We start from the raw sequence: 42278 nt of genomic DNA on the forward strand, positions 1-42278 counted from the left end.
ACCAAGGGGTACGGCACGGGCCCGGCCCGTATCTCCAGCAAGCACACCCTCGCCCTCACCAACCGGGGCGGCGCGACCACCGAGGATCTGCTCGCGCTGGCCCGGGAGGTCGTCGCCGGGGTGCACGGGGCCTTCGGGATCACGCTCGTCAACGAACCGGTGACGGTAGGCGTGGCCCTCTAAAGAAGTGGCCCTCTGCAGAAGACGCCGACTACGCATAAACACGCCGACTACGCGTAACGAGGCGGACTACGCCTAAAGAAGAGACCAGTTACGCGTCGGACCCGGCAGGTCCGTCCGTGAGCCAGGCGTCGATCCCCGTCAGCAGCTTCTCCCGTACCTCCGGCGGCGCCGCCGAGCCCCGTACCGACTGCCGCGCCAGCTCCGCCAGTTCGGCGTCGCTGAACCCGTGGTGGGCGCGGGCCAGTTCGTACTGCGCCGCCAGCCGGGAGCCGAACAGCAGCGGGTCGTCCGCGCCGAGCGCCATCGGCACCCCGGCCTCGAACAGCGTCCGCAGCGGCACGTCCTCCGGCTTCTCGTAGACCCCCAGCGCCACATTGGACGACGGGCAGACCTCGCAGGTCACTCCCCGCTCCGCGAGCTTGCGCAGCAGCCGGGGGTCCTCCGCCGCCCGGACGCCGTGCCCGATCCTGGCGGCGCGCAGATCGTCCAGACAGTCCCGTACGGACGCCGGCCCGGTCAGTTCGCCGCCGTGCGGCGCGGCCAGCAGGCCGCCGTGCCGGGCGATCGCGAAGGCCCGGTCGAAGTCCCTGGCCATCCCGCGCCGCTCGTCGTTGGAGAGCCCGAAGCCGACGACGCCCCGGTCCGCGTACCGTACGGCGAGCCGGGCCAGGGTCCTGGCCTCCAGCGGATGCTTCATCCGGTTCGCCGCGACCAGCACCCGCATCCCGAGGCCGGTCTCCCGGGCGGCCGTGTCCACGGCGTCCAGGATGATCTCCAGCGCCGGGATCAGCCCGCCGAGCATGGGGGCGTACGACGTGGGGTCGACCTGGATCTCCAGCCAGCCGGAGCCGTCCCGTACGTCCTCCTCGGCGGCCTCGCGCACCAGCCGCTGGATGTCCTCAGGGGTACGCAGACAGGACCGGGCGATGTCGTACAGCCGCTGGAAGCGGAACCAGCCGCGCTCGTCGGTCGCGCGCAGCCGGGGCGGTTCGCCGCTGGTCAGCGCGTCGGGGAGATGGACGCCGTACTTCTCGGCGAGTTCCAGCAGGGTCGTGGGCCGCATCGAGCCGGTGAAGTGCAGATGCAGATGGGCCTTGGGCAGAAGACCGAGGTCGCGGGGTCGGGTGGTGCTCTCCATTCCAGGATCCTGCCGCACGTGAGGGCCGACGGACAGCCTCTTTCCCCTATCGAGATCTTGCTCGAACGCAAAAACGGGCCCCCGGTCCTGACCGGGAGCCCGCTCTCGCACGGCTTTCGCGCATTTCTCCGCACTGATCCGCGCGAAGTCAGCCCTGGGCGACGTCAGTCCTGGGCCTCGGCGAGCAGCTTCTGGATCCGGGCGATGCCCTCCACCAGGTCCTCGTCGCCGAGCGCGTACGACAGCCGCAGATAGCCGGGCGTACCGAAGGCCTCGCCGGGCACGACCGCGACCTCCACCTCCTCCAGGATCAGCGCGGCCAGCTCGACCGTGGTCCGTGGACGCGTGCCCCGGATCTCCTTGCCGAGCAGGGCCTTGACCGAGGGGTACGCGTAGAACGCGCCCTCCGGCCGCGGGCAGACCACACCGTCGATCTCGTTCAGCATCCGCACGATCGTCTGGCGGCGCCGGTCGAAGGCAGCGCGCATCTCGGCGACGGCGGTGAGATCGCCGGAGACCGCCGCGATCGCCGCGGCCTGCGCGACATTCGACACGTTCGAGGTGGCGTGCGACTGGAGGTTGGTCGCGGCCTTGACGACGTCCTTGGGGCCGATGACCCACCCGACCCGCCAGCCGGTCATCGCGTAGGTCTTCGCCACGCCGTTGACCACGATGCACTTGTCGCGCAGCTCCGGTACGACAGCGGGCAGCGAGGTGAACGAGGCGTCCCCGTAGACGAGGTGCTCGTAGATCTCGTCCGTCATGACCCAGAGCCCGTGCTCGACGGCCCAGCGGCCGATGGCCTCGGTGTCGGCGGGGCTGTAGACCGCGCCCGTCGGGTTCGACGGCGAGACGAAGAGGACGACCTTCGTACGCTCCGTGCGCGCCGCCTCCAACTGCTCGACGGAGACCCGGTAGCCGGTGGTCTCGTCGGCCACGACCTCTACCGGGACACCGCCGGCCAGCCGGATCGACTCGGGGTACGTCGTCCAGTACGGAGCCGGGACGATGACCTCGTCGCCCGGGTCCAGTATGGCCGCGAACGCTTCGTAGATCGCCTGCTTGCCGCCGTTGGTCACCAGGACCTGGGAGGGCTCGATCGCATAGCCGGAGTCGCGCAGCGTCTTCTCGACGATGGCGGCCTTCAGCGCGGGGAGCCCGCCGGCCGGGGTGTAGCGGTGGTACGAGGGGTTGCGGCAGGCCTCGACAGCCGCCTCGACGACATAGCCGGGCGTCGGGAAGTCGGGCTCGCCGGCGCCGAAGCCGATCACCGGACGCCCGGCGGCCTTGAGGGCCTTGGCCTTGGCGTCCACGGCGAGGGTCGCGGACTCGGAGATCGCGCCGACTCGGGCGGAGACCCGGCGCTCGGTGGGTGGGATTGCAGCGCTCATACGGCCATGGTCCCAGACCCGAAACCGCGTCGGCACACAGGTTTCCCATGATGGACACATCAGGCGGTGAACTGCCCGCGGGACCGGTCCGGGACCGATCAGGGATCGATCATGAGTGGATCCGGCACAAGCTGTTCGACGCGGGCGCCGGGACCACGTACACTCACTCGTCGTTGGCTCTCGGCAGACAGGTCCGTACCAGGCACTCCGTGCACCCGGTCGGATGCGGTAGGTTGAGGTTGACACAAAGGGTCGTAGCTCAATTGGTAGAGCACTGGTCTCCAAAACCAGCGGTTGGGGGTTCAAGTCCCTCCGGCCCTGCTACACACACCTTCGCCTAGGCTGTGTGCGCATGTACGTATATTCAACGCATCGCCGTGCGGCTCCCCCGGGCGCGGCACGGCCACGACCGGGAATCAGGTGAGAGAGCGTGACGGACGCCGTGGGCTCCATCGACAAGCCTGATGCCGACGATGAGTCCGAGGAGTCGAAGAAGCCACGCAAGGGTGGCAAGCGCGGAAAGAAGGGTCCTCTGGGCCGTCTCGCGCTCTTCTACCGTCAGATCGTCGCCGAGCTGCGCAAGGTCGTCTGGCCGACTCGCAATCAGCTGACGACGTACACCACAGTGGTGATTGTCTTCGTTGTCATCATGATCGGTCTGGTGACCGTGATTGACTACGGCTTCCAGAATGCGATCAAGTACGTCTTCGGCTGATCCCGCGGAGGGCGCCTGGCGCGGCGTCCCTTTCGCGTGTTCCACCCATTGAGCCAGGAAGAAGCAGCCACCGTGTCTGACCCGAAACTGAACGACGCCAGCGAGTCGGAGGAGTCCCGAGAGGACGAAACCGGCATCGTCGAGGCGGCGGACGCTGTCGAGCCAGACCAGGCCGAAGCCGCTGATGTCGCCGCGGGCGAGCCGGCCGAAGAGGCCGCCGTCCATGTCGAGGACGACGAGGCCGGAGTGGATGACGACTCCGCCGAGGACGCGCACGACGCCGATGACGAGGCCGAGGCCGACGGAGCGGATGCCGAGCCTCCGGCCGATGTGCCTGCCGACCCGATCGCCGCGCTCCGCGAGGAGCTGCGCGGACTGCCCGGCGAGTGGTACGTGATCCACACCTACGCGGGCTACGAGAAGCGCGTGAAGGCCAACCTGGAGCAGCGTGCCGTCTCGCTGAACGTCGAGGACTTCATCTACCAGGCCGAGGTCCCCGAGGAAGAGATCGTCCAGATCAAGAACGGCGAGCGGAAGAACGTACGCCAGAACAAGCTCCCGGGTTATGTCCTGGTGCGCATGGACCTGACGAACGAGTCCTGGGGCGTCGTCCGCAACACCCCGGGCGTCACCGGCTTCGTGGGCAACGCGTACGACCCGTATCCGCTGACCCTGGACGAGATCGTCAAGATGCTCGCGCCGGAGGCCGAGGAGAAGGCCGCCCGCGAGGCGGCCGAGGCCGAGGGCAAGCCGATGCCGGCCCGCAAGGTCGAGGTCCAGGTGCTGGACTTCGAGGTCGGCGACTCGGTCACCGTCACGGACGGCCCGTTCGCCACCCTCCAGGCGACCATCAACGAGATCAACGCCGACTCGAAGAAGGTCAAGGGCCTGGTCGAGATCTTCGGCCGCGAGACCCCGGTCGAGCTGAGCTTCGACCAGATCCAGAAGAACTGAGTACGGGACCGGCCGGGCGCCGCGCGCCCGCCGGGACGGCCCTCTCGCTTTCTGGAACCACAGCTTCCGACCAGGTCAGACAGGCTTCCGTAGATGTCTGACCTGTCGGTTTTTAGCCGCGCACCTATACCCGTTATCGTTGTGCGGTATGCCTCCAACCGGATGACCGGATGGCCGGCTGAAAACTCTCACTAGGACCCGGAGAGAGCACATGCCTCCCAAGAAGAAGAAGGTCACGGGGCTTATCAAGCTCCAGATCAGCGCCGGCGCGGCCAACCCGGCTCCGCCGGTCGGCCCCGCGCTGGGCCAGCACGGCGTCAACATCATGGAGTTCTGCAAGGCCTACAACGCCGCGACCGAGTCGCAGCGCGGCATGGTCGTGCCGGTGGAGATCACGGTCTACGAGGACCGCTCCTTCACCTTCATCACCAAGACCCCGCCGGCCGCCAAGCTGATCCTCAAGGCCGCGGGCGTGGACAAGGGCTCCGGCGAGCCGCACGTCAAGAAGGTCGCGAAGCTCACCCGCGACCAGGTGCGCGACATCGCCACGACCAAGATGCCCGACCTGAACGCGAACGACCTGGACGCCGCCGAGAAGATCATCGCCGGCACCGCCCGTTCCATGGGCATCACGGTCGAGGGCTGACCCGACCGGTCACGCCCCGTGGCAGGGCCCTGCGCGGCCCGGACCACACCCTCCACCCTTGTACGAAGAACCACCAGGAGAAGAAGTGAAGCGCAGCAAGGCTCACCGCGGCGCGGACGCCAAGATCGACCGGGAGCGCAGCTACGCCCCGCTCGAGGCCGTCCGTCTCGCCAAGGACACCACCACCACGAAGTTCGACGGCACCGTCGAGGTGGCCATGCGGCTGGGCGTCGACCCCCGCAAGGCCGACCAGATGGTCCGTGGCACCGTGAACCTTCCGCACGGCACCGGCAAGACCGCCCGGGTCCTGGTCTTCGCGACCGGTGACCGTGCCGAGGCAGCGCGCGCCGCGGGCGCCGACATCGTCGGCGCCGACGAACTGATCGACGAGGTCTCGAAGGGCCGTCTGGACTTCGACGCCGTCGTCGCCACCCCGGACCTCATGGGCAAGGTCGGCCGTCTCGGCCGTGTCCTCGGCCCGCGTGGTCTGATGCCGAACCCGAAGACCGGCACGGTCACCCCGGATGTCACCAAGGCCGTCACCGACATCAAGGGCGGCAAGATCGAGTTCCGTGTCGACAAGCACTCGAACCTGCACTTCATCATCGGCAAGGTCTCCTTCGACGAGACGAAGCTGGTCGAGAACTACGCCGCGGCGCTGGAGGAGATCCTCCGTCTGAAGCCGTCCGCCGCGAAGGGCCGCTACATCAAGAAGGCGACCCTCACCACGACGATGGGCCCCGGCATCCCGCTGGACGCCAACCGCACCCGCAACCTCCTCGTCGAGGAGGACCCGGCCGCCGTCTGACACTGACGGCAGCCTCGGGTCGTACGGTCGTACGCACGCAAGCCGGTCCCCGCACCTCTCCGGAGGTGCGGGGACCGGCTTGTTATTCGGAGGGGGCTGTCAGAGGCGGACGGTAGAGTTCGGGCTTGAAGGATCTTTTGCATACCTGTGGGGGGATTCATGAAGACGATGTACCGGAACGCCGCGGCGGCCGCGCTCGCGGGAGCGCTGGTCTGCGGTACGGCGGCGTGTTCGGCGGAGAGCGGCAAGCCCGCGGCCGACCGCGGGAGCGACGCCGCCAAGGCATCGGCGACACCGGTGGAGCTGTCCCCGGTCGCCGCCGTCAAGAAGGCCACCGCCAACAACGAGAAGCTCACCTCCTTGACGTACTCGATGACCGGCAAGGTCCCGGGGGCGGGCACCATCGAGGCCGAAGCGGCCATGGGGATGAAGCCGCTGGGCATGCGGATGACGATGCGCATGGAGGTGGAGGGGAAGCCCCAGGAGGTTGAGATCCGGCTCGTGGACGGGGGCCTCTATCTCAACGGGGGCAAGGAAGCCGCCGCCGAGATGGACGGCAAGAGCTGGATGAAGCTGCCCACGGACCAGACCGGCGAGGGCGCGAGCGGACTGCCCAGCACGTTCGACCAGAACCCGGCCGACGAGTCCGCTTCGCTGACCGCCGCCGACGATCTCACCAGGGTCGGCGAGGAGACCGTCGGCTCCGTCGCCACCACGCACTACACCGGCACGGTGGGCCTCGACGACATGCGGGCGGCCCTGGCGGGCGAGGACGCCGAGACCAAGAAGCGCCGGGAGAAGAGTCTCAAGGACTACGAGACCCTGGGCATCGACAAGCTGACCATGGACATATGGATCGACAAGGACGACCGTGCCAAGCAGTTCCGTCTCCGGGGCGCCGCGAAGCAGGGGCCGCTCGACATGCTGATCAAGTTCCTCGACTACAACAAGCCGGTCGAGATCAAGGCCCCGCCGGCCTCCGAGACCGTGGACCTCGCGGAGATGATGAAGGGCGCCCAGCCCGCCGCCTGACGAGGCCGCACGCCGCCGGGGCAGGCCGGGCGCCTGACGGGCGCCCGGCCCCGATTTGCCTGGCATGGCGCCGAACACGTACTCTCACCAGGAAGCCAAAGACCGCTGGTCGTTGCCGTGTGCTCGTACGAGGGCGCGGTGGCCGAAGGATCCGCTAGCCGCGGACGACCTGCGCAGGTGACTGTGGACAGCTCCCGGATCCCATTCGGTCGAGCTACGCCCCGTGCGCCTGCGCCGGGGCGTTTCGTTGTGCTCAGCCCCTTCCGAGCGGTCCTCATCACCCGGAAGGAGGCCGACGCTCATGGCAAGGCCCGACAAGGCTGCCGCGGTGGCCGAGCTGACGGACAAGTTCCGCAGCTCGAACGCCGCCGTGCTGACCGAGTACCGGGGTCTCACCGTGGCGCAGCTCAAGGAGCTGCGCCGTTCTCTCGGTGAGAACGCCCAGTACGCCGTGGTGAAGAACACGCTGACCAAGATCGCGGCCAACGAGGCCGGGATCAACACGCTGGACGACCTGTTCGCGGGTCCGACGGCGGTTGCCTTCGTCACCGGTGACCCGGTGGAGTCGGCGAAGGGTCTTCGTGACTTCGCCAAGGACAACCCGAATCTCATCATCAAGGGCGGCGTCCTTGACGGCAAGGCGCTCAGCGCCGATGAGATCAAGCAGCTCGCGGACCTCGAGTCCCGCGAGGTTCTGCTCTCCAAGCTCGCGGGTGCCATGAAGGGCAAGCAGTCCCAGGCTGCCTCTCTCTTCCAGGCGCTTCCGTCGAAGTTCGTCCGCACCGCGGAAGCGCTTCGCGTCAAGAGGGAAGAGCAGGACGGTGCCGGTACGCCGGCTCCCGTCGAGGCCGACTCCGAGTAATCACGCTCGTTCGGTCGGAGCGGGCCGGTACGCCCGCGGAACTGTACGTACGGCACCAGCCGACATAGTGGAAGGACCGCCATCATGGCGAAGCTCAGCCAGGAAGACCTGCTCGCGCAGTTCGAGGACATGACCCTCATCGAGCTGTCCGCGTTCGTGAAGGCGTTCGAGGAGAAGTTCGACGTCACCGCCGCCGCCGCGGTCGCCGCCCCAGTCGCCGGTGTCCCCGGTGTCCCGGCCGAGGCCGTCGAGGAGCAGGACGAGTTCGACGTCATCCTCACCGGTGCGGGCGAGAAGAAGATCCAGGTCATCAAGGTCGTGCGCGAGCTGACCTCCCTGGGTCTGAAGGAGGCCAAGGACCTCGTGGACGGCGCCCCGAAGCCCGTCCTGGAGAAGGTCGCCAAGGAGGCCGCCGAGAAGGCCGCCGAGTCCCTCAAGGGCGCCGGCGCCTCCGTCGAGGTCAAGTGACCCCGTACGAGTCCGTCTGCGCACGCCCCCAGGGCGTACGGAGGCAGTCTCGGCGCCGCTGAGGCGCGATGTTGACGCGAAGGGCGATCACCCAGTCGGGTGGTCGCCCTTCCGCGTTCACGTGGGGGCTGCCTTGCTCTTCCGGTGGCGACGAGTATCGTGATCATCGCCGTTCTTCCGTACGCCCGGTAACGCTCCGCAGGGGGCAGGGGGCCTTGACGAACCGCACGCAGCGCGCAATTCTCAGGAACGCGTCGGCACAATCGATCCGGATCCGAGGCATGGATCGACGGCGAAGAGGGCAGTATCGATGTGCGCCTACGGCGCGAAGGCTTCAGCGGTTGAGACAAGGGTGTTGAGAACAACGAGGGTGTCGGAAAACCCGCTCTGGACATCAGTGTGCCAAGTGGCTACACTGACCCTTTGCGCTGCCTGTTAGCTGCTCCCTGCCCGTCACCAGGGGCACCCCCTCGTATGAGCATCGGTGGTTGAAAGGCCCTGAACTGGGCTTTCTGTCTCCGTGCCCAGCTTGGGACCGGTACGCGCGTAGTGAGTCCGAGCCCTCGGAAGGACCCCCTCTTGGCCGCCTCGCGCAACGCCTCGACCGCGAATACGAACAACGGCGCCAGCACCGCCCCGCTGCGCATCTCCTTTGCAAAGATCAAGGAGCCCCTCGAGGTTCCGAACCTCCTTGCGCTGCAGACCGAGAGCTTTGACTGGCTGCTCGGCAATGCCGCTTGGAAGGCTCGTGTCGAGGCGGCTCTCGAGAACGGGCAGGACGTCCCCAGGAAGTCCGGTCTGGAGGAGATCTTCGAGGAGATCTCTCCGATCGAGGACTTCTCCGGGTCGATGTCGCTGACCTTCCGCGACCACCGCTTCGAGCCCTCCAAGAACTCGATCGACGAGTGCAAGGAGCGCGACTTCACCTTCGCCGCCCCGCTCTTCGTCACCGCCGAGTTCACCAACAACGAGACCGGCGAGATCAAGTCCCAGACGGTCTTCATGGGCGACTTCCCGCTCATGACCAACAAGGGCACCTTCGTCATCAACGGCACCGAGCGTGTCGTGGTGTCGCAGCTCGTCCGCTCGCCGGGTGTCTACTTCGACTCGTCGATCGACAAGACGTCCGACAAGGACATCTACTCCGCCAAGATCATCCCGTCCCGGGGTGCCTGGCTGGAGATGGAGATCGACAAGCGCGACATGGTCGGTGTCCGTATCGACCGCAAGCGCAAGCAGTCCGTGACCGTCCTCCTCAAGGCTCTCGGCTGGACGACCGAGCAGATCCTGGACGAGTTCGGCGAGTACGAGTCCATGCGCGCCACCCTGGAGAAGGACCACACCCAGGGCCAGGACGACGCGCTGCTCGACATCTACCGCAAGCTGCGCCCGGGCGAGCCCCCGACGCGTGAGGCGGCTCAGACGCTGCTGGAGAACCTCTACTTCAACCCGAAGCGGTACGACCTCGCCAAGGTCGGCCGGTACAAGGTGAACAAGAAGCTCGGCGCGGACGAGCCGCTGGACGCCGGCGTGCTCACCACCGACGATGTCATCGCGACCATCAAGTACCTGGTCAAGCTGCACGCCGGCGAGACCGAGACGGTCGGGGAGAACGGCTCGACGATCGTGGTCGAGACCGACGACATCGACCACTTCGGCAACCGCCGTCTGCGCAATGTCGGCGAGCTGATCCAGAACCAGGTCCGTACGGGTCTGGCGAGGATGGAGCGCGTCGTGCGTGAGCGCATGACGACCCAGGACGTCGAGGCGATCACGCCGCAGACACTGATCAACATCCGGCCGGTCGTCGCCTCCATCAAGGAGTTCTTCGGCACCAGCCAGCTCTCGCAGTTCATGGACCAGAACAACCCGCTGTCGGGTCTCACCCACAAGCGCCGTCTGTCGGCTCTTGGCCCGGGTGGTCTCTCCCGTGAGCGGGCCGGCTTCGAGGTCCGTGACGTGCACCCGTCGCACTACGGCCGCATGTGCCCGATCGAGACCCCCGAAGGCCCGAACATCGGTCTGATCGGCTCGCTCGCCTCGTACGGCCGGGTCAACGCGTTCGGCTTCGTCGAGACTCCGTACCGCAAGGTCACCGACGGCCAGGTCACCGACGAGGTGGACTACCTGACCGCCGACGAGGAGGACAGGTTCGTCATCGCCCAGGCGAACGCGACCCTCTCCGAGGATCTGCGCTTCACCGAGCCCCGCGTCCTGGTCCGCCGCCGTGGCGGTGAGGTCGACTACGTGCCCGGCATCGACGTCGACTACATGGATGTCTCGCCGCGCCAGATGGTGTCGGTCGCGACCGCCATGATCCCGTTCCTGGAGCACGACGACGCCAACCGTGCCCTCATGGGCGCGAACATGATGCGCCAGGCCGTGCCCCTGATCACCTCCGAGGCCCCGCTCGTCGGCACCGGCATGGAGTACCGCTGCGCGGTCGACGCCGGGGACGTCATCAAGGCGGAGAAGGAGGGTGTGGTCCAGGAGGTCTCCGCGGACTACATCACCGTGGCCAACGACGACGGCACGTACACCACGTACCGCATCGCCAAGTTCTCCCGCTCCAACCAGGGCACCTCGGTCAACCAGAAGGTCGTCGTCAACGAGGGCGACCGGGTCGTCGAGAGCCAGGTGCTGGCGGACGGTCCGGCCACCCAGCTCGGCGAGATGGCGCTCGGCAAGAACCTCCTCGTGGCGTTCATGCCGTGGGAGGGCCACAACTACGAAGACGCGATCATCCTCAGCCAGCGGCTGGTCCAGGACGACGTCCTCTCCTCGATCCACATCGAGGAGCACGAGGTCGACGCCCGGGACACCAAGCTGGGCCCCGAGGAGATCACCCGGGACATCCCGAACGTCTCCGAGGAGGTCCTCGCGGACCTCGACGAGCGCGGCATCATCCGGATCGGTGCCGAGGTCGTCGCCGGGGACATCCTGGTCGGCAAGGTCACGCCCAAGGGCGAGACGGAGCTGACCCCGGAGGAGCGGCTGCTCCGCGCGATCTTCGGCGAGAAGGCCCGTGAGGTCCGTGACACCTCGCTGAAGGTGCCGCACGGCGAGACCGGCAAGGTCATCGGCGTACGGGTCTTCGACCGCGAGGAGGGCGACGAACTGCCGCCGGGCGTGAACCAGCTCGTGCGCGTGTACGTCGCTCAGAAGCGCAAGATCACCGACGGCGACAAGCTCGCCGGACGCCACGGCAACAAGGGCGTCATCTCGAAGATCCTGCCGATCGAGGACATGCCGTTCCTGGAGGACGGCACCCCGGTCGACATCATCCTCAACCCGCTCGGTGTGCCGTCCCGGATGAACCCGGGGCAGGTCCTCGAAATCCATCTCGGCTGGCTCGCCAGCCAGGGCTGGAAGGTCGAGGGCAGCGAGGAGTGGATGGAGCGGCTCAAGGCCATCGGCGCCGACGAGGTCGCCCCCGGCACCAATGTCGCCACCCCGGTGTTCGACGGCGCCCGCGAGGACGAGATCTCCGGTCTCTTCGAGGCCACGATCCCCAACCGCGACGGCAACCGGATGGTGCAGCCGTCCGGCAAGGCGCACCTGTTCGACGGCCGCTCCGGTGAGCCGTTCCCGGACCCGATCTCGGTCGGGTACATGTACATCCTCAAGCTCCACCACCTGGTCGACGACAAGCTGCACGCGCGGTCGACCGGCCCGTACTCGATGATCACCCAGCAGCCGCTGGGTGGTAAGGCCCAGTTCGGCGGTCAGCGCTTCGGAGAGATGGAGGTGTGGGCGCTGGAGGCTTATGGCGCCGCGTACGCCCTCCAGGAGCTGCTGACGATCAAGTCCGACGACGTGACCGGCCGCGTGAAGGTCTACGAGGCCATCGTCAAGGGCGAGAACATCCCCGAGCCCGGCATTCCCGAGTCCTTCAAGGTGCTCATCAAGGAAATGCAGTCGCTCTGCCTCAATGTGGAGGTGCTGTCCTCGGACGGTATGTCCATCGAGATGCGTGACACGGACGAGGACGTCTTCCGCGCGGCGGAGGAGCTCGGTATCGACCTGTCCCGGCGCGAGCCGAGCAGCGTCGAAGAGGTCTGACGGGTTGGCCGGCCGGATCCCGTATCCGGCCGGCTCTCCCCGGACCCGATCAGACCATTGCTGAAGTGCCCCATATTTCTCGCTGACGCGAGGGGGCTCGAACCCCCGAAAGAGGGATTGACGACAAGTGCTCGACGTCAACTTCTTCGACGAGCTGCGGATCGGCCTCGCCACCGCGGACGACATCCGGACCTGGTCCCACGGCGAAGTGAAGAAGCCGGAGACCATCAACTACCGCACCCTCAAGCCCGAGAAGGACGGACTCTTCTGCGAGAAGATCTTCGGCCCCACCCGGGACTGGGAGTGCTACTGCGGCAAGTACAAGCGCGTCCGCTTCAAGGGCATCATCTGTGAGCGCTGTGGCGTGGAGGTCACGCGCGCCAAGGTGCGCCGTGAGCGGATGGGCCACATTGAGCTGGCCGCGCCCGTCACCCACATCTGGTACTTCAAGGGCGTCCCCTCGCGCCTGGGGTATCTGCTCGACCTCGCGCCGAAGGACCTGGAGAAGGTCATCTACTTCGCCGCGTACATGATCACGTTCGTGGACGAGGAGCGCCGTACGCGCGATCTGCCCTCGCTGGAGGCGCATGTCTCCGTCGAGCGCCAGCAGGTCGAGAACCGCCGCGACGCCGACCTGGAAGCCCGCGCCAAGAAGCTCGAGACCGACCTGGGCGAGCTGGAGGCCGAGGGCGCCAAGGCCGATGTGCGCCGCAAGGTGCGCGAGGGCGCCGAGCGCGAGATGAAGCAGCTCCGCGACCGCGCGCAGCGCGAGATCGACCGCCTCGACGAGGTGTGGAACCGCTTCAAGAACCTCAAGGTCCAGGACCTGGAGGGCGACGAGCTGCTCTACCGCGAGCTGCGTGACCGCTTCGGCACGTACTTCGACGGCTCGATGGGCGCCGCCGCGCTCCAGAAGCGCCTGGAGTCCTTCGACCTGGAGGAGGAGGCCGAGCGCCTCCGCGAGATCATCCGTACCGGCAAGGGCCAGAAGAAGACCCGGGCGCTCAAGCGCCTCAAGGTCGTCTCCGCGTTCCTGCAGACCAGCAACAGCCCCAAGGGCATGGTGCTGGACTGCGTCCCGGTGATCCCGCCGGACCTGCGTCCGATGGTGCAGCTCGACGGTGGCCGCTTCGCGACCTCCGACCTGAACGACCTGTACCGCAGGGTGATCAACCGTAACAACCGCCTCAAGCGGCTTCTCGACCTCGGTGCCCCCGAGATCATCGTGAACAACGAGAAGCGGATGCTCCAGGAGGCCGTCGACGCGCTGTTCGACAACGGCCGCCGCGGCCGTCCGGTGACCGGTCCCGGCAACCGCCCGCTGAAGTCCCTGAGCGACATGCTCAAGGGCAAGCAGGGCCGGTTCCGCCAGAACCTGCTGGGCAAGCGCGTCGACTACTCGGCCCGTTCCGTGATCGTCGTCGGCCCGCAGCTCAAGCTGCACCAGTGCGGGCTGCCGAAGGCCATGGCGCTGGAGCTGTTCAAGCCGTTCGTGATGAAGCGCCTGGTCGACCTGAACCACGCCCAGAACATCAAGTCGGCGAAGCGCATGGTCGAGCGCGGCCGTACGGTCGTGTACGACGTGCTCGAAGAGGTCATCGCCGAGCACCCGGTGCTGCTGAACCGCGCGCCGACCCTGCACCGCCTCGGTATCCAGGCCTTCGAGCCGCAGCTCGTCGAGGGCAAGGCCATCCAGATCCACCCGCTCGTCTGCACCGCGTTCAACGCGGACTTCGACGGGGACCAGATGGCCGTGCACCTGCCGCTCTCCGCGGAGGCGCAGGCCGAGGCCCGCATCCTGATGCTGTCCTCGAACAACATCCTCAAGCCGGCCGACGGCCGTCCGGTCACCATGCCCACCCAGGACATGGTGCTCGGTCTCTTCTTCCTCACCACGGACGAGGAGGAGCGCGAGGTCAAGGGCGAGGGCCGGTCCTTCGGCTCCAGCGCCGAGGCCACCATGGCGTTCGACAACCGTGAGCTGTCGCTCCAGGCGAAGGTCGACATCCGCTTCCCGGTGGGTACCATCCCGCCGCGCGGCTGGACCCCGCCCCTGCCCGCGGACGGCGAGGACGCCGAGACGTACCAGCAGGGCGACAGCTTCCGGCTGCGTACGACCCTGGGCCGCGCGCTCTTCAACGAGCTGCTGCCCGAGGACTACCCGTTCGTCGACTACTCGGTGGGCAAGAAGCAGCTCTCCGAGATCGTCAACGATCTGGCCGAGCGCTACCCCAAGGTCATCGTGGCGGCGACGCTCGACAACCTGAAGGCGGCGGGCTTCTACTGGGCGACCCGTTCCGGGGTCACCGTGGCCATCTCCGACGTGGTCGTGCCCGAGGCGAAGAAGGCGATCGTCCAGGGTTACGAGGCGCAGGACGAGAAGGTCCAGAAGCAGTACGAGCGCGGTCTGATCACCAAGCAGGAGCGCACCCAGGAACTGATCACGATCTGGACCAAGGCAACCAACGAGGTCGCCGAGGCGATGAACGCGAACTTCCCGAAGACCAACCCCATCTTCATGATGGTCAACTCGGGCGCGCGCGGAAACATGATGCAGATGCGTCAGATCGCCGGTATGCGTGGTCTGGTGTCCAACGCCAAGAACGAGACGATTCCGCGTCCCATCAAGGCGTCCTTCCGTGAAGGCCTGTCCGTACTGGAGTACTTCATCTCCACGCACGGTGCCCGTAAGGGTCTGGCCGACACCGCCCTGCGGACCGCCGACTCGGGTTATCTGACCCGTCGTCTGGTGGATGTCTCGCAGGACGTGATCATCCGCGAGGAGGACTGCGGCACCGACCGCGGCCTCAAGCTGAAGATCGCGGTCAAGGGCGCTGACGGGGTCCTCCGCAAGACGGAGGACGTCGAGACGTCCGTGTACGCGCGGATGCTCGCCGAGGACGTCGTCATCGACGGCAAGGTCATCGCGCCGGCCAATGTCGACCTGGGCGATGTCCTGATCGACGCGCTGGTGAACGCCGGGGTCGAGGAGGTCAAGACCCGCTCGGTCCTGACCTGCGAGTCCGCGGTCGGCACCTGTGCCTTCTGCTACGGCCGTTCGCTGGCCACCGGCAAGCTGGTCGACATCGGTGAGGCGGTCGGCATCATCGCCGCCCAGTCCATCGGTGAGCCCGGTACCCAGCTCACGATGCGTACCTTCCACACCGGTGGTGTGGCCGGTGACGACATCACCCAGGGTCTGCCCCGTGTGGTCGAGCTGTTCGAGGCCCGTACGCCCAAGGGTGTCGCCCCGATCTCGGAGGCGGCCGGCCGCGTTCGTATCGAGGAGACGGAGAAGACCAAGAAGCTGGTCGTCACCCCGGACGACGGCAGCGACGAGACGGCGTACCCGATCTCGAAGCGCGCCCGTCTGCTGGTGGAGGAGGGCGACCACGTCGAGGTGGGCCAGAAGCTCACCGTCGGTGCCACCAACCCGCACGACGTGCTGCGGATCCTCGGTCAGCGCGCGGTCCAGGTCCACCTGGTCGGCGAGGTCCAGAAGGTCTACAACTCGCAGGGTGTGTCGATCCACGACAAGCACATCGAGATCATCATCCGGCAGATGCTGCGCCGGGTGACGATCATCGAGTCCGGCGACGCGGAGCTGCTGCCGGGCGAGCTGGTGGAGCGCTCGAAGTTCGAGACCGAGAACCGGCGAGTGGTGACGGAAGGCGGCCACCCGGCCTCCGGCCGTCCGCAGCTCATGGGTATCACCAAGGCCTCGCTGGCCACCGAGTCGTGGCTGTCGGCGGCGTCCTTCCAGGAGACGACCAGGGTCCTCACCGACGCGGCGATCAACGCCAAGTCGGACTCCCTGATCGGTCTCAAGGAGAACGTCATCATCGGTAAGCTCATCCCGGCCGGTACGGGTCTGTCCCGCTACCGCAACATCCGGGTCGAGCCGACCGAGGAGGCCAAGGCCGCGATGTACTCGGCCGTCGGCTACGACGACATCGACTACTCGCCGTTCGGCACCGGCTCCGGCCAGGCCGTACCGCTGGAGGACTACGACTACGGTCCGTACAACCAGTAAGGCGTGAGAGGACCGGAGGGCGGCCATCCCTTACGGGGTGACCGCCCTCCGGCATGCGGGGTGCGTACGGCGTGTCTGGTCCAGGGCATTTGTTTTGACCGGAGTCGATGAGGTAGGTACGCTCAGACCTTGTGCCTGGGGTGTGCCTGGGCTCCTGTGCGTGTCTTCAGCCGCATGGCGAGTTCGAGTACCGGCCACCGTAATCTGCGCCTTCTTCGCTTCCCGCGGGGTCATTGCAGCATTCGACACACCCGACCGCGTGGGTCGGAGTCGTTCCAGGTTAGTTGTACTGACGGCACACAGAAACCGGAGAAGTAGTGCCTACGATCCAGCAGCTGGTCCGCAAGGGCCGGCAGGACAAGGTCGAGAAGAACAAGACGCCCGCGCTCGAGGGTTCCCCGCAGCGCCGGGGCGTCTGCACGCGTGTGTTCACGACCACCCCGAAGAAGCCGAACTCGGCCCTCCGGAAGGTCGCGCGTGTGCGTCTGACCTCCGGTATCGAGGTCACGGCCTACATTCCGGGTGAGGGACACAACCTTCAGGAGCACTCCATCGTGCTCGTGCGAGGTGGCCGTGTGAAGGACCTGCCTGGTGTTCGTTACAAGATCATCCGCGGCTCCCTCGACACCCAGGGTGTCAAGAACCGCAAGCAGGCCCGCAGCCGCTACGGCGCCAAGAAGGAGAAGTAAGAATGCCTCGTAAGGGCCCCGCCCCGAAGCGCCCGGTCATCATCGACCCGGTCTACGGCTCTCCTCTTGTCACCTCGCTGATCAACAAGATCCTGCTCAACGGCAAGCGTTCCACCGCTGAGCGGATCGTGTACGGCGCCATGGAGGGTCTCCGCGAGAAGACCGGCAACGACCCGGTCATCACGCTGAAGCGCGCGCTTGAGAACGTCAAGCCCACGCTTGAGGTCAAGTCCCGCCGTGTCGGTGGCGCCACCTACCAGGTGCCGATCGAGGTCAAGCCCGGTCGCGCCGCCACCCTCGCACTCCGCTGGGTCGTCGGGTACTCCCGCGCCCGTCGCGAGAAGACCATGACCGAACGCCTCATGAACGAGCTGCTCGACGCTTCCAACGGTCTCGGCGCCTCGGTCAAGAAGCGTGAGGACACGCACAAGATGGCCGAGTCCAACAAGGCCTTCGCGCACTACCGCTGGTAGTCGCTACCCCCATCGAGACCGAGAGAAGATTGAGCCTCATGGCCACCACTTCGCTTGACCTGGCCAAGGTCCGCAACATCGGGATCATGGCCCACATCGACGCGGGCAAGACGACGACCACCGAGCGCATCCTGTTCTACACCGGTGTGAGCTACAAGATCGGTGAGGTCCACGACGGCGCTGCCACGATGGACTGGATGGAGCAGGAGCAGGAGCGCGGCATCACGATCACGTCCGCCGCGACCACCTGTCACTGGCCGCTCGAGGACGTCGACCACACCATCAACATCATTGACACCCCCGGGCACGTGGACTTCACGGTCGAGGTGGAGCGTTCGCTCCGCGTCCTCGACGGCGCGGTCACCGTGTTCGACGGTGTGGCGGGTGTGGAGCCCCAGTCCGAGACGGTGTGGCGTCAGGCCGACCGTTACGGCGTGCCCCGTATCTGCTTCGTGAACAAGCTCGACCGGACCGGCGCGGAGTTCCACCGCTGCGTCGACATGATCTCGGACCGCCTGGGCGCGACTCCGATCGTCATGCAGCTTCCGATCGGTGCCGAGATGGACTTCAAGGGCGTCGTCGACCTCGTGACGATGAAGGCCCTTGTCTGGTCCGCCGAGGCTGCCAAGGGCGAGATGTACGACGTCGTCGACATCCCGGCCACGCACACCGAGGCGGCCGACGAGTGGCGCGGCAAGCTGCTCGAGGTCGTCTCCGAGAACGACGACGAGCTGATGGAGCTGTACCTGGAGGGCATCGAGCCCACCGTGGAGCAGCTCTACGCCGCCATCCGCCGCATCACGATCGCGTCGGGCAAGGGCGACGGCACCACCGTCACCCCGGTCTTCTGCGGAACCGCGTTCAAGAACAAGGGCGTTCAGCCCCTGCTCGACGCCGTGGTGCGCTACCTGCCCTCCCCCCTGGACGTCGAGGCCATCGAGGGCCACGACATCAAGGACGCGGAGCAGGTCGTACGCCGCAAGCCGTCCGACGACGAGCCGCTGGCCGCGCTGGCGTTCAAGATCATGAGCGACCCGCACCTCGGCAAGCTCACCTTCGTCCGGGTGTACTCCGGCCGTCTGGAGTCCGGCACCGCCGTGCTGAACTCCGTGAAGGGCCGCAAGGAGCGCATCGGCAAGATCTACCGTATGCACGCGAACAAGCGTGAGGAGATCGAGGCCGTGGGCGCCGGTGACATCGTCGCCGTGATGGGCCTGAAGCAGACCACCACCGGTGAGACGCTCTGCGACGAGAAGAACCCGGTGATCCTGGAGTCCATGGACTTCCCGGCGCCGGTCATCGAGGTCGCGATCGAGCCCAAGTCCAAGGGCGACCAGGAGAAGCTGGGTGTCGCCATCCAGCGGCTCGCGGAGGAGGACCCCTCCTTCCAGGTGCACACCAACGAGGAGACCGGCCAGACCGTCATCGGCGGTATGGGCGAGCTTCACCTCGAAGTCCTGGTCGACCGCATGAAGCGCGAGTTCCGCGTCGAGGCGAACGTCGGCAAGCCGCAGGTCGCCTACCGTGAGACGATCCGCAAGGCCGTCGAGCGGGTGGACTACACCCACAAGAAGCAGACCGGTGGCACCGGCCAGTTCGCCAAGGTGCAGATCTCGATCGAGCCCATCGAGGGCGGCGACGCCTCGTACGAGTTCGTGAACAAGGTCACCGGTGGCCGTATCCCCAAGGAGTACATCCCTTCGGTGGACGCGGGCGCGCAGGAAGCCATGCAGTTCGGCATCCTGGCCGGTTACGAGATGACCGGCGTACGTATCACGCTGCTCGACGGTGCGTACCACGAGGTCGACTCCTCCGAGCTGGCGTTCAAGATCGCCGGTTCGCAGGCGTTCAAGGAGGGTGCCCGCAAGGCGTCCCCCGTGCTCCTGGAGCCGATGATGGCCGTCGAGGTCACCACGCCCGAGGACTACATGGGCGATGTCATCGGCGACATCAACTCCCGCCGTGGCCAGATCCAGGCCATGGAGGAGCGGGCCGGCGCCCGGGTCGTCAAGGGCCTGGTGCCGCTCTCGGAGATGTTCGGCTATGTCGGAGACCTCCGAAGCAAGACCTCGGGTCGCGCAAGCTACTCGATGCAGTTCGACTCCTACGCCGAGGTTCCGCGGAACGTCGCCGAGGAGATCATCGCGAAGGCCAAGGGCGAGTAACTCTCCCGAGTTCACGCTTTAGGCTTGTCACCGGCAAGCCCTGGGGCGTTTCCACCGCGGTACGGAGGAAACGCCCCGGGCCCCGGCATCCCAGCAAAGATCACCTGGCGCCGATGAGTAAGGCGTACAGAACCACTCCACAGGAGGACCCCAGTGGCGAAGGCGAAGTTCGAGCGGACTAAGCCGCACGTCAACATCGGCACCATCGGTCACATCGACCACGGTAAGACGACCCTCACGGCCGCCATTACCAAGGTGCTGCATGACGCGTACCCGGACCTGAACGAGGCCTCGGCCTTCGACCAGATCGACAAGGCTCCTGAGGAGCGCCAGCGCGGTATCACCATCTCCATCGCGCACGTCGAGTACCAGACCGAGTCGCGTCACTACGCGCACGTCGACTGCCCCGGTCACGCGGACTACATCAAGAACATGATCACGGGTGCGGCGCAGATGGACGGCGCCATCCTCGTGGTGGCCGCCACCGACGGCCCGATGCCGCAGACCAAGGAGCACGTGCTCCTGGCCCGCCAGGTCGGCGTGCCGTACATCGTTGTCGCCCTGAACAAGGCCGACATGGTGGACGACGAGGAGATCATGGAGCTCGTCGAGCTCGAGGTCCGTGAGCTTCTCTCCGAGTACGAGTTCCCGGGCGACGACCTGCCGGTCGTCAAGGTCTCGGCGCTCAAGGCGCTCGAGGGCGACAAGGAGTGGGGCCAGACGGTCCTCGACCTGATGGCCGCCGTCGACGAGGCGATCCCGCAGCCCGAGCGCGACGTCGACAAGCCGTTCCTGATGCCGATCGAGGACGTCTTCACGATCACCGGTCGTGGCACCGTCGTCACCGGCCGTATCGAGCGTGGTGTCCTCAAGGTCAACGAGACCGTCGACATCGTCGGTATCAAGACCGAGAAGACCACCACCACGGTCACCGGTATCGAGATGTTCCGCAAGCTGCTCGACGAGGGCCAGGCCGGTGAGAACGTCGGTCTGCTCCTGCGTGGTATCAAGCGCGAGGACGTCGAGCGCGGCCAGGTCATCATCAAGCCGGGTTCGGTCACGCCGCACACCAGCTTCGAGGCCCAGGCCTACATCCTGTCGAAGGACGAGGGTGGCCGTCACACCCCCTTCTTCAACAACTACCGCCCGCAGTTCTACTTCCGTACCACGGACGTGACCGGCGTTGTGACCCTCCCCGAGGGCACCGAGATGGTCATGCCGGGCGACAACACCGTCATGACGGTCGAGCTGATCCAGCCGGTCGCCATGGAGGAAGGCCTCAAGTTCGCCATCCGTGAGGGTGGCCGGACCGTCGGCGCCGGCCAGGTCACCAAGATCAACAAGTAGTCCACCGACCTGGTCCGCGAGGGCCCCGCATTCCGTCCGCTGAGGACGGTGGTGCGGGGCCTTTGTCGTGCCCGGCGCGGCTGCTGGGTGGCTTCGGCGGGCTCCGGTGTGCTCCGATGCGGCTTCGGTGCCGGGGCTTCGAAAAAGTTTCGGGCGTGCACGCCCATTGTTTCGGGGAATTCTCCGATCCAGTATGCAAAGACCTCACCAACCGGCGTCGGCGACTGGAGGAGATTCATGGGTGCCATGGAGAGTACGGTCCCCCGCGAGCCCAGCCGCAGAGCCGTTCTCGGCACCGGGATCGGGATCGGCGCGGGGGCGGCGGTCGGGCTCGGTACGGCGGGGCTCGCCGCTCCGGCCGCGGCGGCCGGCTCCGGGGGCGGGGGCGTCCGGCCCACGGACCCGGGCGCGTACATCTCCTTCACCCCGCGGACCGGCGCCTTTCCGCTCGTACGGTCCGGGCACGCGGCAACGCTCGTGGTCAGCGCCGAGGACCACCCCGGGGTGGTCCGGGCCGCGGGCGATCTGCGGGACGACATCGAGCGGGTCACCGGAGTACGTCCGGAGCTGGCCAGGCGCGGAGTCCCGAGGGGCCACCGGGAGATCACCCTCGTCGGTACGATCGGGCGCTCCCCGCTGGTCGACGGCCTGATCGCCGCCGGAAAGCTCGATGTCAGCGGGGTCGAGGGCGCCTGGGAGACCTCGCTCCAGACCGTGGTCGAGGACCCGCTGCCGGGGGTGGACCGCGCGTTCGTCGTGGCAGGCAGTGACCAGCGCGGCACGATCTTCGGGGTGTACGACGTGTCCCTCGGGATCGGGGTCTCGCCCTGGTACTGGTGGGACGATGTACGGCCGGTCCACCGCGATGCCCTCTATGTCCTGCCCGGCCGCCACACCCAGGGCACGCCGGCCGTGAAATACCGCGGGATCTTCATCAACGACGAGAACCCGGCGCTCGGCACCTGGGCCCCGGCCTATTTCGGCCCCGGCAAGGCCGAGGGCTTCCCCGGCGGTTTCAACGCCGGCTTCTACGCCAAGGTCTTCGAGGTCATGCTGCGCCTGAAGGCGAATTACCTCTGGCCCGCGGTCTGGGGGCGCGCCTTCGCCGAGGACGATCCGCTCAACCATGCCCGCGCCAAGGAGTATGGGGTTGTCATGGGCACATCCCATGAGGCTCCGATGATGCTGGGGATCGAGGAGTGGAACCGCCATGCCGTGCCCGCCGTACGCGACAGCGACGGCGCGATCGTCACCCCCGGTCACGATCCGTACGGCGGCACCGGCGAATGGTCCTTCCTCCGCAACGCCGAGGCGATCAAGGCCTACTGGGCGGAGGGGATCCGGCGCATGGCCGACCAGGACTTCGAGGGCGTGGTCACGCTCGGCATGCGCGGCAACGGCGATACGAGCCTGCCGGACGGCGACGGCGTCGAGCTGATGCGGGAGATCATCGCGGCGCAGCGGCAGATCCTGGCGGAGGTCCTGGGGGAGCGGGCCGGGGAGCGGGCCGCCGCGGGGGCCGTCCCACAGGTGTGGACCCTCTACAAGGAGGTCCAGCACTACTGGGACCGCGGGCTGCGCGCGCCCGACGATGTCACCGTCGTCCTCACCGACGACAACTGGGGCAATATCCGCAAGCACCCCGACCCGGCCGAGCCCGCCCGCAGCGGCGGCTACGGCCTCTACTACCACTTCGACTACGTCGGCCTCGGCCGCAACTACAAGTGGGTCGACACCACCTCCCTGCCGAACATGTGGGACCAGCTCCACCAGGCCGTCGCATACGGCAACGACCGTCTCTGGGTCACCAATGTGGGTGATCTCAAGGGCAATGAGCTGCCGACCCAGTTCTTCCTTGACTACGCGTGGAACCCGGACCGCTGGACGCTCGCGGACCTGTCCGAGTGGGAGCGGCGGTACGCGCGGCAGAACTTCGGTGAGGCGCAGGCCGCCGCGATCGCCTCCGTACTCTCCGCGTACGGCCGGCTCCAGTCCCGCCGCAAGCCCGAGCTGCTCAACCGCAGGATCACCCTGGACCCGGCGAAGGACCCGGCCACCGACTCGTCGGCGGTGGTCTATGACGACCAGGCCACGCCTTTCTCGCTCACCGCCCACCGCGAGCTGGAGCGGGTCACGAAGGAGTGGCGGCAACTCGCCAAGGACGCCGAACGGATCGCCCGGCGGCTGCCGGCGGCGGACCAGGACGCGTGGTACGAACTGGCCGGGTACGCGGTCCAGGCCACCGCCAATGTGTATGTGCTGCGCGAGGCCGAGTTCACCAATCTCCTCTACGCCCGGCAGGGCCGCGCCGCCACCAACGACCGCGCGGCCGCCGCCGAGGCCGGGCTCGCCGAGGACTTCGCCCTGGCCGAGCGCTTCAACAACCGGATCGCGGGCGGCAAATGGCGCGGCTTCCAGACCCAGCCGCACATCGGGTACGGGGACATCGAGCGGTACGGTCCGAACGCGCCCTGGCAGCAGCCCGAGCTGGACAATGTCGCCCTGCCCGACGAGCTGTTCCCGGCCGTCAGGCGCATCGAACTGCCGGACGCGGCGCGGCTGGGCGTGGCGGTGGACGGCTCGGAGGAGTGGTGGCCGGGGGCGGGGAGCCGCGCGGTGCTGCCCGAGTTCAGCCCGTACCGCACCGGCCCCGACCCGTACATCGAGGTCTTCAACCGGGGCCTGAGCCCCTTCGGCTACCGCATCGAGCCGTCCGTGCCCTGGATCAGCGTCGACCGCCCGCGGGGCCGGGTCGACCAGCAGATACGGGCGGCGCTGCGGGTGGACTGGTCGCGGGCGCCGCGCGGCAGGACCGAGGCGGAGATCATGGTGTACGGGCCGGAGGGCACGGCGGTTCCGGTCACCGCGGTCGTCGACCACCGGCGGGCGCCGGGTCTTGACGGTCTCGCGGGCGTCAACGGCTTTGTGGAGGCGGGCGGTTATGTCGCCATCGACGCGGAGCACTTCAGCCGCGCGGTCGGGGCCGACGGGGTCCACTGGCAGCGCGTCGAGGGCATCGGGCGTACGGGCGCGGGCATGACACCCTTCCCGGTCACCGCCGCGAGCCGCACCCCGAGGCGGGGCGGGGGCTCGCCCCGCCTGGAGTACGAGCTGAGCCTGCTGGCGTCCGGTCCCGTCACGGTCTGGGCGTACGTCTCGCCCCGCAACCCGGCACTGCCGGCCGCCGGGCTCCGGTACGCGGTGTCCTTCGACGACGAGGTGCCGCGTACGGTCGACATCATCGCGACGACGGGCGCGGACGACGGCCTGATGAACCCGCAGTGGGCCCGCAACACGTCGGACAACATCAACCGCACGGCGACCCGTCACGTCCTGGCGAGGCCGGGCCGTCACCGCCTGGTCTTCTGGATGGTGGACCCGACGGTGATCCTCCAACGCCTGATCATCGACACGGGGGGCTTGCCGGGGACGTACTTGGGGCCGGTGGAGAGCTATCGGGCGGGGTGAGGGTCCCGCGGCTCCGCCGCGCACGCGACGAGTCCGCAGCTCAGGTGGTGAGCTGCGGACTCGTCATCCGGGCGCGGAGGTCAGGGCTGCTGGACCAGTTGGAACGACTGGGCCGCTGAGCCGTTGCAGGGGCTTTGGACGAGCTGGGTGCCGGAGGCGGTGGTGGGCGGGGCGCTCAGGCATTTGCCGCTGTGGCGGGCTGTGAAGTGGTAGCGGCCCGGGGCCTCCGCGACCGCCTGCCACTGCTGGTTCAGGCCGCCGGTGTAGTTCCAGAGCTGGATCGGCGCGTTGTCCGCGGTCGAGACATCGGTGACATCGACGGCCTGCTGGGCATTGCCGCGCGGGCCGATGCGCGAGAAGCCGCTGTCCGTGGCGCGGATCTGGTACTGCTGCGCCAGCGTGCTGTTGCAGGTGTACTGCTGGATCGCCGTGCCGTTCGCCGTCGCCGCGGCCCGCGCGTCCACACACAGGCTGTTGCCGCTGTTCACCAGCGCGTACCAGGCGGACTCATTGATCGGACCCGGCGGCGTCGGGTTGCCGACTTCGCCCGTGCCGAGCCACTTGAGGCTGTCCAGGATGAACCGGTTCTGGGTCGCGCTGCCGAAGGTGGACGAGAGCGTCTGGCCCGTTTCGTAGTTCATGGCGTTGTGCCCGAAGTTGGAGTAGATCATCCGGTAGCCGGTGTTGGTCCACATGATCGGGTAATAGCCGCTGTACCAGGACTGGTTGGGGTCCGTACCGAGCGGGAAGCTCACCGGGTCGACCGAGGACAGGATCTTGATGTTCGGCCGGGTCCTGAGGTCGTTGCTCCAGCTGTACCACTCGCTGACGGAGGAGGTGAAGGTGGCCGGCAGGCCGGTGGTCGTGGGGTGCGTGCGGTCCTCGACCTTGAGTGTCGCGGTGGTCGGGCCCCAGGTGTTGGAACGGAAGTTCCCCGAGCCGAGGAAGTCGTTGTAGTACCAGGACCAGCCCCCGGCGTTCGTGGTGAACGCGGAGACATGGAAGCCGAACCAGGCGCCGCCGCCGCGCATGTAGCGCTCGAAGCCCGCGCGCTGCGCGGCGGTCTGCGGCGCGTCGTCGAGGAAGATCACCACCTGGTACTGGTCCTTGGTGATGCTGGTGAGCTGGTTCCAGTTGTTGGTCGCCGTGTACGTGAAGTTGTTGGCGGCGGCCTGCTGCGGGAACCAGGTGTTGGCCTCGCGTACGAAGCTGATGTGCGCGTCGTCCCAGGTGCCGTTGTAGAACGCGAGCACCTTGAACGGCGCGGCGGCGGCGCCCTCGGCCCGTTCCGCGCCCTGTGCGGCGGGCGCGGCGGTCAGGCCGAGCAGTACGGCGAGCAGCGCGAGGAGCCGTACACCGGCACTCCTCAGGCGGACCCTGTCTCTGGTCATCGGGGGATGGTCCCTTCCTCTGCCGGTGTGGTGCCGGTGTGGGGGGTCGCGCACGAACCGGTACATGGATCTGTCATGGATATGACATCCCGACCGGTAGGTGCGGCCTGCTCGTGATTTAAGAAGTGAACCCACCCCGCGTCAAGGGCCTGGTATGGACCAATGTCGGGTTTGGGTGGGGTGGGGGTTGGTTGTGCTGGGCGCGGGTTCGTGCCGAGGGGTGGCCGGGGTGGGCCGGGGCCGCTTGGAGACGGGCGCTGGCCGCCCCTCCTGATCCAGCGTGGCCATGGATTGGCCGTCACCGCCGTGGGGTACGCTTTCCGGCCCGATTGGCTATGGCCTAGGCCGCTGTGGCACACTAGCCAGGTTGCTCGGTTGAGTGCCGATGCTGCGCGCCTCCCGCCGGGGGGACCGGAAGCGAGTCCCACAGTACTCGTCGTCCCAACTGCCTCAGGGGCAGCGCTGGGGCGGACGTACGGGAATCTTCCGGGAAGCGTCAGCGGGGCTCCGGCCAGGCGCCCGGTGGTCAGTGCATGCACATGCGGCCTGTGACCGGCTTCGCGGACTTTGGGCCGCACCCCCTCGGCTGGGAAATCCTTCGGGAGTTCTGAATAGAGGGGATGCGACACGCCCGACCGCGTGGGTCGGAGCAGAGCGCAGCGCCACCAGGTTCCAGAGCGTTACGAGAGACAGGACTACGAAGCAGCCATGGCGGGACAGAAGATCCGCATCCGGCTCAAGGCCTACGACCACGAGGTCATCGACTCATCGGCGAAGAAGATCGTCGAGACGGTGACGCGTACTGGTGCGTCGGTCGCGGGCCCGGTGCCGCTGCCCACTGAGAAGAACGTGTACTGCGTCATCAAGTCGCCGCACAAGTACAAGGACTCGCGCGAGCACTTCGAGATGCGCACGCACAAGCGCCTGATCGACATCCTCGACCCGACGCCCAAGACCGTTGACTCGCTGATGCGCCTGGACCTTCCGGCCGGCGTCGACATCGAGATCAAGCTCTGAGAGGCGCGGAAGAGATGGCTAAGCAGATCAAGGGTGTCCTGGGCGAGAAGCTCGGCATGACCCAGGTCTGGGACGAGAACAACCGTGTCGTCCCGGTGACCGTCGTCAAGGCCGGGCCCTGTGTCGTTACCCAGGTCCGTACGAATGACTCCGACGGCTACGAGTCGGTCCAGATCGCCTTCGGCGAGATCGACCCGCGCAAGGTGAACAAGCCCCTCAAGGGCCACTTCGCCAAGGCCGACGTGACCCCCCGCCGCCACCTGGTGGAGCTGCGCACCTCCGACGCCGCCGAGTACACGCTCGGCCAGGAGATCACCGCCGCCACGTTCGAGTCCGGCGTCAAGGTCGACGTCACGGGCAAGAGCAAGGGCAAGGGCTTCGCCGGTGTCATGAAGCGTCACAACTTCAAGGGCCTCGGCGCCGGTCACGGCACCCAGCGCAAGCACCGCTCTCCCGGTTCCATCGGTGGCTGCGCCACCCCCGGCCGGGTGTTCAAGGGCCTCCGCATGGCGGGCCGCATGGGCAACGAGCGGGTCACCACCCAGAACCTGACCGTTCACGCCGTTGACGCGGAGAAGGGCCTGCTCCTGATCAAGGGCGCGGTTCCTGGTCCGAACGGCGGCCTCGTCCTGGTCCGTACCGCGGCCAAGGGGGCTTGAGGTAACTGATGAGCACCATTGACATCCTTTCGCCGGCCGGCGAAACGACCGGGACCGTCGAGCTCCCCGCGGAGATCTTCGACGCCAAGGTCAGCATCCCGCTGATCCACCAGGTCGTCGTCGCCCAGCTCGCGGCCGCCCGGCAGGGCACGCACAAGACCAAGACCCGTGGCGAGGTCCGCGGCGGTGGCAAGAAGCCGTACCGCCAGAAGGGCACCGGCCGCGCCCGTCAGGGCTCGACCCGCGCCCCGCAGTTCGCCGGCGGTGGCGTCGTGCACGGTCCCGTACCGCGTGACTACTCGCAGCGGACCCCGAAGAAGATGAAGGCCGCCGCCCTGCGCGGTGCCCTCACCGACCGGGCCCGGCACTCCCGTATCCACGTCGTCTCCGGCGTGGTCGACGGCGACGTGTCCACGAAGGCCGCCAGGACGCTGCTCGGCAAGATCTCGGAGCGCAAGAACCTGCTCCTGGTCGCCGAGCGCGCCGACGAGGCCGCGTGGCTGTCCGCCCGCAACCTGCCCCAGGTGCACATCCTGGCGCCGGGCCAGCTCAACACGTACGACGTGCTCGTCTCCGACGACGTGGTCTTCACCCAGGCCGCCTTCGAGTCCTTCGTGTCCGGCCCCTCCAAGGCCGACGACGCCGCGAGCGCCGATGACGACACCGAAGGGAGCGAAGCCTGATGGCCGAGGTCACCAGCAAGACCTTCACGGACCCGCGTGACATCCTCGTCAAGCCCGTGGTCTCCGAGAAGAGCTACGCGCTGCTCGACGAGAACAAGTACACGTTCATCGTCGCGCCCCACGCCAACAAGACCCAGATCAAGCAGGCCGTGGAAGCGGTCTTCTCGGTCAAGGTCGCCGGGGTCAACACGATCAACCGCCAGGGCAAGCGCAAGCGCACCCGCACCGGTTTCGGCAAGCGCGCCAACACCAAGCGCGCCATCGTGACCCTCGCTGAGGGCGACCGTATCGACATCTTCGGCGGCCCGGCCTCCTGACGGAGGACGGATCGTTCAGAAGTCCGGAATCTTCCGAGGACTGAGAAATGGGTATCCGCAAGTACAAGCCGACGACCCCGGGCCGTCGTGGCTCCAGCGTCGCCGACTTTGTCGAGATCACGCGGTCCACGCCGGAGAAGTCGCTGGTCCGCCCGCTGCACAGCAAGGGCGGCCGTAACAACGCCGGTCGTGTGACCGTCCGCCACCAGGGCGGTGGCCACAAGCGCGCCTACCGTGTGATCGACTTCCGTCGGCACGACAAGGACGGCGTGCCCGCCAAGGTCGCGCACATCGAGTACGACCCGAACCGCACCGCGCGCATCGCGCTGCTGCACTACGCCGACGGCGAGAAGCGCTACATCATCGCGCCGCGCGGCCTGGCGCAGGGCGCCCGTGTCGAGAACGGCCCGGCCGCCGACATCAAGCCCGGCAACAACCTGGCGCTGCGCAACATCCCGGTCGGTACGACCATCCACGCCATCGAGCTGCGGCCCGGCGGCGGCGCGAAGTTCGCCCGCTCCGCGGGTGCCTCCGTGCAGCTTCTGGCGAAGGAGGGCTCCATGGCCCACCTCCGTATGCCTTCCGGTGAGATCCGGCTGGTCGACGTCCGCTGCCGCGCCACCATCGGCGAGGTCGGCAACGCCGAGCAGTCGAACATCAACTGGGGCAAGGCCGGCCGTATGCGCTGGAAGGGCGTCCGCCCGACCGTCCGCGGTGTGGCCATGAACCCGGTCGACCACCCGCACGGTGGTGGTGAGGGCAAGACCTCCGGTGGTCGCCACCCGGTCAGCCCGTGGGGTCAGAAGGAGGGTCGTACTCGTTCTCCCAAGAAGGCGAGCAACAAGTACATCGTCCGCCGCCGCAAGACGAACAAGAAGCGCTAGGAGCGGGTTTTCAGATGCCGCGCAGTCTCAAGAAGGGGCCCTTCGTCGACGACCACCTGATCAAGAAGGTGGATGTCCAGAACGAAGCCGGCACCAAGAACGTCATCAAGACCTGGTCCCGTCGCTCGATGATCGTCCCGGCCATGCTGGGCCACACGATCGCGGTGCACAACGGCAAGATCCATGTCCCGGTGTTCATCACCGAGTCCATGGTCGGCCACAAGCTCGGCGAGTTCTCGCCGACTCGCACCTTCCGCGGCCACGTCAAGGACGACCGGAAGTCGAAGCGCCGCTGACGCGGGGTGGAACGACTATGACTCACACCGAAGGGACAACCATGGAAGCCAGGGCCCAGGCGCGGTACATCCGCGTCACGCCCATGAAGGCCCGCCGCGTGGTGGACCTCATCCGTGGCATGGATGCCACGGAGGCTCAGGCGGTCCTGCGTTTCGCCCCGCAGGCCGCGAGCGTGCCGGTCGGCAAGGTGCTGGACAGCGCCATCGCCAACGCCGCGCACAACTACGACCACACCGACGCCTCTTCGCTGGTCATCAGCGAGGCGTACGTGGACGAGGGCCCGACCCTGAAGCGGTTCCGTCCGCGTGCCCAGGGCCGTGCCTACCGGATCCGTAAGCGGACCAGCCACATCACCGTGGTCGTCAGCAGCAAGGAAGGAACCCGGTAATGGGCCAGAAGGTTAACCCGCATGGGTTCCGGCTCGGTATCACCACGGACTTCAAGTCCCGCTGGTACGCCGACAAGCTGTACAAGGACTACGTCAAGGAAGACGTCGCCATTCGTCGCATGATGACGAAGGGCATGGAGCGGGCCGGTATCTCGAAGGTGGAGATCGAGCGCACCCGCGACCGGGTCCGGGTCGACATCCACACCGCGCGTCCGGGCATCGTCATCGGCCGCCGCGGCGCCGAGGCCGACCGTATCCGCGGCGAGCTGGAGAAGCTCACCGGCAAGCAGGTCCAGCTCAACATCCTTGAGGTCAAGAACCCCGAGGTGGACGCCCAGCTCGTGGCGCAGGCCGTCGCCGAGCAGCTCTCCTCGCGTGTCTCCTTCCGTCGTGCCATGCGCAAGAGCATGCAGTCGACGATGAAGGCGGGCGCCAAGGGCATCAAGATCCAGTGCGGTGGCCGTCTCGGCGGCGCCGAGATGTCCCGCTCGGAGTTCTACCGCGAGGGCCGGGTGCCCCTGCACACGCTCCGCGCCAATGTGGACTACGGCTTCTTCGAGGCCAAGACCACCTTCGGCCGGATCGGTGTGAAGGTCTGGATCTACAAGGGCGACGTCAAGAACATCGCCGAGGTGCGCGCCGAGAACGCCGCGGCCCGCGCCGGCAACCGTCCGGCCCGTGGCGGCGGCAACGACCGTCCCGCCGGCCGTGGCGGCCGCGGTGGCGAGCGTGGCGGCCGTGGCCGCAAGCCGCAGCAGAACCCGGCGGCCGAGGCCCCCAAGGCCGACGCCACCGCTGCGCCGGCCGAGGCGACGTCCTCTTCTACCGGTGGAACGGAGGCCTGACCGACATGCTGATCCCCCGTAGGGTCAAGCACCGCAAGCAGCACCACCCCAAGCGCAGCGGTATGTCCAAGGGCGGCACGCAGGTCTCGTTCGGCGAGTACGGCATCCAGGCGCTGACCCCGGCCTATGTGACGAACCGTCAGATCGAGGCCGCCCGTATCGCGATGACCCGCCACATCAAGCGTGGCGGCAAGGTCTGGATCAACATCTACCCGGACCGCCCGCTCACCAAGAAGCCCGCCGAGACCCGCATGGGTTCCGGTAAGGGTTCTCCCGAGTGGTGGATCGCGAACGTCAAGCCCGGCCGGGTGATGTTCGAACTGTCCTACCCGAACGAGAAGATTGCGCGTGAGGCGCTTACCCGCGCTGCTCACAAGCTTCCGATGAAGTGCCGCATCGTCCGGCGCGAGGCAGGTGAGGCGTGATGGCGGCCGTGACCAAGGCGTCCGAACTGCGCGAGCTGGGCGACGAGGAGCTGGTCAACAAGCTCCGCGAGGCCAAGGAAGAGCTGTTCAATCTCCGCTTCCAGGCGGCGACCGGCCAGCTCGAGAATCACGGGCGGCTGAAGCTCGTCCGTAAGGACATCGCGCGGATCTACACCCTGATGCGTGAGCGCGAGCTGGGCATCGAGACGGTGGAGAGCGCCTGATGACTGAGAACAACGTGACCGAGACCACGACCGACCGCGGATTCCGCAAGACCCGTGAGGGCCTGGTCGTCAGCGACAAGATGGACAAGACCGTCGTCGTCGCTGTCGAGGACCGCGTCAAGCACGCGCTGTACGGCAAGGTCATCCGCCGTACGAACAAGCTCAAGGCGCACGACGAGCAGAACGCCGCCGGCATCGGCGACCGCGTCCTCCTGATGGAGACCCGGCCGCTGTCCGCCACCAAGCGGTGGCGCATCGTCGAGATCCTCGAAAAGGCCAAGTAAACCCCTCCGAGGGGGAGTTCCCCCTCGGAACAGTTCCGCCAGGCTCCGGGGGCCGAGTGATCGGCCCCCGGGGAACCGGCAGACGATCAGGAGATAGACGTGATCCAGCAGGAGTCGCGACTGCGTGTCGCCGACAACACGGGTGCGAAGGAGATTCTCACCATCCGTGTTCTCGGTGGCTCCGGCCGCCGCTACGCGGGCATCGGTGACGTCATCGTCGCCACCGTCAAGGACGCGATCCCCGGTGGCAACGTGAAGAAGGGTGACGTCGTCAAGGCGGTCATCGTTCGCACCGTCAAGGAGCGCCGCCGTCCGGACGGCTCGTACATCCGCTTCGACGAGAACGCCGCCGTCATTCTGAAGAACGACGGCGACCCTCGCGGCACCCGTATCTTCGGCCCGGTGGGCCGTGAGCTGCGCGAGAAGAAGTTCATGAAGATCATCTCGCTCGCGCCGGAGGTGCTGTAGGCATGAAGATCAAGAAGGGCGACCTGGTTCAGGTCATCACCGGCAAGGACAAGGGCAAGCAGGGCAAGGTCATCGTGGCCTACCCCCGCCAGGACCGGGTCCTCGTCGAAGGTGTCAACCGGGTCAAGAAGCACACGAAGGCCGGCCAGACGGCCCGCGGTTCGCAGACCGGCGGCATCGTCACCACCGAGGCCCCCATCCACGTCAGCAATGTTCAGCTCGTCGTGGAGAAGGACGGCAAGAAGGTCGTCACCCGCGTCGGCTACCGCTTTGACGACGAGGGCAACAAGATCCGCGTTGCCAAGCGGACCGGTGAGGACATCTGATGACTGCGACCACTACCGCGCCGCGTCTGAAGCTGCGCTACCGCGAGGAGATCGCCGGCAAGCTGCGTGAGGAGTTCTCGTACGAGAACGTCATGCAGATCCCCGGCCTCGTCAAGATCGTGGTCAACATGGGTGTGGGCGACGCCGCCCGCGACTCCAAGCTGATCGAGGGTGCCATCAAGGACCTCACCACGATCACCGGCCAGAAGCCGTCCGTCACCAAGGCCCGGAAGTCCATCGCGCAGTTCAAGCTGCGCGAGGGGCAGCCGATCGGCTGCCACGTCACCCTCCGCGGTGACCGTATGTGGGAGTTCCTGGACCGTACGCTGTCGCTCGCGCTGCCGCGTATCCGTGACTTCCGCGGTCTGTCGCCCAAGCAGTTCGACGGCCGTGGCAACTACACCTTCGGTCTCACGGAGCAGGTCATGTTCCACGAGATCGACCAGGACAAGATCGACCGGGTCCGGGGCATGGACATCACCGTGGTCACCACGGCGACCAACGACGACGAGGGTCGTGCCCTCCTTCGTCACCTCGGCTTCCCGTTCAAGGAGAACTGACCGTGGCGAAGAAGGCTCTGATCGCTAAGGCCGCCCGCAAGCCGAAGTTCGGTGTGCGCGGTTACACCCGCTGCCAGCGCTGCGGCCGTCCCCACTCCGTCTACCGCAAGTTCGGCCTGTGCCGTGTGTGCCTTCGTGAGATGGCCCACCGCGGCGAGCTGCCGGGCGTCACCAAGAGCTCCTGGTAGTTCCCGGCGGGGGAATCGCATTCCCCGTGAAGGAACCAACCAGAAGCTCTCGGTAAGCAATTGGCCGGCCGGAGCCCTGCCTCGCATGCCGTAGGCTTGTGGGGTTGGGCGCCTGCCGTCCATTCAGACTTACTACGCCGTAGGTCCCCGCACCGCACCCGTCCCGGTACTCACCGGGGAGAGGGATGGCGCATACAGGAAACCCCGGCGAGAGAGGCCGAAGGCCAATTCATGACCATGACTGATCCCATCGCAGACATGCTCACGCGTCTGCGCAACGCGAATTCGGCGTACCACGACGACGTCGTGATGCCGCACAGCAAGATCAAGTCGCATATCGCGGAGATCCTCCAGCAGGAGGGCTTCATCACCGGCTGGAAGGTCGAGGACGCCGAGGTCGGCAAGAACCTCATCCTTGAGCTGAAGTTCGGCCCGAACCGCGAGCGTTCGATCGCCGGCATCAAGCGCATCTCCAAGCCGGGTCTGCGTGTGTACGCGAAGTCCACCAACCTGCCGAAGGTCCTGGGCGGCCTGGGCGTGGCGATCATCTCCACGTCCCACGGTCTCCTGACCGGCCAGCAGGCCAGCAAGAAGGGCGTGGGTGGGGAAGTCCTCGCCTACGTCTGGTAGTCGGGAACGGAGGAAAGGCTCATGTCGCGAATCGGCAAGCTCCCCATCCAGGTTCCCGCTGGTGTGGACGTCACCATCGATGGCCGTACGGTCGCCGTGAAGGGTCCCAAGGGCACCCTCTCGCACACCGTCGCCGCGCCGATCGAGGTCACCAAGGGCGAGGACGGCATCCTCACGGTGTCGCGCCCCAACGACGAGCGTCAGAACAAGGCCCTGCACGGCCTGTCCCGCACGCTGGTGGCGAACATGATCACCGGCGTGACCCAGGGATACGTCAAGGCGCTCGAAATCAGCGGTGTCGGTTACCGCGTCCAGGCGAAGGGCTCCAATCTGGAGTTCGCCCTGGGCTACAGCCACCCGATCCTCATCGAGGCGCCCGAAGGCATCACCTTCAAGGTCGAGTCGCCCACGAAGTTCTCCGTCGAGGGCATCGACAAGCAGAAGGTCGGCGAGGTCGCGGCGAACATCCGCAAGCTGCGGAAGCCCGACCCGTACAAGGCCAAGGGCGTCAAGTACGCCGGCGAGGTCATCCGCCGCAAGGTCGGAAAGGCTGGTAAGTAAGCCATGGCATACGGTGTGAAGATCGCCAAGGGCAAGGCCTACAAGGCCGCTGCCATCAAGCGCCGCCACATCCGCGTCCGCAAGAAGGTCTCGGGCACGCAGGAGCGCCCGCGCCTCGTAGTGACGCGTTCCAACCGCCACATGGTGGCCCAGGTCATCGACGACATCGCGGGCCACACGCTCGCGTCGGCGTCGACCCTGGACGCCTCGATCCGTGGCACCGAAGGTGACAAGAGCGCCCAGGCCAAGCAGGTCGGGTCGCTGGTCGCCGAGCGCGCCAAGGCGGCCGGTATCGAGGCCGTCGTGTTCGACCGTGGTGGCAACCAGTACGCCGGGCGGATCGCCGCTCTGGCCGACGCCGCCCGCGAGGCCGGGCTGAAGTTCTAGGCCCCGGTTCCGGAGCTAGCGGACGTAACAGAGAGAGGTAGATCCAATGGCTGGACCCCAGCGCCGCGGAAGCGGTGCCGGTGGCGGCGAGCGGCGGGACCGGAAGGGCCGTGACGGCGGTTCGGCGGCCGCCGAGAAGACCGCGTACGTCGAGCGTGTCGTCGCGATCAACCGCGTCGCCAAGGTTGTGAAGGGTGGTCGTCGCTTCAGCTTCACCGCGCTGGTCGTGGTGGGCGACGGTGACGGCACCGTGGGTGTCGGTTACGGCAAGGCCAAGGAGGTGCCGGCCGCCATCGCCAAGGGCGTTGAGGAGGCCAAGAAGCACTTCTTCAAGGTCCCCCGTATCCAGGGCACCATCCCGCACCCGATCCAGGGCGAGAAGGCCGCGGGCGTCGTTCTGCTCAAGCCGGCTTCCCCCGGTACCGGCGTGATCGCCGGCGGCCCGGTGCGTGCCGTGCTGGAGTGCGCGGGCGTGCACGACATCCTGTCGAAGTCGCTCGGCTCGGACAACGCGATCAACATCGTGCACGCGACGGTGGCGGCCCTCCAGGGCCTCCAGCGCCCCGAGGAGATCGCGGCCCGCCGCGGTCTGCCCCTTGAGGACGTCGCCCCCGCGGCCCTGCTGCGTGCACGTGCGGGAGCGGGTGCGTAATGGCCCGTCTCAGGATCACGCAGACGAAGTCGTACATCGGCAGCAAGCAGAACCACCGCGACACCCTGCGCTCGCTCGGGCTCAAGCGCCTGAACGACACGGTTGTCAAGGAGGACCGTCCCGAGTTCCGCGGCATGGTGCACACCGTCCGCCACCTCGTGACGGTTGAGGAGGTCGACTGACATGGCGGAGAACAACCCGCTGAAGGTCCACAACCTCCGTCCTGCCCCGGGCGCCAAGACCGCGAAGACCCGTGTGGGCCGTGGTGAGGCGTCGAAGGGCAAGACCGCGGGTCGTGGCACCAAGGGCACCAAGGCCCGCTACCAGGTTCCGGAGCGCTTCGAGGGTGGCCAGATGCCCCTCCACATGCGGCTCCCGAAGCTCAAGGGCTTCAAGAACCCGTTCCGCACCGAGTACCAGGTGGTGAACCTGGACAAGCTCTCCGTCCTCTACCCCGAGGGCGGCGAGGTCACGGTGGCCGATCTGGTCGCCAAGGGCGCGGTACGCAAGAACAGCCTCGTCAAGGTCCTCGGCCAGGGCGAGATCTCCGTGGCACTCACGGTGACGGTGGACGCCGTCTCCGGGTCCGCCAAGGAGAAGATCGCCGCCGCGGGCGGCACCGTCACCGAGTCCGTCTGAGCCGGATCGATGGCTTGAACACCCGACCGGGGATGTCTCTCACACGAGGCATCCCCGGTTGGTCGTTCCTAGGGGGGCACAGTCGCCGGTAAGGTGGCGTGCATTGTTGCTTGTTCCTTATCCGTCGATCCTCAATACCGTCACCCTTGACGCAGTAGCGCGGGGGTCGCAGGAGGCACCGTGCTCACCGCGTTCGCCCGGGCGTTCAAGACGCCCGACCTGCGCAAGAAGCTGCTCTTCACACTCGGCATCATCGTGCTGTACCGGCTCGGGGCGCACATCCCCGTGCCAGGTGTCAGCTACGAGAATGTCCAGACCTGTGTCGACGCGGCCCAGAAGGGCAATAACAGCCTGTTCGGCCTGGTGAACATGTTCAGCGGCGGAGCGCTGCTGCAGATCACGATCTTCGCGCTCGGCATCATGCCGTACATCACCGCGAGCATCATCCTCCAGCTCCTGACCGTGGTCATCCCCAGGCTGGAGGCCCTCAAGAAGGAGGGGCAGTCCGGCCAGGCCAAGATCACTCAGTACACCCGCTATCTGACCGTCGCCCTCGCCGTGCTCCAGGGCACCGGCCTGGTCGCCACCGCCCGCAGCGGCGCGCTCTTCAGCGGCTGCCCGGTCGCCTCGGAGATCGTGCCCGACCAGTCGATCTTCGTCACCGTCACCATGGTGATCACCATGACCGCGGGCACCGCGGCCGTGATGTGGCTCGGCGAGCTGATCACCGACCGCGGTATCGGCAACGGCATGTCCATCCTGATGTTCATCTCGATCGCGGCCGGATTCCCGGGCGCGCTCTGGGCCATCAAGCAGAGCGGCACGCTGGCCAAGGGCTGGATCGAGTTCGGTACGGTCATCCTGATCGGCTTCGTCATGGTGGGCCTGGTCGTCTTCGTCGAGCAGGCGCAGCGCCGTATCCCCGTGCAGTACGCGAAGCGCATGATCGGCCGCAGGTCGTACGGCGGTACGTCGACGTACATCCCGCTCAAGGTGAACCAGGCGGGTGTGATCCCGGTCATCTTCGCGTCGTCGCTGCTCTACATCCCGGCGCTGGTCGCGCAGTTCTCCAGTTCGAACGCGGGCTGGAAGACCTGGATCGAGGCGCACTTCGTCAAGGGTGACCATCCGTACTACATCGCGACGTACTTCCTGCTGATCGTGTTCTTCGCCTTCTTCTACGTGGCGATCTCCTTCAACCCCGAAGAAGTCGCGGACAACATGAAGAAGTATGGTGGGTTCATCCCGGGTATCCGGGCAGGTCGCCCGACAGCCGAGTATCTGAGCTACGTGCTCAACAGGATCACTTGGCCGGGCTCGCTGTACCTGGGTCTGATCGCTCTTGTACCGACGATGGCGTTGGCGGGCTTCGGAGGCGCGAACCAGAACTTCCCGTTCGGCGGGACAAGCATCCTGATCATCGTGGGTGTGGGTCTGGAGACCGTGAAGCAGATCGAGAGCCAGCTTCAGCAGCGCAACTACGAAGGGTTCCTCCGCTGATGCGAATCGTCCTCGTCGGACCGCCCGGTGCCGGCAAGGGAACGCAGGCTGCGTACCTTGCCAAGAACCTCTCGGTACCGCACATCTCCACGGGCGACCTCTTCCGGGCCAACATCAGCCAGGGCACCGAGCTGGGCAAGCAGGCGAAGGCGTACATGGACGCCGGGAACCTGGTGCCCGACGAGGTGACCATCGCGATGGCTCTGGACCGGATGGGTCAGCAGGACGCCGTGAACGGCTTCCTGCTGGACGGTTTCCCGCGGAATGTGTCGCAGGCGGAGGCGCTGGACGAGGCGCTCAAGCGCGAGGGTCTGAAGCTGGACGCGGTGCTGGACCTGGAGGTCCCCGAGGACGAGGTCGTACGGCGGATCGCCGGCCGGCGGATCTGCCGTAACGACAGCGCGCATGTGTTTCACGTGACGTACAGCCCGCCGCAGAAGGAGGGCGTCTGTGATCACTGCGGAGGCGAGCTGTACCAGCGCGACGACGACTCCGAGGAGACGGTACGGACGCGGCTGGAGGTCTATCACACCCAGACCGAGCCGATCATCGACCACTACCGGGCCCAGGGCCTGGTGGTGACGATCTCCGCGCTCGGCAAGGTCACCGAGGTGACCGAGCGTGCGATGGAGGCGCTCCAGAAGGACCGGGCCGCACAGGCCTGAGCAAACGAAAGCAGCCGGCTTACGGCCGTGGCGTCCCCCGGGCACCACGGCCGTAGTGTTGAGCGGGTACGGGGGCACGGCTCCCGCGTTCAACGGGTCATGACGAGTCCGGGCACCGGGCGGAAGGCAGAACGATGGTGGAGATCAAGACTCCCGAGCAGATCGCGAAGATGCGCGAGGCGGGACTGGTCGTCGCCGCCGTGCACGCGGCCACCCGCGAGGCCGCGGTGCCGGGTGCCACCACCAGGGATCTGGACGAGGTCGCGCGCAAGGTGCTCTCGGAGCACGGCGCCAAGTCGAACTTCCTGGGGTACGGCGGGTTCCCCGCGACCATCTGCACCTCGGTCAACGAGGTCGTCGTCCATGGCATCCCGGACGACAGGACCGTGCTCAAGGACGGCGACATCATCTCCGTCGACGCCGGGGCGATCATCGACGGCTGGCACGGCGACGCGGCCTTCACTGCCTTCGTGGGCTCGGGTCACGCTCCGGAACTGGTCGAGCTGTCCCGGGTGACCGAGGAGTCGATGTGGGCCGGGATCGCCGCGATGAAGAACGGCGGCCGGCTGGTGGACGTCTCCCGCGCGATCGAGACGTACATCCGGCGCCAGCCGCGTCCCGGCGGCGGCAAGTACGGGATCATCGAGGACTACGGCGGGCACGGCATCGGCTCGCAGATGCACATGGACCCCCATCTGCTGAACTATGTCTCGCGCAAGCGCGGCAAGGGCCCCCGGCTGGTCCCCGGTTTCTGTCTGGCGATCGAGCCCATGGTCTCGCTGGGCACACCCCGTACGGAGGTGCTCGCCGACGAGTGGACGGTGATCACGACGGACGGCACCTGGGCCTCGCACTGGGAGCACTCGGTGGCCCTCACCGAGCAGGGCCTGCTGGTGCTGACCGCGCCCGACGGCGGCAGGGCCAAGCTGGCGGAGCTGGGCGTGACGGCGGCGCCGGACCCCCTCGCGTAAGGGCCGGCCGCCAGGTTCCGCTTAAGGATCTCGTCCACAGGGCAAACTTCACGGATTCGTCTTTCCGGGTGTGCTGCCGTAGACTGACGCGTCGGCTCTGGTGTACCCGTGTGTCCGTTCGCCGTTGTGAGTGTTACAGCTGTAACGGCTGTTGCGGTTTTACGGCTGTACGGCTGCCAGAATCGATCAAGGTAGCCGATTCGAAGGGCGAAGCGTGGCCAAGAAGCAAGGTGCCATCGAAATTGAGGGCACCGTGATCGAGTCCCTCCCGAACGCCATGTTCAAGGTGGAGCTCCAGAACGGTCACAAGGTCCTCGCGCACATCAGCGGCAAGATGCGGATGCACTACATCCGGATCCTCCCCGATGACCGGGTTGTGGTGGAGCTGTCTCCCTACGACCTGACGCGTGGCCGGATCGTCTACCGATACAAGTAGATCTTGCTGATCACCCCTTCCCGGGGGTGTTCGCACTGACCCGGAGAACCTCAATCCCATGAAGGTCAAGCCGAGCGTCAAGAAGATCTGCGACAAGTGCAAGGTGATCCGCCGTCACGGCCGGGTCATGGTCATCTGCGACAACCTGCGCCACAAGCAGCGCCAGGGCTGACGCACGACCGCCTGCCTCTCGCAGTACTTCGCGCGACGCGAGCACATCGTAATTACGCAGTGAACGGTTCCGTTTTTCTCGTACTTCCCGTACGAGGGGACCGACACCTCCGGCGGAGGCCGGGGACCCGGACCGTACCGATCCCGGGACAGTCGCTGCGGAAGACCTCCGAACATCAACAGGAGCCATGAATGGCACGCCTCGCAGGCGTTGACCTTCCGCGCGAGAAGCGCGTCGAGGTCGCCCTCACCTACGTCTTCGGTATCGGGCGCACCCGGTCCAAGGAGACGCTCGCCGCCACCGGCGTCGACCCCAATGTCCGCGTCCGCGACCTCGCCGAGGAAGACCTCGTCAAGATCCGCGAGTACGTCGACGCCAACCTCAAGACCGAGGGTGACCTCCGTCGCGAGATCGCCGCCGACATCCGCCGCAAGGTGGAGATCGGCTGCTACCAGGGTCTGCGCCACCGCCGTGGCCTGCCGGTGCACGGCCAGCGCACCAGCACCAACGCCCGTACCCGCAAGGGTCCGCGTCGCGCCATCGCCGGCAAGAAGAAGCCGGGCAAGAAGTAGTCCTCAGCGGACGCTCATCAGCGGTCTTCGCTGTAGGACCGATCACCTCCTCGCAGGAAGTCAAGACATGCCTCCTAAGGGCCGACAGGGTGCAGCCAAGAAGGTGCGCCGCAAGGAAAAGAAGAACGTCGCTCATGGGCACGCCCACATCAAGAGCACGTTCAACAACACGATCGTCTCGATCACGGACCCCTCGGGCAATGTGATCTCCTGGGCCTCCGCCGGCCACGTCGGCTTCAAGGGCTCGCGCAAGTCCACCCCCTTCGCCGCGCAGATGGCCGCCGAGTCGGCCGCCCGCCGCGCGCAGGAGCACGGCATGCGCAAGGTCGACGTCTTTGTGAAGGGTCCCGGCTCCGGCCGTGAGACCGCGATCCGCTCGCTCCAGGCCACCGGCCTTGAGGTGGGTTCGATCCAGGACGTCACCCCCACCCCGCACAACGGCTGCCGCCCGCCGAAGCGGAGGCGCGTCTGACCTCAGGTGCGGTAGGTCGCATCTGAGGCTGATGTGCGGTATGGGCGGCTCGGCGCTTTCGTGCCGTGCCGCCCGTACTCTTGAACGGAGCAGTACCGAAGGACGTCAAATAGCGGGCGTCCCCAACTGAAGGATTCACGCATGCTTATCGCTCAGCGTCCGTCGCTGACCGAAGAGGTCGTCGACGAATACCGTTCGCGGTTCGTCATCGAGCCGCTGGAGCCGGGCTTCGGCTACACGCTCGGCAACTCGCTCCGCCGTACGCTCCTCTCCTCGATCCCGGGCGCCGCTGTCACCAGCATCCGGATCGACGGGGTCCTGCACGAGTTCACCACCGTGCCGGGCGTCAAGGAGGACGTCACCGACCTCATCCTCAACATCAAGCAGCTCGTCGTCTCCTCGGAGCACGACGAGCCGGTCGTGATGTACCTGCGCAAGCAGGGTCCCGGCCTGGTCACCGCCGCCGACATCGCCCCGCCGGCCGGTGTCGAGGTCCACAACCCGGACCTCGTCCTGGCGACGCTGAACGGCAAGGGCAAGCTGGAGATGGAGCTGACCGTCGAGCGCGGTCGCGGCTATGTCTCCGCCGTGCAGAACAAGCAGGTGGGCCAGGAGATCGGGCGTATCCCGGTCGACTCGATCTACTCGCCGGTGCTCAAGGTCACGTACAAGGTCGAGGCGACCCGAGTCGAGCAGCGCACCGACTTCGACAAGCTGATCGTCGATGTCGAGACCAAGCAGGCCATGCGGCCGCGTGACGCCATGGCGTCCGCGGGCAAGACCCTGGTCGAGCTGTTCGGCCTGGCGCGCGAGCTGAACATCGACGCCGAGGGCATCGACATGGGCCCGTCGCCGACGGACGCCGCGCTCGCCGCGGATCTGGCGCTGCCGATCGAGGAGCTGGAGCTGACCGTCCGGTCGTACAACTGCCTCAAGCGCGAGGGCATCCACTCCGTGGGTGAGCTGGTGGCGCGCTCCGAGGCGGATCTGCTGGACATCCGCAACTTCGGCGCGAAGTCGATCGACGAGGTCAAGGCGAAGCTGGCGGGGATGGGGCTGGCGCTCAAGGACAGCCCGCCCGGATTCGACCCGACGGCTGCGGCGGACGCGTTCGGGGCGGACGACGACGCGGACGCGGGCTTTGTGGAGACCGAGCAGTACTGAGTGGCCCCGGGCCCGGGGCTGGGGCTTTGTTCTCCCCCCCCCGGCCTGACCCCTTTTTTCCTTCGGG

The 42278-nt window shown here is 67.0% G+C and carries 46 protein-coding genes, 1 tRNA gene and 1 pseudogene; 45 read left to right on the top strand and 3 right to left on the bottom strand.

From position 1 onward, the window contains the following. Positions 1-183 (top strand): annotated as a pseudogene (locus ACFU9P_RS05410) (UDP-N-acetylenolpyruvoylglucosamine reductase); the annotation flags it as partial. Positions 184-271: 88 nt separating this feature from the next. Here ACFU9P_RS05410 and ACFU9P_RS05415 read toward each other — a convergent pair. Together ACFU9P_RS05415 and ACFU9P_RS05420 are read right to left on the bottom strand one after the other, a co-directional pair. Further along, a complete protein-coding gene (locus tag ACFU9P_RS05415; protein ID WP_384077936.1) occupies positions 272-1321 on the bottom strand; it encodes an adenosine deaminase in 1050 nt (349 codons plus the stop codon). A 164-nt stretch (positions 1322-1485) separates the two neighbouring features. Then, positions 1486-2712 (bottom strand): pyridoxal phosphate-dependent aminotransferase, encoded by a 1227-nt coding sequence (locus tag ACFU9P_RS05420; protein ID WP_376377889.1) that lies wholly within the window; start codon positions 2710-2712, stop codon positions 1486-1488. Between the two features lie 248 nt (positions 2713-2960). Here ACFU9P_RS05420 and ACFU9P_RS05425 point away from each other — a divergent pair. The 15 genes from ACFU9P_RS05425 to ACFU9P_RS05495 all read left to right on the top strand — a co-directional run bounded on the left by ACFU9P_RS05425 (position 2961) and on the right by ACFU9P_RS05495 (position 24434). Beyond that, a tRNA-Trp gene (locus ACFU9P_RS05425) sits at positions 2961-3033 on the top strand. Positions 3034-3142: 109 nt separating this feature from the next. Next, entirely contained in the window at positions 3143-3427 is a 285-nt protein-coding gene (gene secE / locus ACFU9P_RS05430) for a preprotein translocase subunit SecE (protein WP_376377892.1), read from the top strand. 72 nt (positions 3428-3499) lie between these two features. Then, complete coding sequence (gene nusG, locus ACFU9P_RS05435) at positions 3500-4381, top strand: transcription termination/antitermination protein NusG (RefSeq protein ID WP_376377896.1); 882 nt, start codon at positions 3500-3502, stop codon at positions 4379-4381. A 211-nt stretch (positions 4382-4592) separates the two neighbouring features. Then, positions 4593-5027, top strand: coding sequence for a 50S ribosomal protein L11 (gene rplK, locus ACFU9P_RS05440; RefSeq protein WP_023539372.1), 435 nt, complete (start codon positions 4593-4595; stop codon positions 5025-5027). An 85-nt stretch (positions 5028-5112) separates the two neighbouring features. After that, positions 5113-5835 carry a 50S ribosomal protein L1 gene (gene rplA / locus ACFU9P_RS05445; RefSeq protein WP_376377899.1) on the top strand — a complete coding sequence of 241 codons (723 nt, stop codon included), beginning with the start codon at positions 5113-5115 and terminating at the stop codon, positions 5833-5835. Between the two features lie 159 nt (positions 5836-5994). Continuing rightward, positions 5995-6867, top strand: a complete 873-nt coding sequence (locus ACFU9P_RS05450) for a DUF6612 family protein (RefSeq protein WP_384077937.1) — start codon at positions 5995-5997, stop codon at positions 6865-6867. Between the two features lie 301 nt (positions 6868-7168). Then, positions 7169-7729 (top strand): 50S ribosomal protein L10, encoded by a 561-nt coding sequence (rplJ, locus tag ACFU9P_RS05455; protein WP_376377905.1) that lies wholly within the window; start codon positions 7169-7171, stop codon positions 7727-7729. Between the two features lie 84 nt (positions 7730-7813). Continuing rightward, on the top strand, positions 7814-8197 hold the full coding sequence (rplL, locus tag ACFU9P_RS05460; RefSeq protein WP_217307107.1) for a 50S ribosomal protein L7/L12: 384 nt from the start codon (positions 7814-7816) through the stop codon (positions 8195-8197). Positions 8198-8776: 579 nt separating this feature from the next. Then, positions 8777-12259 carry a DNA-directed RNA polymerase subunit beta gene (gene rpoB / locus ACFU9P_RS05465; RefSeq protein WP_376377911.1) on the top strand — a complete coding sequence of 1161 codons (3483 nt, stop codon included), beginning with the start codon at positions 8777-8779 and terminating at the stop codon, positions 12257-12259. Positions 12260-12386: 127 nt separating this feature from the next. Then, positions 12387-16292, top strand: coding sequence for a DNA-directed RNA polymerase subunit beta' (locus ACFU9P_RS05470; protein WP_376377914.1), 3906 nt, complete (start codon positions 12387-12389; stop codon positions 16290-16292). Positions 16293-16609: 317 nt separating this feature from the next. Then, entirely contained in the window at positions 16610-16981 is a 372-nt protein-coding gene (gene rpsL, locus ACFU9P_RS05475) for a 30S ribosomal protein S12 (RefSeq protein WP_003948652.1), read from the top strand. 2 nt (positions 16982-16983) lie between these two features. Further along, the gene (gene rpsG / locus ACFU9P_RS05480) at positions 16984-17454 is read left to right on the top strand and encodes a 30S ribosomal protein S7 (RefSeq protein ID WP_030742163.1); all 471 of its coding nucleotides are present in this window, start codon (positions 16984-16986) and stop codon (positions 17452-17454) included. A gap of 38 nt (positions 17455-17492) precedes the next feature. Continuing rightward, entirely contained in the window at positions 17493-19619 is a 2127-nt protein-coding gene (gene fusA, locus ACFU9P_RS05485) for an elongation factor G (protein WP_376377918.1), read from the top strand. 153 nt (positions 19620-19772) lie between these two features. Then, positions 19773-20966, top strand: coding sequence for an elongation factor Tu (tuf, locus tag ACFU9P_RS05490; protein WP_046503245.1), 1194 nt, complete (start codon positions 19773-19775; stop codon positions 20964-20966). 246 nt (positions 20967-21212) lie between these two features. After that, a complete protein-coding gene (locus ACFU9P_RS05495; protein WP_384078359.1) occupies positions 21213-24434 on the top strand; it encodes a glycosyl hydrolase 115 family protein in 3222 nt (1073 codons plus the stop codon). Between the two features lie 80 nt (positions 24435-24514). Here the strand turns inward: ACFU9P_RS05495 and ACFU9P_RS05500 are convergent, their stop codons facing one another. After that, a complete protein-coding gene (locus ACFU9P_RS05500; RefSeq protein WP_384077938.1) occupies positions 24515-25825 on the bottom strand; it encodes a ThuA domain-containing protein in 1311 nt (436 codons plus the stop codon). Between the two features lie 708 nt (positions 25826-26533). On the opposite strand from ACFU9P_RS05500, the gene rpsJ reads away from it, so the two are divergent. The 29 genes from rpsJ (at position 26534) to ACFU9P_RS05645 (ending at position 42211) form a co-directional block, all read left to right on the top strand. After that, entirely contained in the window at positions 26534-26842 is a 309-nt protein-coding gene (rpsJ, locus tag ACFU9P_RS05505; protein WP_003948644.1) for a 30S ribosomal protein S10, read from the top strand. A 14-nt stretch (positions 26843-26856) separates the two neighbouring features. After that, positions 26857-27501 (top strand): 50S ribosomal protein L3, encoded by a 645-nt coding sequence (gene rplC / locus ACFU9P_RS05510; protein WP_030351433.1) that lies wholly within the window; start codon positions 26857-26859, stop codon positions 27499-27501. A gap of 8 nt (positions 27502-27509) precedes the next feature. Next, positions 27510-28184: a 50S ribosomal protein L4 gene (gene rplD, locus ACFU9P_RS05515; RefSeq protein ID WP_376377926.1), complete on the top strand. Its 675-nt coding sequence runs from the start codon at positions 27510-27512 to the stop codon at positions 28182-28184. Beyond that, positions 28184-28501, top strand: a complete 318-nt coding sequence (gene rplW, locus ACFU9P_RS05520) for a 50S ribosomal protein L23 (RefSeq protein ID WP_046504624.1) — start codon at positions 28184-28186, stop codon at positions 28499-28501. The genes rplD and rplW overlap by 1 nt, the downstream gene beginning before the upstream one ends. A 47-nt stretch (positions 28502-28548) precedes the next feature. Next, positions 28549-29385, top strand: coding sequence for a 50S ribosomal protein L2 (gene rplB / locus ACFU9P_RS05525; RefSeq protein ID WP_093600081.1), 837 nt, complete (start codon positions 28549-28551; stop codon positions 29383-29385). Between the two features lie 14 nt (positions 29386-29399). Beyond that, the gene (rpsS, locus tag ACFU9P_RS05530) at positions 29400-29681 is read left to right on the top strand and encodes a 30S ribosomal protein S19 (protein WP_030742199.1); all 282 of its coding nucleotides are present in this window, start codon (positions 29400-29402) and stop codon (positions 29679-29681) included. A gap of 41 nt (positions 29682-29722) precedes the next feature. Then, positions 29723-30070, top strand: a complete 348-nt coding sequence (gene rplV, locus ACFU9P_RS05535; RefSeq protein WP_004571827.1) for a 50S ribosomal protein L22 — start codon at positions 29723-29725, stop codon at positions 30068-30070. After that, on the top strand, positions 30070-30915 hold the full coding sequence (gene rpsC / locus ACFU9P_RS05540; protein WP_217307102.1) for a 30S ribosomal protein S3: 846 nt from the start codon (positions 30070-30072) through the stop codon (positions 30913-30915). Before rplV ends, rpsC begins: the two co-directional genes overlap by 1 nt. 5 nt (positions 30916-30920) lie before the next feature. Continuing rightward, entirely contained in the window at positions 30921-31340 is a 420-nt protein-coding gene (gene rplP, locus ACFU9P_RS05545; protein WP_046504633.1) for a 50S ribosomal protein L16, read from the top strand. Next, positions 31340-31564 carry a 50S ribosomal protein L29 gene (gene rpmC, locus ACFU9P_RS05550; RefSeq protein WP_046504635.1) on the top strand — a complete coding sequence of 75 codons (225 nt, stop codon included), beginning with the start codon at positions 31340-31342 and terminating at the stop codon, positions 31562-31564. Before rplP ends, rpmC begins: the two co-directional genes overlap by 1 nt. Next, complete coding sequence (gene rpsQ, locus ACFU9P_RS05555; RefSeq protein WP_093605047.1) at positions 31564-31848, top strand: 30S ribosomal protein S17; 285 nt, start codon at positions 31564-31566, stop codon at positions 31846-31848. Before rpmC ends, rpsQ begins: the two co-directional genes overlap by 1 nt. 99 nt (positions 31849-31947) lie before the next feature. Continuing rightward, a complete protein-coding gene (gene rplN, locus ACFU9P_RS05560; protein ID WP_003974257.1) occupies positions 31948-32316 on the top strand; it encodes a 50S ribosomal protein L14 in 369 nt (122 codons plus the stop codon). 2 nt (positions 32317-32318) lie between these two features. Next, the gene (gene rplX / locus ACFU9P_RS05565; RefSeq protein WP_046504642.1) at positions 32319-32642 is read left to right on the top strand and encodes a 50S ribosomal protein L24; all 324 of its coding nucleotides are present in this window, start codon (positions 32319-32321) and stop codon (positions 32640-32642) included. Then, the gene (gene rplE / locus ACFU9P_RS05570) at positions 32642-33202 is read left to right on the top strand and encodes a 50S ribosomal protein L5 (RefSeq protein ID WP_030351443.1); all 561 of its coding nucleotides are present in this window, start codon (positions 32642-32644) and stop codon (positions 33200-33202) included. The genes rplX and rplE overlap by 1 nt, the downstream gene beginning before the upstream one ends. Before the next feature lie 2 nt (positions 33203-33204). Next, a complete protein-coding gene (locus tag ACFU9P_RS05575; protein ID WP_003948630.1) occupies positions 33205-33390 on the top strand; it encodes a type Z 30S ribosomal protein S14 in 186 nt (61 codons plus the stop codon). 231 nt (positions 33391-33621) lie between these two features. Then, positions 33622-34020, top strand: coding sequence for a 30S ribosomal protein S8 (gene rpsH, locus ACFU9P_RS05580; RefSeq protein WP_351259462.1), 399 nt, complete (start codon positions 33622-33624; stop codon positions 34018-34020). A 21-nt stretch (positions 34021-34041) separates the two neighbouring features. Beyond that, complete coding sequence (rplF, locus tag ACFU9P_RS05585) at positions 34042-34581, top strand: 50S ribosomal protein L6 (RefSeq protein ID WP_046504651.1); 540 nt, start codon at positions 34042-34044, stop codon at positions 34579-34581. A 3-nt stretch (positions 34582-34584) separates the two neighbouring features. Continuing rightward, complete coding sequence (gene rplR, locus ACFU9P_RS05590) at positions 34585-34968, top strand: 50S ribosomal protein L18 (protein WP_376377936.1); 384 nt, start codon at positions 34585-34587, stop codon at positions 34966-34968. 46 nt (positions 34969-35014) lie between these two features. Next, positions 35015-35620 carry a 30S ribosomal protein S5 gene (rpsE, locus tag ACFU9P_RS05595; RefSeq protein WP_066943594.1) on the top strand — a complete coding sequence of 202 codons (606 nt, stop codon included), beginning with the start codon at positions 35015-35017 and terminating at the stop codon, positions 35618-35620. After that, positions 35620-35802: a 50S ribosomal protein L30 gene (gene rpmD, locus ACFU9P_RS05600; RefSeq protein ID WP_217307098.1), complete on the top strand. Its 183-nt coding sequence runs from the start codon at positions 35620-35622 to the stop codon at positions 35800-35802. The genes rpsE and rpmD overlap by 1 nt, the downstream gene beginning before the upstream one ends. Before the next feature lies 1 nt (position 35803). Further along, positions 35804-36259 carry a 50S ribosomal protein L15 gene (rplO, locus tag ACFU9P_RS05605; RefSeq protein WP_376377941.1) on the top strand — a complete coding sequence of 152 codons (456 nt, stop codon included), beginning with the start codon at positions 35804-35806 and terminating at the stop codon, positions 36257-36259. A gap of 180 nt (positions 36260-36439) precedes the next feature. Continuing rightward, complete coding sequence (gene secY, locus ACFU9P_RS05610; protein WP_376377944.1) at positions 36440-37759, top strand: preprotein translocase subunit SecY; 1320 nt, start codon at positions 36440-36442, stop codon at positions 37757-37759. After that, complete coding sequence (locus ACFU9P_RS05615) at positions 37759-38424, top strand: adenylate kinase (protein ID WP_384077939.1); 666 nt, start codon at positions 37759-37761, stop codon at positions 38422-38424. The genes secY and ACFU9P_RS05615 overlap by 1 nt, the downstream gene beginning before the upstream one ends. A gap of 134 nt (positions 38425-38558) precedes the next feature. Further along, a complete protein-coding gene (map, locus tag ACFU9P_RS05620; RefSeq protein ID WP_376377948.1) occupies positions 38559-39395 on the top strand; it encodes a type I methionyl aminopeptidase in 837 nt (278 codons plus the stop codon). A gap of 214 nt (positions 39396-39609) precedes the next feature. Then, complete coding sequence (gene infA, locus ACFU9P_RS05625; RefSeq protein WP_003956442.1) at positions 39610-39831, top strand: translation initiation factor IF-1; 222 nt, start codon at positions 39610-39612, stop codon at positions 39829-39831. A gap of 58 nt (positions 39832-39889) precedes the next feature. After that, entirely contained in the window at positions 39890-40003 is a 114-nt protein-coding gene (gene rpmJ, locus ACFU9P_RS05630) for a 50S ribosomal protein L36 (RefSeq protein WP_003956441.1), read from the top strand. A 191-nt stretch (positions 40004-40194) separates the two neighbouring features. Continuing rightward, a complete protein-coding gene (gene rpsM / locus ACFU9P_RS05635) occupies positions 40195-40575 on the top strand; it encodes a 30S ribosomal protein S13 (RefSeq protein WP_046504684.1) in 381 nt (126 codons plus the stop codon). A 67-nt stretch (positions 40576-40642) separates the two neighbouring features. Beyond that, the gene (gene rpsK / locus ACFU9P_RS05640) at positions 40643-41047 is read left to right on the top strand and encodes a 30S ribosomal protein S11 (RefSeq protein WP_003956432.1); all 405 of its coding nucleotides are present in this window, start codon (positions 40643-40645) and stop codon (positions 41045-41047) included. 141 nt (positions 41048-41188) lie between these two features. Further along, entirely contained in the window at positions 41189-42211 is a 1023-nt protein-coding gene (locus tag ACFU9P_RS05645; RefSeq protein WP_003956430.1) for a DNA-directed RNA polymerase subunit alpha, read from the top strand. Positions 42212-42278: the final 67 nt, after the last annotated feature.

Origin of the sequence: Streptomyces sp. NPDC057617 (assembly GCF_042800555.1) — a bacterium.
Classification (GTDB): domain Bacteria; phylum Actinomycetota; class Actinomycetes; order Streptomycetales; family Streptomycetaceae; genus Streptomyces.

Excerpts from the sequence above, each read along its gene's own strand:
- ACFU9P_RS05645 (WP_003956430.1), top strand. The coding sequence starts at position 41,189 with ATGCTTATCGCTCAGCGTCCGTCGCTGACCGAAGAGGTCGTCGACGAA.
- rpsS (WP_030742199.1), top strand. The coding sequence starts at position 29,400 with ATGCCGCGCAGTCTCAAGAAGGGGCCCTTCGTCGACGACCACCTGATC.
- ACFU9P_RS05615 (WP_384077939.1), top strand. The coding sequence starts at position 37,759 with ATGCGAATCGTCCTCGTCGGACCGCCCGGTGCCGGCAAGGGAACGCAG.
- rplE (WP_030351443.1), top strand. The coding sequence starts at position 32,642 with ATGACTGCGACCACTACCGCGCCGCGTCTGAAGCTGCGCTACCGCGAG.
- rplL (WP_217307107.1), top strand. The coding sequence starts at position 7,814 with ATGGCGAAGCTCAGCCAGGAAGACCTGCTCGCGCAGTTCGAGGACATG.
- rplW (WP_046504624.1), top strand. The coding sequence starts at position 28,184 with ATGGCCGAGGTCACCAGCAAGACCTTCACGGACCCGCGTGACATCCTC.
- rpsJ (WP_003948644.1), top strand. The coding sequence starts at position 26,534 with ATGGCGGGACAGAAGATCCGCATCCGGCTCAAGGCCTACGACCACGAG.
- rpmJ (WP_003956441.1), top strand. The coding sequence starts at position 39,890 with ATGAAGGTCAAGCCGAGCGTCAAGAAGATCTGCGACAAGTGCAAGGTG.
- rpmD (WP_217307098.1), top strand. The coding sequence starts at position 35,620 with ATGGCCCGTCTCAGGATCACGCAGACGAAGTCGTACATCGGCAGCAAG.
- rpsM (WP_046504684.1), top strand. The coding sequence starts at position 40,195 with ATGGCACGCCTCGCAGGCGTTGACCTTCCGCGCGAGAAGCGCGTCGAG.
- rplO (WP_376377941.1), top strand. The coding sequence starts at position 35,804 with ATGGCGGAGAACAACCCGCTGAAGGTCCACAACCTCCGTCCTGCCCCG.
- ACFU9P_RS05420 (WP_376377889.1), bottom strand. The coding sequence starts at position 2,712 with ATGAGCGCTGCAATCCCACCCACCGAGCGCCGGGTCTCCGCCCGAGTC.
- ACFU9P_RS05415 (WP_384077936.1), bottom strand. The coding sequence starts at position 1,321 with ATGGAGAGCACCACCCGACCCCGCGACCTCGGTCTTCTGCCCAAGGCC.
- rplF (WP_046504651.1), top strand. The coding sequence starts at position 34,042 with ATGTCGCGAATCGGCAAGCTCCCCATCCAGGTTCCCGCTGGTGTGGAC.
- rplJ (WP_376377905.1), top strand. The coding sequence starts at position 7,169 with ATGGCAAGGCCCGACAAGGCTGCCGCGGTGGCCGAGCTGACGGACAAG.
- rpmC (WP_046504635.1), top strand. The coding sequence starts at position 31,340 with ATGGCGGCCGTGACCAAGGCGTCCGAACTGCGCGAGCTGGGCGACGAG.
- ACFU9P_RS05450 (WP_384077937.1), top strand. The coding sequence starts at position 5,995 with ATGAAGACGATGTACCGGAACGCCGCGGCGGCCGCGCTCGCGGGAGCG.
- rpsH (WP_351259462.1), top strand. The coding sequence starts at position 33,622 with ATGACCATGACTGATCCCATCGCAGACATGCTCACGCGTCTGCGCAAC.
- rplR (WP_376377936.1), top strand. The coding sequence starts at position 34,585 with ATGGCATACGGTGTGAAGATCGCCAAGGGCAAGGCCTACAAGGCCGCT.
- rpsK (WP_003956432.1), top strand. The coding sequence starts at position 40,643 with ATGCCTCCTAAGGGCCGACAGGGTGCAGCCAAGAAGGTGCGCCGCAAG.
- ACFU9P_RS05500 (WP_384077938.1), bottom strand. The coding sequence starts at position 25,825 with ATGACCAGAGACAGGGTCCGCCTGAGGAGTGCCGGTGTACGGCTCCTC.
- rplV (WP_004571827.1), top strand. The coding sequence starts at position 29,723 with ATGGAAGCCAGGGCCCAGGCGCGGTACATCCGCGTCACGCCCATGAAG.
- fusA (WP_376377918.1), top strand. The coding sequence starts at position 17,493 with ATGGCCACCACTTCGCTTGACCTGGCCAAGGTCCGCAACATCGGGATC.
- rplD (WP_376377926.1), top strand. The coding sequence starts at position 27,510 with ATGAGCACCATTGACATCCTTTCGCCGGCCGGCGAAACGACCGGGACC.
- rplC (WP_030351433.1), top strand. The coding sequence starts at position 26,857 with ATGGCTAAGCAGATCAAGGGTGTCCTGGGCGAGAAGCTCGGCATGACC.
- rpsG (WP_030742163.1), top strand. The coding sequence starts at position 16,984 with ATGCCTCGTAAGGGCCCCGCCCCGAAGCGCCCGGTCATCATCGACCCG.
- rplX (WP_046504642.1), top strand. The coding sequence starts at position 32,319 with ATGAAGATCAAGAAGGGCGACCTGGTTCAGGTCATCACCGGCAAGGAC.
- ACFU9P_RS05495 (WP_384078359.1), top strand. The coding sequence starts at position 21,213 with ATGGAGAGTACGGTCCCCCGCGAGCCCAGCCGCAGAGCCGTTCTCGGC.
- rplB (WP_093600081.1), top strand. The coding sequence starts at position 28,549 with ATGGGTATCCGCAAGTACAAGCCGACGACCCCGGGCCGTCGTGGCTCC.
- rpsQ (WP_093605047.1), top strand. The coding sequence starts at position 31,564 with ATGACTGAGAACAACGTGACCGAGACCACGACCGACCGCGGATTCCGC.
- map (WP_376377948.1), top strand. The coding sequence starts at position 38,559 with ATGGTGGAGATCAAGACTCCCGAGCAGATCGCGAAGATGCGCGAGGCG.
- rpsC (WP_217307102.1), top strand. The coding sequence starts at position 30,070 with ATGGGCCAGAAGGTTAACCCGCATGGGTTCCGGCTCGGTATCACCACG.
- rplP (WP_046504633.1), top strand. The coding sequence starts at position 30,921 with ATGCTGATCCCCCGTAGGGTCAAGCACCGCAAGCAGCACCACCCCAAG.
- rpsE (WP_066943594.1), top strand. The coding sequence starts at position 35,015 with ATGGCTGGACCCCAGCGCCGCGGAAGCGGTGCCGGTGGCGGCGAGCGG.
- rplK (WP_023539372.1), top strand. The coding sequence starts at position 4,593 with ATGCCTCCCAAGAAGAAGAAGGTCACGGGGCTTATCAAGCTCCAGATC.